Origin of the sequence: Streptomyces sp. NBC_01549 (assembly GCF_026339955.1) — a bacterium.
In the GTDB taxonomy this organism is placed as follows: Bacteria; Actinomycetota; Actinomycetes; order Streptomycetales; family Streptomycetaceae; genus Streptomyces.
The window spans coordinates 5,897,120-5,954,790 of the sequence record NZ_JAPEPW010000001.1 but is presented as its reverse complement, the minus strand read 5'-3'; the positions used below and the strand labels follow the sequence as shown (position 1 = coordinate 5,954,790).

Below are 57,671 nucleotides of genomic sequence, written 5' to 3'. Positions count from 1 at the left end.
GCCTCGCAGGCGGCGCGGCTGAAGATGAACGTGATCGCGGGCAGCAGGCCCTCGGCGTCAAGCCGTTCGATGACCTCGGGCCGGCCCGGCGTCCAGATCCGCGAGCGCTGCCGGCGCTCGCGCTCACGGTCGGCCTCCCGCATGGCACGGCCGCGTCTGCGGTCCTGGAACGAGGGACGGCTGGCCTCCATCCGGGCCAGGCGGGTGAGGTCGGGGTTGACCGCCTTCTTGTTGCCCTCACCCTCCTCGAAGAGGTCGTACATCCGGCGCCCGGCCAGCACGTGCTGGAACAGCGGCACGGGCCGGTGCTCGGAGACGATCACCTCGGTGTCGCCGCGCACGGTGTCCAGCCAGTCGCCGAACTCCTCCGCGTTCGACACGGTCGCCGAGAGTGACACCAGGGTCACCGACTCCGGGAGGTGGATGATCACTTCCTCCCAGACGGCGCCACGGAAGCGGTCGGAGAGGTAGTGCACCTCGTCCATGACCACATAGCCGAGGCCGAGAAGGGTCTGGGAGCCCGCGTACAGCATGTTGCGCAGCACCTCGGTGGTCATGACGACCACCGGGGCATCTGAGTTGACGCTGTTGTCGCCGGTGAGCAGGCCGACCTTGTCCGCGCCGTAACGGCGGCACAGATCGGCGTACTTCTGGTTCGAGAGCGCCTTGATCGGCGTGGTGTAGAAGCACTTCTTGCCCTGCTGGAGGGCGAGGTGGACGGCGAACTCGCCGACGACCGTCTTGCCCGAGCCAGTGGGCGCGGCCACAAGCACACCCTTGCCCGCTTCGAGCGCCTGGCAGGCCTCGATCTGGTAGGGGTCGAGGCCGAAGTCGTACATCTCGCGGAAGGAGGCGAGCGCGGTGGCCTGCTCGACAGCGCGCTTCCGTGCTGCCGCATACCGCTCGGCCGGTGAGAGGTCCTCTGTCATCGTGCTTTCGAGACTACCGGCAGGCGCTGACAACATGACGATCAATATCCGGATCCGCTTATCTGAAACCCCGGATCCCCGCAGCTCAGGGAATTGCGACGCGCACCGCCGCGGGCACGCACTCCGCGGTGAGCGGCAGCGGCCCCAGCGGCTCGCCGTCCGCGTACGCGGTGACACCCTCGGCGACGAGTTCGACCTTGACGGCCCGGTACACGGAGACCACGGGGTGGTCGAGGTGGGTGCCCCGGTAGACCTTGGGGAACACCTTGAGCAGGGTCGTGCGGCTGCACCCCCCGACGACCGTGACGTCGAACAGCCCGTCCCCCAGGTCGGCGCCCGCGCAGATCCTCATCCCGCCGCCGTACGACGATCCGTTGCCGACCGCGACGAGGGTCGCGCCGATCTCCCGGACCTCGCCGTCGTCCAGGGTGATCCGGTACGGGAGGGGCTCGAGGGCGGCCAGCTCGGTGAGCATGGCGAGGTCGTACTTGAAACGGCCGACCGGCCACCGCATGCGATTGCCGCGGTCGTTGACCCGGGAGTCGAAGCCGGAGGCGAGGACGGTGCCGAACCAGGTGCCGTTGACCCGGCCCAGGTCGACATCGCGCAGCCGCGCCCCCTTGAGGGCCTCGGCGATCAGCCGTCCCGCGGCCGCCGGGTCACGCACCGGAAGTCCGAGGGCGCGGGCGAAGTCGTTCCCGGTGCCGGCGGCGACCAGGCCGAGCGGGGTGCGGGTGCCGGCGACGGCCTGGAGGGCGAGGTTCGCCATGCCGTCGCCCCCGACGGCTATGAGGGCGCCGGTGCCGCCCTCGACGGCCGCACGCGCGCGGGTGAGGGCGTCCTCGGCGTTCTCCCCGAGGACCGTACGGACGGAGAATCCCGCCTCCCGCAATGCGAAAGCGGCCGGCTGCGCCGCGTGGGCGCCCCGGCCGCGTCCCGCGGTGGGGTTGACGAAAAGGGTGATCTCGCTGGTCACGGCCCTGACCTTACGAGATCTCCGGGCTTCGTCAGGTCACGTCGTCATAACCGTTGACCCGGTCCGTGCTCGACTGCTCGGGCAGTCCGCGACGGGACGACACGCTCTCGACCTCGCCGATGTCCTCGGGCGTGAGGTCCAGGTCGGAGGCTTCGTCGTCGGCCGGACCCTCGGCCTCGCGGAGCCGCTTGCGCCGGTCGTTCACCAGCGAGAAGACGACGGCGCCGAAGTACAGGACCCAGATCGGTACCGCGAGCGCCAACATCGTCAGCGGGTCGGTGCTCGGCGTGGCGATGGCCGCGAACACCGTGATGCCCATGATCATGGCCCGCCACCAGCCGAGCATGCGCCTGCCGGTGAGGATGCCGGTGAGGTTGAGCATGACCAGCAGCAGCGGCAGCTCGAAGGAGAGACCGAAGACGAGCACCATACGCGTGACCAGGTCGAGCAGGTCGTCCAGCGGCAACAGGTTGTTGACGTCTTTCGGAGTGAACCCGATCAGGACCTTCGCGGTGGTGGGCAGCACCTTGTAGGCGAAGAGCCCACCGGCGAAGAACAGCGGAACGCCGGTGCCGACGAACGCGTACGCGTACTTCTTCTCGTGCCTGTGCAGACCCGGCGCGACGAACGCCCAGAGCTGGTAGAGCCAGACCGGGGAGGCGATCGCGACACCGGCCATCAACGAGACCTTCAACGCCAGAGTAAAGGGAGCGAGCAGACCGTTGATCGTGATCTGCGCGCACTGTTGGCCCTTGGGCATCTTCGCCAGCTCGGCGAAGGTCGAAGGACACCCGACGGAGTCCAGCACCGGCTTGGTGAAGAAATTGATGATGTCGTTGTAGTAGAAGGCGGCCACGACCGTGACGACGACGATGGCCAGCATCGCCTTCGCGAGCCGGTTGCGGAGTTCACGAAGGTGGTCCGCAAGGGGCATCCGTCCCTCGGGATCCTTATCCTTCTTGCGGGCAGACTCGGGCAACCCACGTCCTCATCTCGTGCGGCGGGCCGGAGGGGTCCGGCCCTGCGTCAGCGCTTGGTCGTGTCCGTCGGCTCGCTGACCGGGCGGGAGCTGGTCACATCGCCGGGCGCGGCCTGGATCGTGCGCTGAGCCGGGGTCTGCTCGTCGGTGCTGGGCGGACCGGCCGGGGCGGGGGTGCTGCCCTCGTCCTTCATCGCCTTGGCCTCGCTCTTCAGGATGCGCGCGGACTTACCGAGGGACCGCGCCATGTCCGGAAGCTTCTTCGCGCCGAACAGCAGGATGATGACGACGAGGATGAGAATGATCTCGGGAGCGCCGAGCCTTCCGAACATAAGTCTTTACCTTCTCACCGAGGCGGCTGGGTCGGGGTGCTGTCCGATCGGTCGGACATGTGTCCGAACGTCGTGATGACAGCGATCGTAACGCTCAGGGGTAAACGCGGGGCAATCCCTGTGCGTACTCCCAGTTCGCGGCCCGCGCCTCGTTCTCCGGACCACGATCAGAAGCGTACCCGCCCTCACCGGCAAGTCGACAGGCTCAAACGGCTCATTACGGGGCCGTCGACGGACTCATACCGGGATCCCTGAAAGGTCATACGGCATCAACAGAACGCGCGACCCCGACGGCCGCCCTCTCGAGGTCGTCGGCCGCCTGGTTGATACGGCGCGCGGAGTCCGCGACCTGCTTCCCGAGACGCTCCGCCTCCACGAAGACACGGACAGCGAGCACCCCGAGAACGGCGACTCCCAGAAAACCCACAACAATCGCGAACATCGACCAGAACATGAGGTCGACCCTAGGCCGTCGAGTGCAGGCGCAGTGTGCGCACCCCGCCCCCGGTGAGCAGTTCGACGACGCGCTCGCCCGCGGGCTTGCGGACCGCCGAGCCGCACTCGGTGCAGGTGAAGGAGTAGAAGGTGGTGCGGCTGGAGGCGCCGATGGCCAGCATCAGGGCGTTCGCCCTGAGTTCCAGACGGGCCCGGCAGTCGGGGCAGCCCGCCTTGAACAGCACGTCGGCGACTCTGCGCATACCGGCGAACGCGGTGACGACCGTCATCTCCGCCGCGCCCGAGGACGCACCGGCCCGCTCCCCGCCGCCCGCCTTCACCGATCCGCCCGCCTTCACCGAACCGCCCGCCCTCTCCGAGGTACCGGCCGTCCCCGACGCACCCGACATCGCCGACGTGGTCAAAGCCCCTGCTCCCGCCTGTCGTACGGTCCGTCCTGATCTCCCTCGAGCCCGTCGTAGGCCGCGAGTGCCTCCCGAGCCGCCTCGCGGGCGCTGTCCGCCAGCTCCGGAGGCGACACGATCCGGCCGTCCCCACCCAGCCGCAGCGCCAGCCGTCGCAGCGACGCGGGGTCGGGGGTCCGCAAGGTGATACGCAACCCGCCGTCCGGCAATTCATCCGCACTGTCGTGCGGGTAGTACTCCGCGACCCAGCGACCGCCCGGACCGACCTCGACGACCACCTCGGGATCCTCGGCCGCCGGCTGCATCAGCCCCTCGGAGAGGTCCCGCAGCTCGACCTCGGGCGGCGCGGACGGCTCGTCGAGGATGCGGATCTCGGCGACCCGGTCGAGCCGGAAGGTGCGGCGCGCCTCGGAGCGGCGGCACCACGCCTCCACATACGTGTGTCCGACGCTGACCAGGCGGATCGGGTCGATCTCGCGCTCGGTGAGCTCGTCCCGCGAGGGCGAGTAGTAGCGGATCCACAGCCGGCGCCGCTCGGAGATCGCCCGGTCGACGTCCGCGAAGACCCCGCCCTCGGACTCGAAGGTCACCGACAGCCGGGAGCTGGCGCCCGCCGCCTCGCCCGAAGCGGCCTCCACCTTGGCGGTGGCGCGCAGCAACGCCTGCCGGTCACCCTCGCGCAGCCCGGGCAGCGTGGACACCGCGCGGGCGGCCACCAGCAGCGCGGTCGCCTCGTCGGCCGCGATACGAAGGGGTTCGGCCGCTTCCGCCGCCAGGGCGGCCGGGTTGTGCCACCAGATGCGGTCACCGTCGGTGTCGATGTCGAGGAGGTCACCGCCCCGGAAGCTGGTCCCGCACAGCGGCAGCACGTCGAGGTCGGAGATCAGCTCGTCCTCGGTGATCCCGAAGGCCCGGGCGACATCCCCGACGCGCGCGCCGGGGCGCTCACGCAGATAGGTCACCAGGGAGAGCATCCGCCGGGTCTGGTCGATCGCGTTCGTGGGCCTGACCGGTTTTCCTGCCACGTTCTCTACGTTCCCCCTCAGCCCTTGGCCACGGCGCGCAGCCGGTCCACTACATCGGCCCGCAGCTCGGCGGGCTCCAGGACCACCACGTCGGGCCCGAACTCGACGAGCCAGGCGTCCAGGCCGTGTCCGTACGGAATCTCCAACTCGTCCCAGCCGTCTCCCAGTTCCCGTACGGAGACGGCCTTGGCCCGCAGCGGGTAGCCGGAGCCGGTGCGCAGCCGGATCAGCGCGGAGCGGTCGGCGATCTCGCCCGCCCAGCTCGCGACGGTCTCCCGCACGGTGACGACGTCGGGCACCTCGGCGGTGTAGCGCCCGGCGCGGGAGCGGACCCTTCCGGTGATCCGGGAGAGCCTGAAGACGCGCTCGGCGCCACGATCGCGGTCCCAGCCCGCCAGGTACCAGTGGCCGCGCCAGCACTCCAGCGCCCACGGCTCGACCTGCCGGGTCTCGGGGTGTGCGGCGGTGGCCTTGCGGTAGTCGAAGACGACCGGGCGGCGGTCGCGGCAGGCGAGCATCAGGGGCTCGAAGGCCGCCTCGTGCACGGGGATGTGCGGTTCGAGGGCGCCGTGGGCCTCGTAGGGGTCGACGTCCTCGGGAAGGCCCGCGGCGCGCAGCTTCTGCAGCGCACCGCTCGCCGCGCCGGCCAGTCGGGCCTGCTGCCAGACCTTGGCCGCGAGGCCGAGGGCGGCGGCCTCCTCGGCGTCGAGGGTGATGGGCGGCAGGCGGTTGCTGTCGCGGCGAGCGAGATAGCCGACCTCGCCGTCGAGGTTCTCCACCGTCTCGATGACCAGGCCCAGCTCGCGCAGATCGTCCTTGTCGCGCTCGAACATCCGGTTGAAAGAGTCGTCCGACCCGGCCGCGCCCGTGCCCGGCCTGAAGGCCTCGACATATGCCTCGATGGAGTCGCGCAGTTCGCGCTTGCTGAGCGGCCGCCGCGTCCCGAGCAGACACAGCGCGAGGTTCATCAGCCGCTCGGCCTTGGCAATGGCCATCGACGCCCTTCCTATGGTGCTTCCGACCGACGACCGTACCGCTCCGGAGTGCCCCGGCAAAAGCCGAGGGCCCATGCCCGGACAGGCATGGGCCCCAGGTGATCGACTCCGGTCGGATCCCGATCGCGTACCGTACGAAGATCGAGCCGGAACCCGACCTTCACGACGACCGGATCACGACCCGATCGCGTTGATGGATCAGACCCCGACCAGGTCGCAGACGAAGATCAGCGTCTCGCCGGGGCCGATCCGGCCGCCGGCGCCACGGTCGCCGTACGCGAGGTGCGCCGGGATGACCAGCTGGCGACGGCCACCCACCTTCATGCCCTGCACGCCCTGGTCCCAGCCGGCGATGACCTGACCGACACCGAGCTGGAACTTCAGCGGCGTACCGCGGTTCCAGGACGCGTCGAACTCCTCGCCGGTGGAGAAGGCCACGCCCACGTAGTGGACGGAGACGGTGTCGCCCGCCTTGGCAACGGGGCCGTCACCCTCCCAGATGTCCTTGATCTCGAGGTCCTTGGGGGGCTCGCCGCCCGGGAAGTCGATCTCGGGCTTCTCGATGCTCACGTCTCTAGCTCCTGCTTGTTCGCGTAAAGGCCTTAAAGCAACACCGACAGTCTCACATCCCGCAACGCGTTACATCTTGGCCAGGATGTCCACCGAGAACACCAGAGTGGAGTCCTTCTTGATGCCGCTGCCGCTCGGCGGGCTGTCGGCGTAGCCCAGCGCCGGCGGGATCACGATGAGGACGCGGCTGCCCACCTTCTTGCCGGTCAGACCCTGCGCCCAGCCCTTGACGACCTGCTGCAGCGAGAACGACGTCAGCTGGCCCCGGCTGTACGTCGAGTCGAACTCCTTGCCGGTGTCCCAGAGCACGCCCTTGTACTGCACCAGGACGCTGCTGTCCGCCTTGACCTCGTCGCCGTCGCCCTCGATGACGTAGTTCGCCACGAGCTTCGTCGGGGCCGTGGCCTTCGGCACGTCGATGGAGGGGGCCTTGCCGTCGGTGTTGGTGCCGACCTTCGGAAGCGCGGCGTCGTTCTGCGCGACGTCCTTGCCCTGGGCGGAGCTCTTCTCGTTGAAGGTGTTCTCGATGTCGACGACGAACACCAGCGTGTCGGTGCCCTTGATGCCCGCCTGCGTGTTGCCCTTCGTGCCGTAACCCCAGGTCGGCGGCACGGACATCTGGACGCGGCTGCCGGCCTTCTTGCCCACCAGGGCATAGCGCCAGCCGTCGATAATGCCGCCCTGCGCGAGCTGGATGACCAGCGGCGTCTTACGGTCGTAGGAGTTGTCGAAGACCTTGGCGGTGTCCCAGACCTGGCCGAGGTAGTTCGCCTGGATGTAGTCGTTCTCCGCGACCGTCTTGCCGCCGCCCGCGATGACCGTCTTGACCGCCAGGTCCTTCGACGGGTCGCCGGTGCCCTTCGCCACGGTCGGCTTCTCACCGAACTTGGTCCCGGCCGTGATCGCCGGCAGCGGACCGTCGACGATCTTCGGCGCCGGCGGCGGCGCCGAGGCGGACGCGGCGGCCGAGGGGGACTGGCTACTGCTGGACTTGGCCTTGTCCGACTTGTCGTCACCGCATCCGGCGAGCGTGACCAGTCCGGCGGGTACGGCAATGAGGAGGGAGCGTCGGCGCACGGTGAGGGCCTCGTATCGATCGATCTTGGTTGATGGCGTGCGCGCAACTCTACGACGTGAGAAGGGCGCCGTACGGAAAACGTACGGCGCCCCGCGTTGCGTTCCGGAATCACACCCGGAACTCCGCGCTCACATTCCCGCGATCAGCTTCTCCACCCGGTCGTCGACCGAACGGAACGGATCCTTGCACAACACCGTGCGTTGTGCCTGGTCGTTGAGCTTGAGGTGGACCCAGTCGACGGTGAAATCGCGGCGCTGCTCCTGAGCTCGCCGGATGAAGTCGCCGCGCAGCCGGGCCCGAGTGGTCTGCGGCGGCACGGACTTGCCCTCGAAGATCTTCAAATCGTTGCAGATCCGGGTGGCTTGTCCCTTCCTCTCCAGCAGGTAGTACAGACCACGACGCCGGTGGATGTCGTGATATGCGAGGTCTATCTGCGCGACCCGGGGATGCGACATCGTCATGTTGTGCTTGGCCCGGTACCGCTCGATGAGCTTGTACTTCATCACCCAGTCGATTTCGGTACCGATCCGGTCGAGGTCCTCGGCCTCGATCGCGTCGAGCGTGCGGCCCCACAGTTCGAGCACCTGCTCGACCGTGCCGGTGCGGATGCCGCGGCGCTCGCAGAAGTCCACGGCCTTCTCGAAGTACTCCCGCTGCACTTCCAGCGCGGAGGCCTCCCGGCCGCTGGCCAGACGCACCTTGCGCCGGCCCGTGATGTCGTGACTGACCTCGCGGATCGCCCGAATGGGGTTCTCCAGGGTCAGGTCGCGCATGACCGTACCGGCCTCGATCATGCGCAGTACCAGGTCGGTGGCGCCGACCTTGAGGAGCATCGTGGTCTCGGACATGTTCGAGTCACCGACGATGACGTGCAGCCGCCGGTAGCGCTCGGCGTCGGCGTGCGGCTCGTCGCGGGTGTTGATGATCGGCCGGGAGCGGGTCGTCGCCGAGCTGACGCCCTCCCAGATGTGCTCGGCGCGCTGACTCACGCAGTACACGGCGCCGCGCGGAGTCTGCAGCACCTTGCCGGCACCGCACAGCAGCTGCCGGGTGACCAGGAAGGGAATGAGAATGTCCGCGAGCCGGGAGAACTCCCCGTGCCGGGCCACCAGATAGTTCTCGTGGCACCCGTAGGAGTTGCCCGCCGAGTCGGTGTTGTTCTTGAAGAGGTAGACGTCGCCCGCGATTCCTTCCTCGTGCAGGCGTCGTTCGGCGTCGACCAGGAGTCCTTCGAGAATGCGCTCGCCGGCCTTGTCGTGGGTGACGAGTTCCGTCACGTTGTCACACTCGGGTGTCGCGTATTCCGGATGTGATCCCACGTCGAGATAGAGGCGGGCACCGTTTCGCAGAAAGACATTGCTGCTGCGGCCCCATGACACGACACGGCGGAAGAGGTACCGCGCCACCTCGTCGGGAGACAGGCGCCGCTGTCCCCTGAACGTACACGTGACGCCGTACTCGTTCTCCAGCCCGAAAATGCGGCGGTCCATGACTGAACATTACGCCCGATCCCCCGAGCTGAAACGGGGTTCGACGGCACGGTTTGGATCATTTTCCGATGAGACCGCAACGACCGCACCGTCCCCGGTAGCTGCGAGGACCCGCCCCGTGGCCAGCAGAACCACCAGCGCGGCGGCACCCGCGACACCCGGTAGGGCGAAGCCCCACACCGCCCCGCCCCGCTCGACGACCGGGCCCGCGAGGCCCGTTCCGACCGACGCGCCCACCGTGAACGTCGTCACGAGCCAGGAGAACGCCTCGATGACGGTACCCCTCGGCGCGTGCCGGTCGACGATGATGAACGCGCACGCGATGCAGGGCGCCAGGAAGACCCCGGCGAGCGCCGCGAGGGCCGTCATCGCGACCGCGCCCGGCATCAGCGTGAGCGGCAGATAACACACCGCCAGAAGGGCCACCAGCGCCCGCAGTCGCCGCTCGGGCGCGCCGCTCCACTGCCGCGCCCCGTACACGGTCCCACCGACGAGGGCCCCGAGCCCCACGGCCGCCATCAGCCAGCCGTACACCGCGTCGCCGCCGTGGTCGTCGGCGTACGACACCGCGGCGACCGTGATCGAGCCGAGTGCGATCCCCACGAACAGGAACGCACCGAGCAGCGCCAGGAGCCCGGGCGAACGCAACGCGCCCAGCCAGTGCGCCTCCCGCGGCGCCGAACGCCACGCGCGCGAGGGCGGCGAAAGAACCACGGAGAGGGCGCCCAGTACCCCGAGGACGTTCAGGATCAGCAGCGCCTCCCGGGCGGACCAGAGCGACGCGCACAGGGTCAGGAGCAACGGTCCGACGGTGAACATGACTTCCTGCGCCACGGCGTCCATCGCGTACGCGGTGTGCACCTGCTCCTCGCGACGCAGTACGGAGGGCCACAGCGCCCGCAGACCGCCCTCCAGGGGCGGCGTGAAGAGCCCGGCGACGACCATCGCGAGATACGCCACCGGCAGCGGGTCGGTGCCCGAGAACGCGAAGACGCCCATCCCGAGGGCCGAGACGAGCGCGGCCGGCAACTGGACACGCGGCTGCCCGTACAGATCCACGAGCCGGCCGAGCAGCGGCTGCCCCACGGCGTTGGCCACCCCGTACACGGCCGCGAGCGCACCGGCCAGGCTGTACGTCCCGCCCTCCGCCCGGATGAAGAGCACCACGGCGATGGCGGCCGTGGCGTTCGGCAGCCGCCCCGTGAGCGTGCCGGCGAGCAGCCGTGCGGCGTACCTCGCCCTGAGGATCTCCAGGTATCCCGCGGCCATGTCATGCCCTTCCGGTAGCGCGTGACGTCCCGTGGTCCCGCTCCCGAGGTTTTACGTATAACTTCCTCTGCCATACGTACCATGTGCCCAGTCCGCGAGTCCAGACGAAGGAGCAGGCCGCCGGTGGCACGAGGTAGCACCCGCCCGACGAGCCGTGACGTCGCCCAGGTCGCCGGGGTGTCCCAGGCCGCGGTCTCCCTGGTGCTGGGCGACAAGTGGCGTGGCCGGGTCTCCGAGACGACCGCGGAACGCGTCCGCGAGGCCGCCCAGGAGCTCGGCTACCGCCCGAACCTGGCCGCCCGCAACCTCCGCCTGGGTCACACCCGTACGGTCCTCCTGGTGGTCCCCGCGCTGACCACGGAGTTCTTCGCGGGCGTCTACACGGGCGCGGCCCGCGTCGCGGCGGAGCACGGCTTCGGCGTGGTCCTGTACCCCTCCCCCGAGGGCATCGGCCCCGCCCGCGACCCGTTCGGCTCGGCGGCGGCCGCCCTGGACGGTGTCATCGCGTCCTCCATGGCCGCGGACGCCCTGACCGCCATCCGGGGCGACCAGCTCCCCCTGGTGATGCTCGACAGCGACCCGGAGGGCAGTCTCGGCGCGGCGACCGTCAACCTCGACATCAGGGACGGCGTACGACAGGTGGCCGAGCACCTCCTGTCCCTGGGCCACCGCCACTTCCTCCATCTGGCGGCGGACATCCCGTCCTGGACCTTCGAGGTACGGGCCCACGAACTCACCGCACAGCTGACCAAGGTCGCCGGCACCCGCCTGGACACCGTCCGCGCCCCGATCTCCTTCGAGGACGCCCTGTCCGTCGCGGAAACGGCCCTCGCCGCCCCCGGCACCCGCCCCACCGCCCTGGTCTGCGACGACGACAAACTGGCGGCCGGCGCCTACAAGGCGGCCTGTCGCCTCGGCCTGCGCATCCCCGAGGACCTCTCCGTCACGGGCCTGGACGACCTGGCCCTGGCCCAGGCCATCGACCCAGAGCTCACCACCGTCCGCCTGGACGCGGAACGCTTCGGCGAACGCGGCATGGAAGCCCTCCTGGCGGTCCTGGACGGCCGTACCCCACCCACCGACGACATCCCGGTGCACCTGGTCGTACGAGGCTCCACAGCCCCACCGAGCTCCCTGTAGACCCCTCGCCCCACGCACGCACCCGCACCCGCACCCGCACCCGCCGACGCATGAAAGGGGCCGTGCCGGTACATCAAAGCCCGTCGCTTGCGTCCGGATCTGGAAACGGCTCCCCGTAGGGCAACGTCTGATCCGGCGGCGACGGGCTGATGTACCGGCACGGCCCCACCCCACCCACCGGCACCCGGCGGGCAGGGCGAAGGCGAACGGTCACTCCTCGTCTTCGGTGTCCTCGGCCTCCGTAGCGGTCTCCGCGCCGCCCGCCTCCAGCAGCCTGTCCAGCTGGCGCCCGACGATCCGCCTGAACTTGCGCTGCTGCGGGCGCGTACGGTCCAGGACCGCGACCTCCAGGCGCTCCGCGGGGATCTCCCGCTCGCCCCCGTTCGGCTCCCGCGACAGCGACTGCACGGCCAGCTTCAGCGCCTCCGCCAGCGACATCCCGTCCTGGTGGCGCTGGTCCAGATAGCTACTGATCTGCTCAGCATTGCCACCCACCGCGACGGACCCGTGCTCATCCACGATGGATCCGTCGTGCGGCAGCCGATAGATCTGGTCACCTTCGGGGGTCTCCCCCACCTCGGCGACGACGAGCTCCACCTCGTACGGCTTCTCGGCGGCCGAGGAGAAGATCGTGCCCAGCGTCTGTGCGTACACATTCGCCAGACCCCGAGCGGTCACATCATCACGGTCATAGGTGTAACCCCGCAGATCGGCATAGCGCACACCACCGATCCGCAGATTCTCATATTCGTTGTACTTGCCGGCGGCCGCGAAACCGATCCGGTCATAGATCTCGCTGAACTTGTGCAGCGCACGGGACGGGTTCTCGCCGACGAACACAATGCCGTCGGCGTACTGCAGCACAACGAGGCTGCGACCGCGGGCGATGCCCTTACGGGCGTACTCCGCCCGGTCGGCCATGGCCTGCTGGGGTGAGACATAGAACGGCGTCGACACCGGTTATCCGTCCCTTTCTGTCGAAGTCACTGGATCACCTTGGCAAAAAGAGCCGGGCTCAGAGCAGCGCGGCCCGCGGACCGTCCGGCTGCACCAGACGCCGCTCCAGGATCGCGCGGGCGATCTCGGAGGACTCGTCGTCGGTGAGCCTGCGGAAGCCGTCCTCGGTGATCACGGTGACGATCGGGTAGATCCGGCGGGCGACGTCGGGACCACCGGTCGCCGAGTCGTCGTCGGCCGCGTCGTACAGCGCCTGGATGACCAGGGTCGTGGCCTGCTCTTCGGTCAGGTCGTCGCGGTAGAGCTTCTTCATGGCGCCGCGCGCGAAGATCGAGCCGGAGCCGGTGGAGGCGTAGCCCTGCTCCTCGGAGCGGCCGCCCGTGACGTCGTAGGAGAAGATACGGCCCTTCTCGCGGTCCACGTCGTAACCCGCGAAGAGAGGCACCACGGCGAGGCCCTGCATGGCCATGCCGAGGTTGGAACGGATCATGGTGGAGAGCCGGTTCGCCTTGCCCTCCAGGGAGAGCGTGGTGCCCTCCACCTTCTCGAAGTGCTCCAGCTCCAGCTGGAACAGCTTGACCATCTCGACGGCCAGACCGGCCGTACCGGCGATGCCCACCGCCGAGTACTCGTCGGCCGGGAAGACCTTCTCGATGTCGCGCTGGGCGATCATGTTGCCCATGGTGGCCCGGCGGTCGCCGGCGAGGACCACTCCGCCGGGGAACGTGGTGGCGACGATGGTCGTGCCGTGCGGGGCCTCGATCACGCCTTGGACGGGCGGTAGCTGCCGCTTGCCCGGCAGCATCTCCGGCTGGTGCTCGGACAGGAAGTCCATGAAGGACGACGACCCGGGCGTCAGGAAGGCAGCCGGTAGACGCCCGGTGCTACGAGTGTTGGCTTCCACGGGGATCCTTCCAAGTAGGCGGCAGCCCGACGAACAGCGTCGGGATCATCTCCCAACTTGCCGATGGCCGAATTGCAGTTGAAGCACAGTACGCCACGGACCCTACCCGTCTCGTGGCAGTGATCCACATGAACGGCAGGAGCTTTCAAACAGATCACGCAGAGCCCCATTTGAGAGGCGACCATCTCGTCGCGCTCGGCTTCGGTCATGCCGTAGTGGCGCTTGAGGTGGCCTGCCCGTCCCTTGGCTGCCCTGCAGCTCGTCGACGGGCCGTCGGAGGCAGTCGCGTTGCGATGCCACTCGTTATGGGGCTTGATCTCCCCGCATGCTCGGCAGAACTTGTGACCTTCGGGCACCTTCACCCTCGGCCGGACATTCCTGCCCTTGGACAGCTGCCGAGCTTGGTGATACTCGGCCCAGCATTCCCGGCAATAGGCCTGCAGTCCATCACGGGCCGCTTTGTTACTCGCGAACGCTGCTCGCGGTTTGACTTCCTTACACCGCGAGCAGCGCTTCGCGCCCAGCTCCTCTGACACTCACGCCCCCATACTGAACCTTCGATTCGAAGGGAAAGCGGCCTACTCGCCACCCTTCTGAACGAAACTTCGCACGAAGTCCTCCGCATTCTCCTCGAGGACATCGTCGATCTCGTCCAGTACGGAGTCGACGTCGTCCGACAGCTTCTCCTGGCGTTCCTTGAGGTCCTCGGAGACCTGCGCGTCTTGCGCCGTCTCCTCGACCTCCTCGGTGGAACGCGTCGCCTTCTGCTGTCCGCCGCCGGTGTCCTTGGTCGCCATAACCCTCACCCCGCTCGGTTCGACGTTCTTGATCAGACCCTACAAGCAGGGTCCGACATCGGCCCCGCAGTTGCCACAACGTCCGGGAGCCACCTCGATGATTCCCGGACGTCGCGTCTTTCCACCCCGTTGTGCCGCCCGGGCTCCGAGGCCCCTGACGGCCCGGTCAGCCGCCTGACAGGACCCTGACCAGGTCTTCCGCCGTGCGACAGCGGTCGAGGAGCTCCTTGACGTGATTACGCGTTCCGCGAAGCGGCTCCAGGGTTGGGACGCGCTGGAGCGAGTCGCGGCCCGGCAGGTCGAAGATCACCGAGTCCCAGGAGGCCGCCGCCACGTCGTCCGCGTACTGCTCCAGACAGCGCCCGCGGAAGTACGCGCGGGTGTCCTCCGGCGGCTTCGTACGGGCCCGCTCGACGTCCCGCTCGTCCAGGAGGCGCTTCATCTTGCCGCGCGCCGCCAGACGGTTGTACAGGCCCTTCTCGGCTCGTACGTCGGCGTACTGGAGGTCGACCAGGTGCAGCCGTGCCGCGTCCCAGTCGAGGTTGTCACGGCGCCGGTAGCCCTCCATGAGCTCCCGCTTGGCGACCCAGTCGAGCTCCCCGGAGAGGCTCATCGGGTCGTTCTCCAGCCGGTTCAGAGTGTCTTCCCAGCGGGCCAGGACGTCCTTGGTCTGGTCGTCGGCGTCCGCCCCGAACCGTTCCTCCACGTATTTGCGCGACAGCTCGAAGTACTCCATCTGAAGCTGCACGGCGGTCAGCGTGCGTCCGCTGCGCAGCGTGACGAGCCGCTTCAGCATGGGGTCGTGCGAGACCTGGTGCAGCGTGCGCACCGGCTGGTCGACGGCCAGATCGACGGCGATGAAGCCGTCCTCGATCATGGACAGGACCAGGGCGGTCGTGCCCAGCTTGAGATAGGTCGAGATCTCCGACAGGTTCGCGTCACCGATGATCACGTGCAGCCTGCGGTACTTCTCGGCGTCCGCGTGTGGCTCGTCGCGGGTGTTGATGATGGGGCGCTTGAGGGTGGTCTCGAGGCCCACCTCGACCTCGAAGTAGTCCGCGCGCTGGCTGAGCTGGAAGCCGTGCTCGTGCCCGTCCTGGCCGATACCGACGCGGCCCGCTCCGGTGACGACCTGGCGTGAGACGAAGAACGGCGTGAGGTGGCGCACGATGTCCGAGAAGGGGGTCTCCCGCTTCATCAGGTAGTTCTCGTGCGTGCCGTACGAGGCACCCTTGTTGTCGGTGTTGTTCTTGTAGAGGTGGATCGGCTGGGCGCCGGGGAGCTGGGCCGCGCGCTCCGCGGCCTCCGCCATGATGCGCTCGCCGGCCTTGTCCCACAGGACGGCGTCCCACGGGTTGGTGACCTCGGGAGCGCTGTACTCCGGGTGCGCGTGGTCCACGTACAGCCGTGCGCCATTGGTGAGGATGACATTGGCCAGGCCGATGTCCTCGTCGGTGAGCTGGCTGGAGTCGGCGGCCTCGCGGGCGAGGTCGAAGCCTCGCGCGTCCCGCAGCGGGTTCTCCTCCTCGAAGTCCCAGCGGGCGCGGCGCGCCCGGTGCATCGCCGCCGCGTACGCGTTGACGATCTGGGATGAGGTGAGCATGGCATTGGCGTTGGGGTGGCCGGGAACGGAGATCCCGTACTCCGTCTCGATGCCCATTACTCGCCGTACGGTCATGCGGCCCTCCTTGCCCGGCGGCGCCCTCGGTCGGGGGCGCTGCTCAAGTACCGCTGGTGCTCCGGTGCGTGTGCGGTGCCCGTCCCCGCAACGCGCGACTCGGCGGTACGAAAGAGCCTAGAACGCCTCTGCGCTGGTGGGGAGATCATTTGCGTCATTGCTCCGCTCCGCCGTGCCCCGGAAAGCAGTCGGCTGCGGGTACCCGTGGAGGGCACCCGCAGCCGCCCTGTCTTTTACAGGTACTGCCCGGTGTTCGCCACCGTGTCGATGGAGCGTCCGGTGTCCGCACCCTGCTTTCCGGTGACGAGCGTACGGATGTAAACGATCCGTTCGCCCTTCTTTCCGGAGATTCGGGCCCAGTCGTCCGGGTTCGTGGTGTTCGGCAGGTCCTCGTTCTCCTTGAACTCATCCACGCACGCCTGGAGGAGGTGGGAGACCCGAAGGCCCTTCTGGTTCTGCTCGAGGAAGGCCTTGATCGCTGCCTTCTTGGCGCGGCCGACGATGTTCTCGATCATGGCGCCGGAGTTGAAGTCCTTGAAGTACAGGACTTCCTTGTCGCCGTTGGCGTAGGTGACCTCAAGGAAGCGGTTTTCCTCGGACTCGGCGTACATCTGCTCCACGGCGGTCTGGATCATGCCGTGGACGGTGGCCGCCCGGTCCCCGCCGTGCTCACCGAGGTCGTCGGAGTGCAGCGGGAGGCGTTGTGTGAGGTACTTGGCGAAGATGTCCTTGGCGGCCTCGGCGTCCGGGCGCTCGATCTTGATCTTCACATCGAGTCGTCCGGGGCGCAGGATCGCGGGGTCGATCATGTCCTCGCGGTTCGAGGCGCCGATCACGACCACGTTCTCCAGGCCTTCCACGCCGTCGATCTCGGCGAGCAGCTGGGGGACGATGGTGTTCTCCACGTCCGAGCTGACGCCCGATCCACGGGTGCGGAAGAGGGACTCCATCTCGTCGAAGAAGACGATGACGGGGGTGCCCTCGCTGGCCTTCTCACGAGCACGCTGGAAGACGAGGCGGATCTGCCGCTCGGTCTCGCCGACGTACTTGTTCAGGAGCTCGGGGCCCTTGATGTTCAGGAAGAAGCTCTTTCCGGTGGCCTGGCCGGTGACCTCGGCGACCTTCTTGGCCAGCGAGTTGGCGACCGCCTTGGCGATGAGCGTCTTACCGCATCCGGGGGGCCCGTAGAGCAGCACACCCTTGGGCGGCCGCAGTTCGTGCTCCTTGAAGAGGTCGGGGTAGAGGTAGGGGAGCTCGACCGCGTCGCGGATCAGTTCGATCTGGTTTCCCAGGCCGCCGATCTGCTCGTAGCCGATGTCCGGCACCTCTTCGAGGACGAGCTCCTCGACCTCGCTCTTGGGGACAACTTCGTAGACATAGCCGGAACGGGGCTCGAGAAGCAGGGCGTCGCCGGGACGGATGACGACGTCCAGGAGCGGCTCGGCGAGCCGTACCACCCGTTCCTCGTCGGTGTGTCCCTGCACCAGGGCGCGTTCGCCGTCCTCGAGGATCTCCTTGAGGGTGACGATGTCGCCGACGCTCTCGTACTCCATGGCCTCGACCACGTTGAGGGCTTCGTTGAGCATCACTTCCTGGCCGCGCCTGAGCTCCTCGAGCTCCACGCTGGGGCTGACGTTCACCCGGAGCTTGCGGCCCCCGGTGAAGATGTCCGCCGTGCCGTCCTCGTTCGCCACGAGGAAGACACCGAAGCCTGCCGGTGGCTGCGCCAGCCGGTCGACCTCTTCCTTGAGGGCCACGATCTGGTCGCGGGCCTCACGGAGCGTGTTGGCGAGCCGCTCGTTCTGTGCGGACACGCCGGCCAGGTTGGTCTGCAGCTCGACGATCCGCTCTTCGAGAATCCTCGTGTGCCGCGGAGAGTCGGCGAGCTTGCGTCGCAGGACGGCGATCTCCTGCTCAAGGTAGGCAACCTGCCCGGCAGGGTCATCGGACCCTCGTCCCGGGCGGATGCCGCGGTTCATGTCGTCGTCGTGGGCTGCCACGGTCCTCACCTCCTCCAAGGGGAGCTGGACGCTTCCAGACCCTACCTGGGTGGGTGTCGATTGAAACCCCTAGATCACAAAGACTGTCGAGGTGTGTCCGATCTTCACCCTTGCGCTCTCCCTCACGCCAGGGGAATACCCACCGAACACGGTCGGGAAGCGGGCGGAGGTAGGGTCGACGTGTTCAACACCCGTCAGAGCTGGCCCGATTCCCCAGTCTTCGGATCGCTCGACGCAGGAAACGGCAGGAGAAATGACCGTGCAGCAGGAGGCCCCAAGCGACAGCGAGGCTCTCGAAGTCTGGATCGACCAGGATCTCTGTACCGGAGACGGTATCTGCGCCCAGTACGCGCCGGAGGTCTTCGAGCTGGACATCGACGGTCTGGCCTATGTGAAGAGCGCCGAGGACGAGCTCCTGCAGGCCCCGGGCGCCACAACGCCCGTACCGCTGACGCTTCTGCGGGATGTCGCCGACTCCGCGAAGGAGTGCCCCGGCGACTGCATCCACGTACGTCGAGTTTCGGACAGGGTCGAGGTCTACGGTCCCGACGCGGAGTGACCCGAAAGGCACTCCACGTCACGACATGTCTCTTTTCTCACACGCTTCTCATGCGTTCTGGGCCCCGGAGGGTGTCGAGCGGATGAACGTGCCGTTCTTCCACTGCCACTTGGCCTGCTCCTTCACGTCCGGGCAGCAACTCGGCACGTCGGCAGAGGAGTAGCCGAGCAGGGTCGCCGTGACGGCGCCGTCACGCACCGCGAAGTCAGTGACGTTGAGGCGGTCCTTCGGGTCGATCAGGGTGGCCACGACGCGGGGCTTCTTGGCCCCCGACCCGCCCTGGGTGAGGACGTAGACGCCGTTGGGCGGGGTGCCGATGCCCGCGTCGCAGCGGACGACGGCCACCGTCTCCGGGCTGCCGTCGCCGTCGAGGTCTCCGGACGCCTTCTTCTGCACGAGGACCTTGACGGGCCCGCACTCGATCGGGAACGTGACGCCCGCGGGGTCCGGGGGCGCCGTCGCGGCCGGGGCGGACTTGGCCCCGGGACCGGGCTGGGCCGCCGTCGCGGAGCCGGGCTGGAGAACCGAGGAGAGGGCGACGACTCCGGCCAGAGCGGTGGCCGTGGCGAGCCAGTGGATGGGGCTGGTGTGGGTGTGTGCCAGTTCCGGGACGACGGATTGCTGCACTAGGAGCGTCTCCTGGGAGGGCCGTGACGGTGGGGGTGGGGGTGGGGGTGGCCAGCATGGTGCCACACGTCACAGTGAGGTGGAACGGCGGGGTCCGGACTTCTGGCGTCGCGTCAACGGAAAGGGCTTGCGGCGGAGTTGCGTACCTGCCCTGCGGCCCAGGTGCGGGAAAGCACTGTGACCGAGCCCCGGAGTGCTTCCGGGAACTCGGCCACAGGTGTGGTGCGTTGGGTACCTCGACGGCGTGGGCGCCGGTCGGGTCAGCGGGCTGAGCCGCCGTCCGCGTTCGGGCCGACGTAGTCCTCGCCGTAGGCGCCCTTGGCGGGCCGGCGGCGGCGCATCGGCGGCTCGACGCCGTCCGCGAGGCGGCGGGCGGTGAGCAGGAAGCCGGTGTGGCCGATCATCCGGTGGTCCGGACGGACCGCCAGGCCCTCGACGTGCCAGTTGCGGATCATCGACTCCCACGCGGTCGGCTCGTTGAAGGAACCGATCTCGCGGATGGACTCGACGGTCCGCGCGAGCTGGGTGGTGGTGGCGACGTAGCAGCACAGGATGCCGCCGGGGACCAGCGCCTTGGAGACGGCCTCCAGGCACTCCCAGGGGGCGAGCATGTCGAGGATGACGCGGTCGACGTCGGTGTCGGACAGGTTGTCCTGGAGGTCGCCGACGGTGAGCTGCCAGGCGGGGTGCGGGCCGCCGAAGTAGCGCTCCACGTTCTGCTGGGCGATCTCCGCGAAGTCCTCGCGGCGCTCGTAGGAGTGGAGCATGCCCTGGTCGCCGATGGCGCGCAGCAGGAAGCTGCTGAGCGAGCCGGAGCCCACGCCCGCTTCCACGACGCGCGCGCCGGGGAAGATGTCGGCGAAGGCCAGGATCTGCCCCGCGTCCTTGGGGTAGACCACGGCGGCGCCGCGGGGCATGGACAGGACGTAGTCGGGGAGCAGGGGGCGCAGCGCGAGATAGGCGACGTTCCCCGTGGTGCGGACAACGCTGCCCTCGGGAGCGCCGATCAGCTCGTCGTGGGGGAAGGAACCCTTGTGGGTGTGGAAGTTCTTCCCGGCCTCGAGCGTGAACGTGTAGTGGCGGCCCTTGGGGTCGGTCAGCTGAACCTGGTCCCCGACCTTGAAGGGCCCGCGCCTGCGGGCGGCACCGGTCGGTTCGGACATGTGACCAGCCTACCGGTCCCCGCGCGGGGCGCCGACCATGACAGGGGCGTGCGGACACCGCGGGAGGCGGGTGCGGACAACCGGGGGTGACGCGCGGGGACACCGCGGGTGACGCGTGGCTGGTCGCGTCCAGGCGGCCGAGCCGTGCGACGGCACGGTCCCGCACCCCTGAGCGGGTGCTCAGCTGGGCCTTGCCATCGCCTTCACGAAGGCGCGCTCGACGTCCGCCGCCGAGAGAACTCCATAGATCTCGCCGGAGTCCTCCACCACCAGGTACTCGGTGGCGGGGGTGGCGCGCAGGGTGTCCAGCAGTGCCTCGCCCGCCAACTCGGCGGAGACACGCATGCCGTCGGTGAGGTCCTGGGCGAGGCCGCTGACGGCGACCCAGGGGCGGCGGTGTTCCGGTACGCCGACGATGGCGGCCTCACGGACGAGGGAGAGCGGTTCGCCGTTGGCGTCGACGACGACCAGGGCGCGGGCGCCGGCGTCGTTGGCGCGGCGCAGCGCCTCCGAGAGCGGGGTGCTGCTCTCGACCGGGACCGCGCGCCGGGTGAGTGAGCGGGCACGCAGCTCGGGCAGGTGTTCGCGCAGACGGGCCATGCGCAGGCTGTTGCCCGCGCCGGTCCAGATGATCGCGGCGAGGATCGCGGCGAGCAGGGCGTCGGTGACCGTGTCCATACTGCCGATGTCGTTTTGCGTGGCGCCGAGCGCCCCGGACTGGGTGACCAGGGGCAGCCCGATCAGTACGGAGACGGCGAGGGCGCGACCGACCCACGCGGCGGCGATCGTGCCGCTCATCGGCTTGCCGGTGATCTTCCAGACGACGGCGCGGAGCATGCGGCCGCCGTCCAGGGGCAGGCCGGGGAGCAGGTTGAAGGCGGCCACGATCAGGTTGGAGATCATCAGCCCGGCCAGCAGGACGCCCGGGACCGTGCCGGGCTCGACGGTCAGCATGGCGAGGTAGAAGAGGCCGGACAGGACGAGGGAGAGCAGTGGTCCGACGAAGGACAGCACGAACTCCCGGCCCGGGGTCTCGGCCTCCTTCTCGATCTCCGAGACGCCGCCGAAGAACTGCAGCTGGATCCGGCGCACCGGCAGTTTGAAGCGCAGGGCGGCGACCGTGTGGGCCAGCTCGTGGACGAGGACGGAGGCGTAGAAGGCGACCGCGAAGAAGAGGGAGACGAGGTAGCGCAGGGCGCCGAGTTCGGGCAGCACGCGGTCGAGCTGGCCGCCGAACACCCAGGTGATCAGCGCGGCCACGAGGAACCAGCTGGGCGCCACGTACACGGGCACGCCGAAGGGCCGCCCCATCAGCAGCCCGCCACCGGGTTCGCGGCCCCGCCGCGGGGGCCGCGCCTTGCCGGTGCCGGTGTCGGTTCCGGAGTGCGCGAGGGTGCGGGGGTGTGCGGGCTCGTGGGTGGGGGTGCGCGACGGGTCGGGGTGGGTGTGGCCTCCGTCAAAGGGGCCAGGGTTCGTCCCGGGCGCGTCGTGAGCGCCGCGGCCCGTCCGCGCCTCGGCTCCGGTCTGCGTGGACGACTCCGTTCCGGGCTCGTCCGTGGGCTCGCCGCCGGTCTCGTCCGAAGAACCGGGGACGGCGTCGGCCTCTTCCGGGGAACCGTCGGGCGCCGTGGACCCGCCCTCGGCCCCGTTCGAAGAGTTGCGTTGCGTCCCGCTCCCGCGGGTGAGGTCGGGGGGGCCGTCGGGGGACGGGGTGGGCTCGGGGGTTCCCGGGGTCCTGGGTGGTGTCGGCCCGGTGGGGTGCTCGGGGCGCTCCGGTCCGGGGTGCCCGGCATCCGCGGCCGGGGCCGAGGAAGACCGCTGCTCCCCGTGGCGCTCGGTCGCTTCGTCGGTGCCGGACCGCGGCTGCCCGCTCCCGCCGCTCTCGTCCACGATGTCCCCTCGTTCGAAGCGTCTCCCGCTCCCGATCATGCGAAGCAGAAGGGTCTGGGTCGATGGTATGCGTCCGTCGCGACACGTTCCGCCCCGGCACCCCCTCTGTTTTCCGCTCTGTCGTACGAGCGCGCACAAGCCCCGACCGTGCACTCACTGTCAGTGGCGGGCCGTAAGGTCTGTGGTCATGGAAACCAGCACCGGGGGCGCCGTGCCGCCCGAGCCGACCGAAGCCGTCGTGGGCGAAGCCGTCGTGGGCGAAGCCGTCGTGGGCGAAGCCGTCGTGGGCGAAGCCGTCGTGGGCGAAGCCGTCGTGGGCGAAGCCGTCGTGGGCGGGGCGCCGGACGTGCCGGCGGTTCCCGCGGCACGCCCGGCCCTGCCTCCGGCCTCGCTGTCGCCCTCGCGGGCCGGCGACTTCATGCAGTGCCCGTTGCTCTACCGGTTCCGGGTGATCGACCGGCTCCCCGAGAAGCCCAGCGAGGCGGCCACCCGCGGCACGCTGGTGCACGCGGTGCTGGAGCGTCTCTTCGACGCCCCGGCGACGGAGCGCACGGCCCCGCGCGCCAAGTCGCTCATTCCGGGCCAGTGGGACCGGCTGCGCGAGACACGGCCGGAGGTCGTGGAGCTGTTCGCGGACGACCCCGGGGGCGAGCGGTTGGCGCGCTGGCTCGGCGAGGCCGAGCGGCTGGTGGAGCGCTGGTTCAGCCTTGAGGACCCGACGCGGCTGGAGCCCGCCGAGCGCGAGCTGTTCGTCGAGGCCGAGCTCGACTCGGGGCTGAAGCTGCGCGGGATCATCGACCGCGTCGACGTGGCCCCGACCGGTGAGGTCCGGATCGTCGACTACAAGACGGGCAAGGCACCCCGGCCGGAGTACGCCGAGGGTGCGCTGTTCCAGATGAAGTTCTACGCCCTGGTGGTGTGGCGCCTGAAGCAGGTGGTCCCGCGCCGGCTCCAGCTCGTGTACCTCGGCAGCGGTGACGTGGTGACGTACGACCCGATGATCGAGGACCTGGAGCGGGTCGAGCGCAAGCTGCTCGCCCTGTGGGAGGCGATCCGGCAGGCCACCGAGACGGGCGACTGGCGGCCGAGGCCCACCAAGCTCTGCGGCTGGTGCGACCACCAGGCGGTATGCCCGGAATTCGGTGGTACTCCCCCGCCCTACCCGCTGCCGGTCAGGGCCCCGGAGTCAGGCGTCACCGAGCAGGGCAGAATGGGGCGGGACTAGGGCCTGTCCGGCGTGTTGCTCACCTCCGGCCCGGTCCGCCGGACAGACCCCCAAGGAGACTTACGTGGCCATCCGCGTCCTACTGGTCGACGACCAGCCGCTGCTGCGTACCGGCTTCCGGATGATTCTGGAGGCGGAGCAGGACCTCGCGGTCGTAGGCGAGGCCGGTGACGGTCTCCAGGCACTGGATCAGGTGCGTGCGCTGCAGCCCGATGTGGTTCTGATGGACATCCGTATGCCGAGGATGGACGGGGTGGAGGCGACCCGGCAGATCACCGGGCCGGGGCGGGACGGACCGGCCAAGGTGCTCGTCCTGACGACCTTCGACCTCGACGAGTACGTGGTGGAGGCGCTGCGCGCCGGGGCCAGCGGCTTCCTTCTGAAGGACGCGCCGGCCAATGAGCTGGTGCAGGCGATCCGGGTGGTCGCCGCGGGCGAGGCGATGCTCGCGCCGAGCATCACCCGTCGGCTTCTCGACAAGTACGCGGGGCATCTCCCCTCCGGCGACGAGCCGGTGCCCGACACGCTGCACACCCTGACCGAGCGGGAGGTCGAGGTGCTGAAGCTGGTGGCGCGTGGCCTGTCGAACGCGGAGATCGCCGCCGACCTGTTCGTCAGCGAGACCACCGTGAAGACCCATGTGGGCCACGTGCTCACCAAGTTGGGGCTGCGTGACCGGGTGCAGGCCGCGGTGTACGCGTACGAGAGCGGGTTGGTGCGCCCGGGCGCACAGCAGTAATCCCCGATTCGCCGTCCGCTCCCCCAGGAGCACGACCGAGGGCGCCCCCTTCCAGGAAGTGGGCGCCCTCGGCGTTCGTCCGGCGGTTGCGGAGTCGGTCCTGGCCGGTCTCCCGGAGCGGCACGCCGTCGAGGTGTCGAGGCGGTACTGGAGGCCGTGGACGCTGCCGCGCACGATCGCGTACTGCTTGGCCTGCCGGATCGGGATGAGCGGGAGGTCCTGGCCCACGCCGTCCTGCATCCTGCCGGACGGCCGGTCGCTCGGCTGCGAGCCGCATCCGGCGAGCAGACCGATGGCCGGCCCCGTCGCGACGGACAGGACCGGCCATTGGTTGCGCATGTTCACGAGGTGGTCCTCGTCGCCGGGTCTCCGGCGCGCCGTATCAGGCGGGCGCCGGGTCCCGTGCGTGGGTGCCGGGTCCGCGGGACCGGGCGCCCGAAGAGAGCCGGTCAGCTCACACGCCGCGGCCGAGCTCCCACAGCATGAGCGTCGAGGAGGAGTTGAGCGCCCACTCGGCACCCGTGACGTCGTCCCGCGCGGCGATGTACTGCTTGCCCTGCCACAGCGGCAGCAGCGGAACCTGGTCGGCCACGATGTTCTGGATCTGGGTGAGGCTCGACTCCGCGTCCAGGCGGTTGACCTCCCGACGGGAGGCCGGGATCAGCTTGTCCTGGATCTCACTGTTGTTGTAAGGCAGATTGAGGGTGTTGTCCTTGTCGAGGAACGGCGCGATGTAGTTGTCGGCGTCCGGGAAGTCGGGGAACCAACCCATGCCGAAGACGTCGTAGGCGCCCTTCTGCTCGGCCGGAATGAACTTGTCCCAGGTCTGGCCTTGGATGCTGACGTCGAACAAACCGCTGTCGTTGAGCTGCTTCATCAGCACCTTGAACTCGTTGCGGGTGGCCGGGCCGTAGTGGTCGGTCGTGTAGTGCAGCGTCAGTTTCACCGGGGTGGTGATGTTCGCCTGGTTCAGCAACGTGCGGGCCTTGGCCACGCTCGGGTCGCTGTACTTGTTGAAGAACGCGTTGGAGTGGCCGGTGATGGTGGCGGGCACCAGCGAGTACAGGGGTTGAGCCTCGGTGCCGTACACCTTGGAGATCAACTCGTCGCGGTCGATGAGCTGCGCCATGGCCTCGCGAACAGCCTTGTTCTTCACCGAGGGGGCGTCGGTGTTGAAGGCCAGGTATCGGATCTCGAGGCCGGCCAGCTCGACCAGTTTGATGTTGCCGTTCGCCTTGCTCTGGAGCTTGCTGATCTGATCCGGCGCCATCGTACGGGTCATGACCTGGATGTCACCCTTTTCCAGCGCCGCACCCATGCTGGCGGTGTCCTTGAAGGACTCCAGTACCACCTTGTCGTTGTTCAGGGTGAGTTGACCCTTGTAGTTCGGGTTCTTGGTGAAGGTGGCCTTCACCATCTCGTTGTTCTTGACTTCGGCCTTCATCGTGTAGGCCCCGGATCCGTCGATCGAGAAGCCGTCGCGCAGCTTGCCCTTCTCGTAGTCCTTCGGGTTGACGATGCCCGCGACAGATGTCGACAGCTTGAACGGGAAGGTGGCGTCAGCGGTGTTGAGGTGGAAGATGACGTCGCGGTCGCCTTGTGTCTCGACGGTGTCGACGGTGGACAGCAGTCCGAACACACCACTGTCGGCCTTGATGGCGCGGGCGCGGTCGATGGAGAACTTCACAGCGGCCGCGGTCACGGGGTCGCCGTTGGAGAACTTCAGATCCTTGCGCAGCTTGCAGGCATAGCGCTCGCTGCCGGCGTCGGTGAAGCCGCAACTCTCGGCGGCCTCGGGCATGGGCTCACCGTCGCCGCGGGGCTGGGCCATCAGCGTCTGCAGCGTGTTCCGGAGGACGTTCTGGGTATTGACGGAGTACGCGTACGCCGGGTCGAGGGGCGCGGGGATGTCCTTGGAAGCGATGAACCGGTCGGTGGTACCCACGACGATGGCGTCACCGCTATTGCTGCCACTGCTGAACCCGCCGCAGGCAGCCAGCATGGGGGTGAGCAGACCAGCGACGGCCGGCAGCACCAAAGTCTTGCGGTTCATGCTCGAGTTTCTCCAGAGCTGTCGTATCCGTGTACCCGCCATACAGGGGTGGTGCGGGCGAGTCATCAGGGTTATGGCGAGGTTCTCGCGACGAGATTAGTCCGCACCACCAGGACGGCCCGCAGAGGCCGGAGTTGAGTTCCCATCACGCTGCGAAACCGGGCGTGGACGCACCGATAACCCGACAGCGGAAGGATTCGTGCAGCGTTCCACCAATCGGGACACAAGGACGCGTCCGCCACCCGCGAAAGGGGGGTTGCAGCACACGGCGGGCCGAATGTCGACCCCCCGTCAAGTGACGAACCTCACACCCACAACTCGACGGAAGAGTACCGGAATTCGGCCATCCGGCCCCGGATTGAATTTCACGCGACAGGTCCGGGGCCGTTACCTGTGGATACACCGGGGTTATCGACGCATTCGGTGACGCACGCTGGGTGAACGCCTAGTGCACTTCCGTCATCAGACCACGGAGAAAAGACAGGTCGACCTCTTCGAGGGAGGCCACGACCGTGCGCCGGACGGCGGGGGCGATCGGCGCGACGGAGGGAACGGCGACCACGTGACAGCCCGCGGCCTCCCCCGCGGCGACGCCCGTGGCGGTGTCCTCGATGACGGCGCACCGGGCCGGTTCGGCGCCGAGTCCGGACGCCGCCAGCAGATACGGGTCGGGGAACGGCTTGGTCCGCTCCACCTCGTCGCCCGCGACGGTCAGCGCGAAGTACTGGGGGCCCAAGGAGGCCAGAATACGGTCGATGATGCGCCGGTGCGAGGCGGAGACCAGGGCGGTGGGGATCTCGTGCGCGGCAAGCTCCGCGAGGAGTCTGGCCGCTCCCGGCATCAGCGGCAGCGCCCGGTCGATACGGTCCTCGAAACCGTCGTTGAGCAGCACCGTGAGCTCGGCGAGGGTGATGTCGGCCCCGGTGGCCTCGATCAGGAAGCCGGCGCTGCGGGTCATGGGACCGCCGACCACCACATGGCGCCAGGAGTCGTCGAGGGTGTGCCCGAGCGTCCGGAAGATCTCGACCTCGACGTCCCACCAGAACCCCTCGGTGTCCACCAGGGTGCCGTCCATGTCCAGGAGCACGGCCTGCAGCGCTGAGCCTTCGGCCGTACGGGTACCGAGCGCGGGAACCGTAGTGGTCATCCTGGCGCACCTCCTTGAGGGACGAGAAGGCCGGTTCCCTCAGGGGGAACCGGCCTGCTGTGGACCGTCCAGTCTACGACGGCGTCGGCTGAAACGCCTGTCAGTTGTGGGGTGCGCCGGGTCACCTCACTCCGGCGTACCGCGCCGGGTCACCTCGCGTTGAAGTACTTCGCCTCCGGGTGGTGGATCACGATCGCGTCCGTGGACTGCTCGGGGTGCAGTTGGAACTCCTCCGAGAGGTGGACGCCGATGCGCTCCGGCTCCAGGAGTTCGGCGATCTTGGCGCGGTCCTCCAGGTCGGGGCAGGCGCCGTAGCCGAGGGAGAAGCGGGCGCCGCGGTACTTGAGGGCGAACATGTCCTCGACGGCCGCCGGGTCCTCCCCGGCGAAGCCGAGCTCCGAACGAACGCGGGCATGCCAGTACTCGGCGAGGCCCTCCGCCAACTGCACGGACAGGCCGTGCAGTTCGAGGTAGTCGCGGTAGGAGTTGGACTCGAAGAGCTTGGCGCTCTCCTCGCCGATCCGGGAGCCGACGGTGACGACCTGGAGGCCGACGACATCCGTCTCGCCCGACTCCTCGGGACGGAAGAAGTCGGCCAGGCACAGCCGCCGTCCGCGGCGCTGGCGCGGGAAGGTGAAGCGGGTGCGCTCGTTGCCCTGCTCGTCCAGCAGGATCAGGTCGTCGTCCTTGGACACGCACGGGAAGTAGCCGTAGACGACGGCCGCTTCGAGCAGGTTGTCGGTCTGCAGCCTGTCCAGCAGACCGCGCAGCCGGGGCCGGCCCTCGGTCTCGACGAGTTCCTCGTACGTCGGTCCGTCGCCCGCGCGGGCCTGCTTGAGGCCCCACTGCCCCTTGAACAGCGCGCCCTCGTCCAGCCAGGAGGCGTACTCCTTGAGCTGGATGCCCTTGATGACGCGGGTGCCCCAGAAGGGCGGGGTGGGCACGGGGTTGTCGATGGCGACGTCGGAGCGGATGTGCCCCTCCTCCGGACGTTCCTCGACGGCGGTCTGGGCGGCGGTGGCCCGCACCCGGCGCTGCTTCAGTTCCGGCAGCACGGCCCCGGGTACGCCCCGCTTGACCCCGATGAGCGCGTCCATCAGGCGCAGGCCCTCGAACGCGTCGCGGGCGTAGCGGACCTCGCCCTCGTAGATCTCGTACAGGTCCTGTTCGACGTACGCCCTGGTCAGGGCCGCGCCGCCGAGGATGACCGGGTAGTCGGCGGACAGCCCGCGCTGGTTGAGCTCCTCCAGGTTCTCCTTCATGATCACCGTGGACTTGACCAGCAGGCCTGACATGCCGATGACGTCGGCCCGGTGTTCCTCGGCGGCGTCCAGGATCGCGGAGACCGGCTGCTTGATGCCGAGGTTGACGACGTTGTAGCCGTTGTTGGACAGGATGATGTCGACGAGGTTCTTGCCGATGTCGTGCACGTCGCCGCGCACGGTGGCCAGCACGATGGTGCCCTTGCCCTCGGCGTCCGACTTCTCCATGTGCGGTTCGAGGTAGGCCACCGCGGTCTTCATGACCTCGGCGGACTGGAGCACGAACGGCAGTTGCATCTGGCCGGAGCCGAACAGCTCGCCGACCACCTTCATGCCGTCGAGCAGCGTCTCGTTGACGATGTCGAGGGCGGGCCGGGTCTGGAGGGCTTCGGCGAGGTCGGCTTCCAGGCCGTTCTTCTCGCCGTCGATGATGCGCCGCTTGAGGCGCTCGTCCAGGGGCAGCGCGGCCAGTTCCTCGGCCTTGCCCGCCTTGAGGGACTTGGTGGTGGCGCCCTCGAACAGCGCCATCAGCTTCTGCAGGGGGTCGTAGCCCTCGGCGCGGCGGTCGTGGATCAGGTCCAGGGCCGTCTGGACCTCTTCCTCGGTGAAGCGGGCGATCGGCAGGATCTTCGACGCGTGCACGATCGCCGAGTCCAGGCCCGCCTTGACGCACTCGTCGAGGAAGACCGAGTTGAGCAGGATGCGGGCGGCCGGGTTGAGGCCGAAGGAGATGTTCGACAGGCCCAGCGTGGTCTGCACCTCCGGACGACGGCGCTTGAGCTCGCGGATCGCCTCGATGGTCGCGATGCCGTCCTTGCGGGACTCCTCCTGACCGGTACAGATGGTGAAGGTCAGGGCGTCGATGAGGATGTCGGACTCGTGGATGCCCCAGTTCGTGGTCAGGTCCTCGATGAGCCGCTCGGCGATGGCGACCTTGGTCTCGACGGTACGGGCCTGGCCCTCCTCGTCGATGGTCAGCGCGATCAGCGCCGCGCCGTGCTCCCGCGCCAGCCGGGTGACCTTCGCGAAGCGGGACTCGGGGCCGTCGCCGTCCTCGTAGTTGACGGAGTTGATGACGGCCCGCCCGCCGAGCTTCTCCAGGCCGGCGCGCAACACGTCGACCTCGGTGGAGTCCAGGACGATGGGCAGCGTGGAGGCGGTGGCGAAGCGTCCGGCGAGTTCCCGCATGTCCGCGACGCCGTCCCGGCCGACGTAGTCGACGCACAGGTCGAGCATGTGGGCGCCCTCGCGGATCTGGTCGCGGGCCATCTCCACGCAGTCGTCCCAGCGGGCCTCCAGCATGGCCTCACGGAACTTCTTCGAGCCGTTGGCGTTGGTGCGCTCGCCGATCGCCATGTACGCGGTGTCCTGGCGGAACGGGACGGTCTGGTAGAGGGAGGCGGCGCCGGGCTCCGGCTGGGGGCTCCGCTCGGCCGGGGACATCCCGCGCACGCGCTCGACGACCTGGCGCAGATGCTCGGGGGTGCTGCCGCAGCAGCCGCCGACCAGGGACAGGCCGTACTGCTGGACGAAGGTCTCCTGCGCGTCCGCCATCTCGGGCGGGGTCAGCGGGAAGTACGCCCCGTCCTTGGTGAGGATGGGCAGCCCGGCGTTCGGCATGCACAGCAGCGGGATGCGGGAGTGGCGGGCGAGGTAACGCAGGTGCTCGCTCATCTCGGCGGGGCCGGTGGAGCAGTTCAGGCCGATCATGTCGATGCCCAGCGGCTCCAGCGCGGTCAGCGCGGCGCCGATCTCCGAGCCCAGCAGCATCGTGCCGGTCGTCTCGAAGGCGAGGGAGACCAGCAGCGGCAGGTCGGCCCCGAGCGCGTCCAGGGCCCGGCGGGCGCCGAGGATGGACGACTTGGTCTGGAGCAGGTCCTGGGTGGTCTCGACGATCAGGGCGTCCGCGCCGCCGGCGATCAGGCCCTCGGCGTTCGCCTGGAAGCCGTCGCGCAGCGTGTGGAAGCCGATGTGACCGAGGGTCGGCAGCTTCGTACCGGGGCCGATGGAGCCCAGCACCCACCGCTGACGCCCGTCACGGCCGCCGAACTCGTCGGCCACCTCGCGGGCGATGCGGGCGCCCGCCTCGGACAGCCCGTACACGCGGTCGGAGATCTCGTACTCGGCCATGGCCGAGTGGTTGGCACCGAAGGTGTTCGTCTCCACGCAGTCCACGCCCACCTCGAAGTAGGCCTCGTGGACGGAACGGACGATGTCGGGGCGAGTGAGGTTCAGAATCTCGTTGCAGCCCTCGAGGTTCTCGAAGTCCTCGAGCGTCGGGTCCTGCGCCTGCAACATCGTGCCCATCGCGCCGTCGGCCACCACGACACGCTCGGCGAGCGTGTCGCGGAGCGCGGCGATGCGGGCCCGGTTCTCGGCAAGCTCGGACGAAAGGGACGGGTTCGGCAACGAAGCCATGAAGGTGCTCCCTGAAGTGCGACGGCTGTCGGCTTTGCGCTTCCCATGGAAGGCGCACGCCGTCAGGGTAGCCCGAGCACCGTCACGAGGTCAGGGGCGTCCACGGGGCGGACGGGCGTGGCGTGAACGTCGGCGGGTGTTAAGACAGACCGAACACGTTGCGACGACCCATTAGCGGGAGCTCGGCAACGAACGGTAGTGTTCGACATTGCCGAACGGCGGTGGCGGAGTCGCACGCCGTCGGTCGAAGGGGACGGAGGCAGCACGGCGATGGCACGGAACATCCAGTCGCTCGAACGGGCGGCGGCGATGCTGCGGCTGCTCGCGGGCGGCGAGCGGCAGCTCGGCCTGTCCGACATCGCCTCGTCGCTGGGCCTGGCCAAGGGGACGGCCCACGGCATACTGCGCACCCTCCAGCAGGAGGGCTTCGTCGAACAGGACAGCGTCTCGGGGCGCTATCAGCTGGGTGCCGAGCTGCTGCGGCTCGGCACCACGTATCTCGACGTGCACGAGCTGCGCGCGCGGGCGCTGGTGTGGACCGACGACCTGGCCCGCTCCAGCGGCGAGAGCGTCTACCTGGGCGTGCTGCACCAGCAGGGCGTACTGATCGTGCACCACGTGTTCCGTCCCGACGACAGCCGCCAGGTGCTGGAGGTCGGGGCCATGCAGCCGCTGCACTCCACGGCCCTGGGAAAGGTCCTGTCGGCCTACGACCCGGTGGCGCACAGCGAGGTCCTGGAGGCGGAGCGGAAGACGTTCACGCCCCGCACGACGGTCGAACCGGAGCAGTTCGAGGGGGTCCTCGACCTGACCCGCGCACGCGGGTACGCCGATGACGTCGAGGAGACGTGGACGGGCGTCGCCTCGGTCGCGGCACCCATCCACAACCGGCGGCGCATGCCGGTGGGCGCGGTGGGCATCACGGGGGCCGTGGAGCGGATCTGCCGGGACGGCGAACTGCGCCCCGAGCTGATCGCGGCGGTACGCGACTGCGCCCGCGCGGTCTCCCGGGACCTGGGAGCCGGGCGGTTCTGACGCCCCCCGGAGGACGATCCGACCCCCGTACGACAAGCAGGCCGGTACGTGTTCGACGTACTGGCCTTTTCGTGTGTGCGCGCGTGCCGCTCGACCCTCTCAAGATCGATAACTCGCGGCGATCAATAACGATCGTGTTTTCGATAACGGAACCCTTGACGAGCTGGTAACACCGGAGCAAGACTCCCGTCCATCGGTCGGCATTGTCGAACACCTACCGGCAATACGAGTTAGAGTGTGACAACGCCATGGGCCGACATCGCTCTCACCCCCTGAGGGCGCGAACCACCGGAGGGACCCGGGGTTCGCCTTCCCCTGGACGAAGGACAAAGGAGTCGCGGGTGTCCAGCTCCGACATCTTCATCGGCGAGACCATAGGTACCGCCATACTCATCCTGCTCGGCGGTGGCGTCTGCGCCGCCGTCACACTGAAGGCCTCGAAGGCCAGGAACGCCGGCTGGCTCGCCATCGCCTTCGGGTGGGGCTTCGCGGTGCTCACGGCGGTCTACACCTCCGCGCCGCTGTCCGGCGCACACCTGAACCCGGCCGTGACGCTGGCGCTGACCATCAAGGACGGCGGGTGGAACAACCTGCCGGTGTACTGGGGCGGCCAGCTGCTCGGCGCGATGATCGGCGCCACGCTGGTCTGGGTCGTGTACTACGGACAGTTCCACGCGCACCTGACCGACCCCGAGATCGTGGGCGCTCCCGAGAGCAAGGCCACCAAGGCGGTCGAGGCCGAGGAGAAGGGCGCGGGCCCCGTGCTCGGCATCTTCTCCACCGGCCCCGAGATCCGCAACGCGGTGCAGAACCTCGCCACGGAGATCATCGCCACCGTCGTGCTGGTGCTCGCGGTCCTCACGCAGGGTCTCAACGACAAGGGCAATGGCCTCGGTCCCCTGGGCGCCCTGATCACCGCGCTCGTGGTCGTCTCCATCGGTCTCTCCCTCGGTGGCCCCACCGGCTACGCGATCAACCCGGCCCGTGACCTCGGTCCGCGCATCGTGCACGCGCTGCTCCCCCTGCCGAACAAGGGCGGCTCCGACTGGAGCTACGCCTGGGTTCCGGTCGTCGGTCCGCTGATCGGCGGCGCGATCGCCGCCGGCCTCTACAACGTCGCCTTTGCTTAGAGCCCCGAGGCCTTCGGGCCTCGGGCCCTCCTTGAACCGCAAGGTTTTCCGAGCCGTAAGCAATACGCCGTCAGGCCAAAAGCACCACGCCGTGAGCCAGCCCCTTTCATACGGAACCTTCAGGAGCACACCGTGACCGACGCACACACCGCCGGCCCCTTCATCGCCGCGATCGACCAGGGCACCACGTCCAGCCGCTGCATCGTCTTCGACCGCGACGGACGCATCGTCTCCGTCGACCAGAAGGAGCACGAGCAGATCTTCCCGAAGCCGGGCTGGGTCGAGCACAACGCCGCCGAGATCTGGACCAACGTCCAGGAAGTCGTGGCGGGGGCCATCGAGAAGGGCGGCATCACCCGCGACGACATCAAGGCCATCGGCATCACCAACCAGCGCGAGACCACCGTGCTGTGGGACAAGAACACCGGTGAGCCCGTCCACAACGCCATCGTCTGGCAGGACACCCGCACCGACGCGCTCTGCAAGGAGCTCGGCCGCAATGTCGGCCAGGACCGCTTCCGGCGCGAGACCGGCCTGCCGCTCGCGTCCTACTTCGCCGGCCCCAAGGCCCGCTGGCTGCTCGACAACGTCGAGGGCCTGCGCGAGCGCGCCGAGGCCGGGGACATCCTCTTCGGCACCATGGACTCCTGGGTCATCTGGAACCTGACGGGCGGTACGAACGGCGGTCACCACGTCACCGACGTCACCAACGCCTCCCGCACCATGCTGATGAACCTGCACACCCTGGCGTGGGACGAGAAGATCGCCGAGTCCATCGGCGTCCCGCTGGCGATGCTGCCGGAGATCCGCTCCTCCGCCGAGGTCTACGGCGAGGTCACCGGCGGCCCGCTCGGCGAGCTGCTCGGCGGCATCCCGGTCGCCTCCGCGCTCGGCGACCAGCAGGCGGCCCTGTTCGGCCAGACCTGCTTCTCCGAGGGTGAGGCCAAGTCCACGTACGGCACCGGCACGTTCATGCTGATGAACACCGGTGACAAGATCATCAACTCGTACTCGGGCCTGCTGACCACGGTCGGCTACCGCATCGGCGACCAGGCTCCGGTCTACGCCCTCGAGGGCTCCATCGCCGTCACCGGTTCGCTGGTGCAGTGGATGCGCGACCAGATGGGCCTGATCAAGTCCGCCGCCGAGATCGAGACCCTCGCGTCCTCGGTCGAGGACAACGGCGGCGCCTACTTCGTGCCGGCCTTCTCCGGTCTGTTCGCCCCGTACTGGCGTCCCGACGCCCGCGGTGTGATCGCCGGTCTGACCCGGTACGTCACCAAGGCGCACATCGCGCGCGCCGTCCTGGAGGCCACGGCCTGGCAGACCCGTGACGTCAGCGACGCCATGACGAAGGACTCCGGCGTCGAGCTCACGGCCCTCAAGGTCGACGGCGGCATGACCTCCAACAACCTGCTGATGCAGACCCTGGCCGACGTCCTGGACGCCCCCGTGGTGCGCCCGATGGTCGCCGAGACCACCTGCCTCGGCGCCGCCTACGCCGCCGGCCTCGCCGTCGGCTTCTGGACCAACACCGACGACCTGCGCGCCAACTGGCGCCGGGCCGCGGAATGGACCCCGAACATGGACGCGGAGACCCGCGACCGTGAGTACAAGAGCTGGCTCAAGGCCGTCGACCGGACCATGGGCTGGCTCGAGGACGAGAACTGACGAGGAGTAAGAACCCGCAATGACCAGTCAGTCCACCCTGCAGTCCGTGCCTGCCCTCGGTACGCACCCGGCCTCCGGCTCCAACCCGAGTCGCGCCGAGACCCGGGAGCAGCTCTCCAAGGCGACGTACGACCTTCTCGTGATCGGCGGCGGCATCCTGGGCATCTCCACCGCCTGGCACGCCGCGCAGTCCGGTCTGCGGGTGGCTCTGGTCGACGCCGGCGACTTCGCCGGCGCCACCTCCTCCGCCTCCTCCAAGCTCCTCCACGGCGGTCTGCGCTACCTGCAGACCGGCGCGGTGAAGCTGGTGGCGGAGAACCACTTCGAGCGCCGTGCGGTCTCCCGCCAGGTGGCCCCCCACCTGGCGAACCCGCTCACGTTCTACCTCCCCGTGTACAAGGGCGGGCCGCACGGCGCGGCGAAGCTCGGAGCGGGCGTCTTCGCCTACTCCGCCCTGTCGGCGTTCGGTGACGGCGTCGGCCACCTGCTCTCGCCGGCCAAGGCGCAGCAGGACGTGCCGGAGCTGCGCACCGAGAACCTCAAGGCCGTGGCCGTGTACGGCGACGACCAGATGAACGACGCGCGCATGGCGTTGATGACGGTCCGCGCGGCCGTCGAGGCGGGCGCGGTCGTGCTCAACCACGCGGAGGTGACCGGCCTGCGCTTCACCAAGGGCCGGGTCACCGGCGCGGACCTCAAGGACGGCACGAACGGCGCGGAGTTCGGCGTCAACGCGCGCCTCGTCCTCAACGCCACCGGCCCCTGGGTCGACCACCTGCGCAAGCTGGAGGACCCGAACGCGGCGCCCTCCATCCGCCTGTCCAAGGGCGCGCACCTGGTCCTCAAGCGCACCTCCCCCTGGAAGGCCGCGCTCGCCACCCCGATCGACAAGTACCGCATCACCTTCGCCCTCCCCTGGGAGGACATGCTGCTGCTCGGTACCACCGACGAGGAGTACGACGGCGACCCGGCGGACGTCTCGGTCAACGAGAGGGACATAGCCCAGATCCTGGACGAGGCCGCGTTCTCCATCCGCGACCAGCAGCTCTCCCGCGATCTGATCACGTACTCCTTCGCCGGTCTGCGCGTACTGCCGGGCGGCCCCGGCGACACCTCGAAGGCCAAGCGCGAGACGGTCGTCACGGAAGGCCGGGGCGGGATGCTGTCCGTCGCGGGCGGCAAGTGGACCACCTTCCGGCACATCGGCCGTACGGTCATGAAGAAGCTGGAGTCGCTGCCGGGCCACCCGCTGGGCGAGGACTTCGAGCCGATCTCCGAGCTGCCGAAGAAGCTGCCGCTGCCGGGTGTCGCCAACCCGCGCGCGGTCGCCCACCGTCTGCTCACCGACGGCCCGGCGCCCGGCCCCCGCATGGGCGCCGACACCGCCAAGCACCTGGCGACGCACTACGGTTCGCTGGCCTTCGACATCGCGCGCCTGGCGAACGAGAACCCGGAGCTCGGCGCGCGCGTCCACCCGGACGCCCCGGAGATCTGGGCGCAGGTCGTGTGGGCCCGCGACCACGAGTGGGCCGAGACGACGGACGACGTACTGCGCCGCCGTACGACGCTGACGATCCGCGGACTTGCCACGGACGAGGTCCGCGCCAAGGTGCAGGACCTGCTCGACAAGAAGTAGGCCAGTTCTGAGGGGCGGCTCCCACGGGGGGAGCCGCCCTTTCGCATGCGCCGCCACAGCGATGGGCGGCGGGGTGTGCCGCGGCCGTCGGACGCCTACTACGACGGTCGGCCGACGGCCGTCAGCGCAAGAGTGCCTCGACATCCTCGGGTGAGGTCAGCTCCGTGCGGCGGACGATCAGTTCACGCCCGAGGAGCAGTGTTCGCCGGGACGCGGGCACCGGGTCCGGCAGGGTCGTCAGGTCGGTGAGGTGGGCGAAGCCGATGACGCGGCGGACGATCTCCGCGCCGGCGAAGCCCAGGGAGTCGGTCCACACGCGGTCCAGGAATCGGTCGAGGAAGGCGTCGTCGAAGAAGGTGTCGACACGGGTCGGCCACAGGCGGCGGAACTCGGCCCTGAACGCGTCCCAGGAGAGGCGGAGTTGGTCGCCGTGGTCGCCCTCGATGCCGAGCGCGTCCGCGCGGGCCGCCGAGACGAGCGTGTTCGCCCAGTACAGGCCCAGGTCGAAACCGATCGGCCCGACGAAGGAGAACTCGGGGTCGAAGACCCGTACCACCGGGGCGCCCTCGCGTGTTCCGACCATGATGCTGCCGGTGTGCAGATCGCCGTGGAGCAGGACCTGCGCGCCGGTCATGAAGAGGTGGCGCAGTTCGGCGACCTCGGTGCGCAGCCGCGGGTCGGAGCGGAAGGCCCCGGCGAGGTCGTCGAGGCCGGGGTGCCAGTGGTTGTGCTCGTGCTCGAGGTACGGCTCGGAGAGGACGACATCCTCGGTGATCTTGCACAGCTCGGGGCTGACGGAGGCCGCGATCAGCGCCTTGCGTTCGGCGGAGGGCATGCCGAAGTCGCTGGTGGCGAAGGAGAGCTGGGCGACGAACTCGCCGATGCGGCGGGAGGTGTCCGGGCCGTAGGAGCCGCCCTCGTTGAGGACCGTGCGCAGCACCTCCAGATCGGACATGTCCTCCATGACGAGGACGTAGTTGTCGGAGTCGTAGCCGTGGATCGCCGGGATCTTGTCCGGGGCGACCTTGGCGACCTGCTCGTAGGCGCGGGCCTCGGCGTCGGCGCGCTCGGGGCTCATCGGCCAGGAGGGGCCCGCGACCCGTACCCAGGGCAGGGCCTGCTTGACGGCGAGGCCCCGGGTGCCGTCGGTGGCGGTGGCGAGGAAGACGCGGTTCATGTTGCCGTCGGAGACCTCGCGGACCTCCGGCTCGTCGGCGCCCCAGTGGCCGCGCTCTCGCAGGTAGCCGGCGACGTCCTCGGTCTCCAGGATGCGGTAGCCCATCGACTCGTAACTCCCTTATGCGGTGCGGCGCTTGGACAGGGTGAAGCTGAAGACCAGGGCGAGGATGAGGACCGCGCCCTCGACGACGTCCTGCGTGTAGTACGGGAGACCCTTGATGGTCAGCCCGGTGGTGATGATCCCGATCAGGACGGCGCCCAGGGCCGTGCCCCAGACGTTCGGGCGGCCCAGGCCGAGGACCGAGGTGCCGACCAGCGCCACCGCGATCGCCTCCAGCAGCTGGGAGGTGCCGGCCGAGACGTCGCCCTGGCCGATGCGGGACGCCAGGATCAGGCCGCCGGTCGACGCGAGGACGCCGGAGAGGACGTACGCCAGCGCCCGGTACGCGCCGACTCGGATGCCGGCCAGGCGGGAGGCCTCGGGGTTGGCGCCGATCGCGTACAGCACGCGGCCCCAGCGGGTGCGCGCCAGGAACACCCAGGCGATCACCGTCAGCGCGCCGAAGATCAGGACCGAGATGGGGATGCCGAGGACCGTGCCGCGGTCGATGCGCAGGAAGCCCGCGGTGAACCTGCCGGGCGCGGTGGTGCCGTCGGACTGGGTCATACCGGGGGTGATGGACTGCCCGTCGACCAGGACGAGTTTGGTGCCCTGGATCACGAACAGGGTGCCGAGCGTGGCCAGCAGGTCGGGGATCTTCAGGACGACGATCAGGAGGGCGTTGAGAAGGCCCACGAGCGCGCCCGCCACGACGACCGCGAGGATCGCGACGGTGCCGACCTGGTTGTAGCTGACCATCGTCTTCGCGGCGACCGTGACACCGAGGCCGGCGACCGAGCCGACGGACATGTCCATTCCGCCGACGGCCATGGTGAGTGTGACGCCGAGGCCCAGGATGGCGGCGACGGAGACGTACCGGAGGGTGTCGAGGAGCGTCGCCGAGTCGCGGAAGGACGGCTCGCTGATCGCGAAGTACGCGAAGAGCGTGACGGTGACGAAGATGAAGCCGTACTTGATGACGGCGTTCTGGATCCGGTGGCCGACGGCGGGCGCAGACGGGGTCGCCGCGCGCACGGGGGTGCTCTGGGTGGTGGTCATGGCGTACTTCCTGGTGTGCCGGGCATCAGACGGACGCCGAGATGGTCTGGATCACGCGGTCGCGCTCCGCGTCTTGCCCGTACGCGTCGAGGCGGATCTCGCCCGCGGCGAGGACGACGACCCGGTCGGCGACCTCGAGGATCTCGTCGACGTCGGCGGACAGGACGAGGACGGCGGCCCCTTCGGCGGCCAGGGCGCGGGCGCGGCGGCCGATGTCACGACGGGCTCCGATGTCCACGCCTCGGAACGGCTCGTCCAGGATGAGGACACGGGGGTTCTCGGCGAGCCAGCGGCCGACGACTACCTTCTGCTGATTGCCGCCGGACAGCTCCTCGACGCTGCTGTGTTCGTCCCGGGTGACGACGCCGAGCTGCTCGATGGTGGCGCGGCCGAGCGCGTCCTCCTTGGACCGGCTCACGAGTCCCACGGTGGAGAGGGACCTGAGGAACGGCAGGGAGATGTTCTGGGCCACCGACCAGCCGGGGATCAGCGCGTCCGCGTGCCGGTCCTCCGGGACCAGGTGTACGCCGCTGCGGATGGCGTCGGCCGGGCGGCGCGGCTCGTAGGGCTTCCCGTCCAGCTCCACGGCTCCCCCGGTGAAGGGTTCGGCGCCGAAGAGGCCGCGGGCCAGTTCGGTCTTGCCCGCGCCCAGCAGCCCGACGACGCCGGTGACTTCGCCGGTGCGCAGGTCGAGGTCCTGGGGCGGGTGGCCCGCGAGGAGTGGGACGCCGCGCAGGGAGAGGACGACCTCACCGTGCTCGCCTGTGTGCTGCGGCCGTGCGGTGGTCGCCTCCTGGGCCTGGGCGAGCATGGCGCGCAGGGCGCTGTCCCAGTCGAAGGGCTTGACCTGGTCCTCGGTGAGACGGCCGTCCCGCAGGACGACCAGGCGGTCGGCGAGCGCGTCGATCTCACCGAGGCGGTGGGAGACGTACAGCACCGCGATGCCCTCGGACCGCATCCGTTCGACGAGCGCGAACAGGCGCTCCGCCTCGGCGGCGGAGAGCGCGGAGGTCGGCTCGTCGAGGACGAGGAGGCGTGGGCGGGTCGCGAGGGCGCGCGCCAGGATCAGCAGCTGGCGGTCAGAGATGCCGAGTTCGGTGACGTCCCGCTTGAGCACGGCGTCGCTCCAGCCGAGGTCCAGGGCGGCCTGGATCTCGCGGGCGCGGGCCAGCAGCCTGCGTCCGCCCAGGAACGGGTTGCCGCGTGTCTGGGCCAGCTCCTCGAAGACCAGGTTCTCGGCGACCGAGAGGCCGGGCACGATGCCCTCGCCGATGCGCTGGTGCACGGTCTGGATGCCCAGCTGGCGGGCGGCGAGCGGGGAGTGGAGCGCGGCGGGCGCGCCGTTCACGCTCACCTGTCCGCCGTGCTCCGTGTGCACGCCGGACAGGATCTTGATGAGCGTGGACTTGCCTGCCCCGTTCGCGCCGAGCAGCGCGACGACGCTGCCCGGCGCGATGTCGAGGGAGACGGAGGCGAGCACCGTCTTGCCCCCGAAGGCCATGCTGACGTCGCGGAGGGCGACCGCCGCGACGTCAGCCGGTGCGTCAGTGGGCGACATTGGGAATCCAGTCCGCGGTGCTGACCTTGGAGAGGTTCAGCGCGGGCAGCGCCGTGCGCAGCTGGTCCATGTTCTCGATCTTGTTCTGCTTCAGGAAGTCCTGGGTGATGGCGACGGCCGGGAACTCGACCGAGGTGGTGTTCAGCTGACCGGCCAGTTCCAGGGCGGCCGTACGGACGACGGCGGCGCCGACCGCGGACGGGTCGGTGCCCGCCGTGGCGACCCACGGGCTGTCCTTGGCGGTCATGTTCTGGATGTCGGCGTTGGACACGTCCGCGCCGAAGACCTTCACCTTGCCCTGGAGCTTCTTGTTCTGGACGGCGAGGACGGTCCCCTTGGCGAGCTCGTCGTAGGGGGCGAAGACGCCGGTCACGTCGGAGTTCTGGGTGAGCGCTGCGGACACCAGGGGAACGTTGTCGGTGGCGGTGGAGTCGGTGACCTTGCCGACCTTGAACGCCTGCTTCCAGCCGCCTGCGTCGGCGGTCTTCTTCCAGACGCTGTCGCGCTTGTCGAGGGCGGCGTACCCGGCGACGTTGACGTAGCCGACCTTGGCGTTCTTGCCGAGGTCCTTCGCCATCACGTCGAGCACGGCCTGCGCCATGCTCGCGTCGTCCTGCTCGGTGCTGACGACGCTCTTGTTGGTGGTCTCGACGTCGTAGACGACGACCTTGATGCCCTTCTTCACCGCCTGGTCGATCTCGGGCTGGATCGTGGCCGGGAAGCCGTGGTCGACGATGATCGCCTGCGCGCCGGAGTTGATGGCCGAGGCCAGGTCGGTGGCCTGCTTGGCGTTGTCGGCCTGGGCGTCGTACACGGTCAGGTCGACGCCGAGGGCCTTGGCCTGCGCCTTGGCGCCGTTGCCCCACTGCTCGAAGTAGTCGCCGGCGCCGCTCTGCCGGACCAGGGCCACCTTGACGCCGCCCTTGCTGAATGGCGCGGGCTTCCTGCCGGTGGCGGCGGAGGCCGAGGCGGCCTGGTCGCCGGTGCTCTGCGAGGCGTTGGAGGACTGGGAGCAGCCCGCGAGGAAGAGCGCGGAGACGGACGCGAGGGAGAGTGCGGCGAGGGGGACGCGGGTGCGGGCGGTACGGGACACGAGAGCTCCAGGGCAGGGCGGGAAGGAAAGAGCGGGGCGAAGAGGGAGTGCCGGTCCGGAGCGCCGGGGAGGAAACAGGCCAGGGCGACAGGCGTATCGCACACGGGCGGGCACCTCGGGTTCACGGGGAACCGACTGAGGGCGGGGCCGTGGTCGGGCGCTCCGGTGGAGGTCAGCGACAGCGGGCTGTGGTCGACCGGAGCAAGTCCACGTACAGCCGCCGCACGAGCAGCAGCGTCTTCATAGGCAGATCATGTGAACGTTTTCAGCCATGCGTCAAAGCGTAAGACTCGGATTCTCACTACTTGAGACAACAAATAGCTCACACCCGACGGGCCACCCGGCGGGCGTTACGATCTCCGTACCGGCACCCGACCCGGGACAGTGAGGCTCCGATGACGACATCATGCGCGACAGCGATACGACGCTGTACCGGCGCGGCGTGTCGCGGCTGACCAGGCATTTCCCACCCGTCATCCGCCCGCGGAGGGCACCGTGCCCGGCCGCCCCGGACCTCCGGCGCCCCCTCCCGTTCCTCTTCCGGGTGCATGTCCAGCATCCGGACACAACTTCCAGATTCTGGAGCTTCTTCCATGACCCTGCTGACGACCTGGCCCGAGACCGGACCCGAGACGCTCGTGCGCCGCACCTCCGACCCTGCCGAGATCGCCGCCGCGCTCGCGCCGATCGGTGTGCGCTACGAGCAGTGGCCGGTCCGCGAGGACGTGCCCGCAGACGCGGACAGCGACACGGTGTTCGCCGCGTACGGTCCCGAGATCGAGAAGCTCAACGCGGAGGAGGGCTTCACGACGGTCGACGTCCTCGGGCTGCACCCGAGCGAGGACCCCGAGTACCCCGTCAAGGCGAAGGCCGCACGCGAGAAGTTCCTCCAGGAGCACACGCACGACGACGATGACGAGGTGCGCTTCTTCGTCTCGGGGTCCGGGATCTTCTACCTCCACGTGGGGGGCGAGGTGCACGCCGTGCTGTGCGAGAAGGGCGACCTGCTGGGCGTGCCGCGCGGTACGACGCACTGGTTCGACATGGGGACGTCGCCGTCGTTCACCGCGATCCGGTTCTTCCACGAGGAGGACGGCTGGGTCGGGAACTTCACCGGCGACCGGATCGCGGACCGTTTCCCGGACTTCGACACGATCGACGCGGGATACCAGCGGGACCGGGCCGCGGCGTGACCCTCCGGTTCGACGTGGACGCCGTGGTGCTCGACATCGAGGGCACCACGAGCGCCACGGGCTTCGTCGTGGACGTGCTGTACCCGTACTCCCGCTCTCGGTTCGGAGCACTGCTCTCGGAGCGGAGCGGTGATCCGGTGGTGGCGCGGGCGACGGCGCAGGTGCGGGAGCTGATCGCGGAGCCCGACGCGGACGCCGCCCGCGTCGAGAAGGCCCTGAACGACTGGCTCGACGAGGACCGCAAAGCCACCCCGCTCAAGACCCTCCAGGGCATCATCTGGTCCGAGGGTTTCGCACGCGGCGACCTCGTCTCGCACTTCTACGAGGACGTCGTCCCGGCGCTGCGCGCGTGGCACGCGGCGGGTGTACGGCTGCACGTGTACTCGTCGGGGTCCGTGGCGGCGCAGCGGGCGTGGTTCCGGTCCAGCCCCGAGGGCGATCTGCTGCCGCTCGTCGAGGGGTTGTACGACACGGAGAACGCGGGTCCCAAACAGGAGCCGGAGTCGTACGCGACGATCGCGGCGGCGCTGGCCAGCGCGCCCGACCGGCTGCTCTTCCTCTCCGACCGGCCGGGCGAGCTCGACGCGGCGCGGGCGGTCGGGTGGCGGACCGTGGGCGTACGCCGCCCCGGGGAGCCGTACTACGAGCAGGGCGTCGGCGATCACCCGCAGGCGGGGACGTTCGACGAGATCACCATCGCGAGGAGCACCACATGACCGCCGAGCCGAAAGTCCTCGACCTCCAGGAGGCGGGCGAGATCCTCGCCGCCGAGTCGGCCCGCTTCACCTCCTTCGGCTGGATGCGCGGCACGTCCGGCAACCTGTCCGTCGTCCTGAGCCGGGATCCGCTGCGGCTCGCGGTCACCGCGAGCGGGCACGACAAGGGTGAACTCACCCCCGCCGACGTGGTGGTGGTGGACGGTTCGGGTGCGGCGGTCGCGGGCGGGAAGCCGTCGGCGGAGGCCGAGCTGCACGCGCGCGTGGCCGCGCTCACGGGTGCGGGGGCCGTCGTCCACGTCCACACCGTCGCGTCCGTGGCCATGGGGCGCCGCGAGCCCGGGGGCATCGTGTTCCGGGACCTCGAGATGCTGAAGGGCGTCGGCCAGCCCGCCCACGGCGTCGAGGTCACCCTTCCCGTCATCGCCAACAGCCAGGACATGAAGGTCCTGGGCGACCGCCTGGAAGCGGCCCGCGACCCCCACATGCCGGCGGTCGTCGTGGCAGGCCACGGCCTGTACGTCTGGGGCGCGGACCCACGCCAGGCTCGCCATCACACCGAAGTGGTGGAGTGGCTGCTGGAACTGGAACTGACGCAGCGCTGATTCCGGCGGCGGGGGTCCCCGGGCAGGTGTCCGGGACCTCGCCCACCACACAGGCCGCGGTCGTCAAGGCCCCCATGGAGGGGCGGGGTTCGCCACGAGGCGCTCGGCCTCTTTCCGGTGGACGGGAGCCGGAGGCAGCGCCGGGCCGCGGTCCCGGCCACGTCCCCGGCTCGCGACCCTCGACCCGCTACTTCAGGTGATCCCCGGGCAGTTCCCCCGCCGAGATCTCCAGCACCCCGCGTTCCGTCACCAGGCCCGTCACCAGGCGGCCCGGGGTGACGTCGAATGCCGGGTTGTGGCCTCGGGAGCCGGTGGGAGCCGTGCGGATGCCCGACCACTCCAGCACCTCGTCCTCGCTGCGGAGTTCGATGTGGATGTCGGCGCCCGTGGCCGTGGTCAGGTCGACCGTCGTGGTGGGGGCGGCCACCAGGAACGGGATACCGGCGTCCGCGCAGGCGAGGGCGACCCCGACCGTGCCCACCTTGTTGGCCGTGTCGCCGTTGGCGGCTATGCGGTCGGCGCCGACGATCGCCGCGTCGACCTCACCCCGCAGAATCGTTCCTGCGGCGGCGCCGTCGGCCTGGACGTAGTGCGGGATGCCCTCTTGGACGAGTTCCCAGGCGGTGAGGCGGGACCCCTGGAGCAGCGGACGCGTCTCGTCGGCGTACACCACCTCGACCAGGCCGCGCGCGTGCAGCTCGCGGATGACACCGAGGGCCGTGCCCCAGCCCGCGGTGGCGAGCGCACCGGTGTTGCAGTGCGTGAGCACCCGCAGCGGCCGGTCCACCGCGACCGTCTTGAGCAGCCAGTCCGCGCCGTACGCCCCCATCGCCCGGTTCGCCTCGACGTCCTCGCGCTGGACGGCCGCGGCCTCCGCGAGCACCGCGTCCAGTCCCTCGTCGAAGCGGGCCATCACCCGGTCGACGCACACCATGAGGTTCACCGCGGTCGGACGCGCCGCACGGACGCGGGCCACCGCCGCCCGCGTCTCCTGTACCGACCAGCCCTCGCGCTCACCCTGCGACAGCGCGAGCGCCACCCCGTACGCCCCCGCCGCCCCGATCGCCGGCGCACCGCGCACGACGAGCCGCTGGATGGCGTCGACCAACGCGTCCACGTCACGGATCTCGCGGATCTCGGTGCGGTGCGGCAGCACGGTCTGGTCGATGAGCGCGAGGCTGCTTCCGGTCCAGTCGACGGCGCGCAGTTCCTGGGGCATAGCGGGCACTCCTGATATTCCGAACGTCCGCGACACCGTACATGAGCTTGGGAAACGCCGACGTTTCTGTCCGTTCGGCCTGGTGACCCCACATAATGGCCACAGACATCGGATGACTCAGCGACATCCGGAGTGACAGGGAGGTCCGCCATGGCAGTCACCGATGAGGCGATCGAGAAGATCAAGGACATGATCGTCTCCGGCACACTGCGCCCCGGCGACCGGCTCCCCAAGGAGAGCGAGCTCGCCGCCGACCTCGGCCTGTCCCGGAACTCCCTGCGGGAGGCGGTACGCGCGCTCTCGCTGATCCGCATCCTGGACGTACGGCAGGGCGACGGCACGTACGTCACCAGCCTGGACCCCCAGCTCCTCCTGGAGGCGCTGAGCTTCGTCGTCGACTTCCACCGGGACGACACGGTGCTCGAGTTCCTCGCCGTCCGCCGGATCCTGGAGCCCGCGGCCACGGCGATGGCCGCGTCCAGGATCAGCGAGCAGCAACTGCAGGCCCTCACCTCGCAGCTGGACGTGCTGGGCGCCGCCCCCTCGGTGGAGGAACTCGTCGCCTGCGACCTGGAGTTCCACCGGGGCATCGTGCAGACCTCCGGGAACTCGGTCCTGTGCTCGCTGCTGGACGGTCTCTCCGGGCCCACCACCCGGGCCCGGATCTGGCGCGGTCTCACCCAGGAGGACGCGGTCAGCCGCACCCTGCACGAGCACCGGGCGATCCTGTCCGCCCTGCGGGACCGCGACGCGGAGGCGGCCCGCTCGTGGGCCACGGTGCACATCGCGAGCGTGGAGCAGTGGCTGCGCAGCACGCTGTAGGTACAGCTCGGATGACTCGGGGGCGGTTCACGCCGGCGATCACGAGTGTTTCCGACCCCTCGGCGGGGCAGTGATCCGTTCACTCCCCCGTGCAAGGGGGCTGCGGAGGTCCCCTGGGCACGCCGTAAGGTTGGGGCGTACGTAAGGGGCACGTCGGAAGGAGGCGCTGGGTGATCGAGCTCGAGGGGGTTCCCGAGCTGATCGACCCGGTCATGGTGGCCGCGTTCGAGGGCTGGAACGACGCCGGCGACGCCGCCTCCACCGCGGTCGCGCATCTCGACAGAGAGTGGAAGGGCGAGGTGTTCGCGGCGCTGGACGCCGAGGACTACTACGACTTCCAAGTGAACCGTCCCACGGTGTGGCTGGACGGCGGGGTCCGCAAGATCACCTGGCCGACCACCCGCCTGTCGGTGGTCCGGGTCGGCGGCGAGAAGCCGCGCGACCTCGTGCTGGTCCGCGGGATCGAGCCGTCGATGCGGTGGCGCTCGTTCTGCAACGAACTGCTCGGCTTCGCGCACGAGCTGGGCGTGGAGCTGGTGGTGATCCTGGGCGCACTGCTCGGTGACACCCCGCACACCCGTCCGGTACCGGTCAGCGGGGTCACCTCCGACCCGGACCTGGCCCGCACGATGGACCTGGAGGAGACCAAGTACGAGGGCCCCACGGGCATCGTCGGCATCCTCCAGGAGGCGTGCACGCACGCGGGCGTACCGGCGGTGTCCCTGTGGGCGGCCGTACCGCACTATGTGTCGCAGCCGCCGAACCCGAAGGCGACGCTGGCCCTCCTCAACCGTCTGGAGGACCTGATCGACCTGCGGATCCCGTTGGGCGAGCTGGCCGAGGACGCGCGGGCCTGGCAGCTGGGCGTGGACCAGCTGGCCGCCGAGGACAGCGAGGTCGCCGAGTACGTGCAGACGCTGGAGGAGGCCCGGGACACCGCGGAGCTGCCGGAGGCGTCGGGCGAGGCGATCGCACGCGAGTTCGAGCGCTATCTGCGGCGGCGCGACGGCGGCGGCCCGGCGGGCCCGGCCCCGGGCGGGCACGCCACGGCCGACGGCAGCGACAGTTCCTCGTATCTGCGGGACAACCCCGGCGGTCGTCCGAAGCCTCCGAAGTCCCCGCGGCCGGAGACCGGTACCGACGACGAGGACTCTTCGGAGGACTGAGCCGCCGGATCGGACCGGGGGAGCCGTGCGACGTCGGCCGCCCCCGGCCGTCGAGTTTCAGCCCGGCCGCCGCCGTGCCCGGCCCCGGGGCGATGGTCCGGCCCTGTCCGGTGCGCAGATCGGCGTGGTGGACCGAACCGTCGGCGATCGATTCGAGGCAGGCGTACGGGCCGCCGCCGACGGTGATGCCCTCCGGGCGGATGCCGTTCGGCAGATGCGTGACGGGTGGGTATCGGCTTCCCCGCTGCCCAGGCCGGGCCGGCCGAGCAGCCGGCGAGCGCGGCGCCGGCGGTCGCGGCACCGGCGGAGAGCGGTCTTCGGCGGCTGAGACGGCCCGGGAACGATCGGTGCGTGGATGTCACGGTGCGCTCTATTGGGCAAGGCCGGGAGTCGACCGGTCCATCGGTCAACTGCCCCTGCCACCCCACCACATGACCCCCGACTCCACAGCCTTTGGCCGGTTTGCTGCGTGACATCTGTTTCAGGCCGGATTGCACAGGTTTCCCCATTCAACTTGTTTTCAAACCGAGTTGGCGAAGACGGGGTGGACGAGTCGCCGTGGGCGTGCCAGGTTGTGCCCCGAAGGCGCGGCCCGGGGACGGGACATGGCAGCACCCGCAGGACCGAACCGAGAGGAGCGGTACGCGATGACCGACCAGGTACAGCCGACACAGGGCCCGGGAACAGCCGGGCCGGGACCCGACGGAGCGGGGTTCACCTACCGGGGAGCCGAGCAGGAGCTGATCGTCGTCGCACGCCCCGAGGCCCGGTTGCGTGCCGTGGCCGAGGGCGTCCGCTCGGCGGCGGGCTCGGACGTATCGGCCCTCAACATGTTCCTCAGTGACGAACAGCTCGCCCTGGAGCCGCTGTTCGGCGGCGAGGACCGCCTGCGGCAGTCCGCGGCGGCGGGCGGCGGGGACGGACCCGACCTCGCGCTCTTCTACCGGGTGCGCGGCGTCGAGAGCCGCGCCCAGGAACTGCGTTCCCGGATCGCCGCGCTACCGGGGATCGACACGGCCTACGTGAAGCCCGGCGCCGTCCCCGCCTCGGTGGGGTCGGTCGGGCGCAGCGCGAACGGCTCAGCGAGCGCGGACGACGGCCGGCGGACGAAGGAAGGCGCGCCGGTCACCCCGGACTTCACCAGCCGTCAGGGCTATCTACGGCCGGCACCCGAGGGCATCGACGCGTACTGGGCCTGGCAGCGGCCCGGCGGTACGGGCCAGGGCGTGACGGTGATCGATGTGGAGGGGGCCTGGCAGCTGGGCCACGAGGACCTGACCGCGAAACTCGCGGGCGTGGTCGTCGGCACCCCGCTGACGGACCTCGCCTGGCGCAACCACGGCACCGCCGTCATCGGGGTGATCGGCGGCGACCGCGACGAACGCGGGATCACCGGCATCGCGCCGGACGCGGTGACCGCGGCCGCGTCCTTCCAGGGCATGGGTACGGCGGCCGCGATCCACGCGGCGGCCGACCGGCTGGGCCCCGGCGACATCCTCCTGGTCGAACTGCACGCTCCAGGGCCGCGGTTCGACTTCGAGGAGCGCGACGACCAGCGGGGTTACATCACGATCGAGTGGTGGCCGGACAACTACGCGGCCATCCGGTACGCGACCGCCAAGGGCGTCCTCGTCGTGGCGGCCGCGGGCAACGGCGCCGAGTCGCTCGACGACGCGGTGTACGAGCGTCGCCCCGCCGAATTCCCCGCGTGGTGGCGCAACCCCTTCAACCCCGCCAACCCGTCCTCCGGCGCGGTGCTGGTCGGCGCGGGCGCACCACCGCCCGGCACGCACGGCCGCGATCACGGCCCGGACCGCTCCCGCCTCGCGTTCTCCAACTACGGGGCACGGGTGGACGCACAGGGCTGGGGGCGTGAGGTCACGACCACCGGCGGCTTCTGGGACCGGCCCGGCGATCTGCAGGGCGGTGCCGAGGAGATCGGCTGGTACACGGACACGTTCTCCGGGACCTCCTCCGCCTCCCCGGTGGTGGTCGGCGCCCTGGCCGCGCTGCAGGGCATGCTCAAGGCGGCGGCCCAGGAACCGATGTCCCCCGAGCGTGCCCGCGCGGTGCTGCGGGCCAGCGGCTCCCCGCAGCAGGACGCACCGGGCCGGCCCGCCTCCCAGCGGATCGGCAGCCGGCCGGACATCAAGGCGGCGGTCGCCCGTCTGCTGCCGGATGCCGTCGGCTCGGGCCAGGCCGAACGGTACTGGGACGAGCTGCTGCCGTACCCGCGCGAACTCCCGCCCAGGCTCCGGCTGTTCGTGGCGGGTGACTGGCGCAACCTCAACAACCCCTCCTCCGAGATCCGTCAGGCGGTGCACTCCGCCTTCGCGGGCGGACGGCCCGACGTACGGGTCTGGTTCTCGGACGACGAGATCGTCGGCCTGGTCGTCACGGGCTGACGTGTCCGAGATCCACCCGAGGACGTACCCGCAAAGTCAACGATTCGATGATTCACGGAAGGTGGCACCCGTATGAGCACCACCCCGCAGATGAGTCAGCAGCAAGGACACCAGCAGGGCATCCAGCAGGGGCAGCAGGGACCGAGCACGGCGCCGCCCCAGCAGTTCGGACAGTTCGGACAGCAGCCCATGGCCTTCGGACAGCAGATCCAGCAGCCGTTCGGCCAGCAGCAGATCCCACAGCACCAGAACCCGCAGCTGCAGATTCCGCAGCACCAGAACCCGCAGTACCAGAACCCGCAACCGCAGATCCCGCAGCAGCTCCAGCAGCAGCTCCAGCAGATGGGTCAGCAGCAGCCGTTCCAGCAGCTGCTGCAGCAGCTCAGCGGGCAGCAGCAACAGACACAGGCCCTGACGAGCGGGATCGCCCAGCACTTCTGGGACGTGGTCACGCCGCTCCCGGGCCAGCCGTCGATCCTCTACCTGTTCATCGACAACACCTGGCGCCCCCTGGTGAACCCCAACCAGGTCACCCACGACGAGGTCCAGCAGGCCTTCGCCTACGGGCAGCAGGTCATCGGCGTCTACGACGCCAACAGCAACGCCGTACAGGCCGTCATCGTGAACAAGTGACGCCCTGAGAACGAAGGGGGCGCCGGGCAGTACGACTGCCCGGCGCCCCCACAGGTGAGGAAGTACTACAGGGCTACGCCCAGCAGGGCGTCCACGGTGCGCGAGACGACGCCGGGGGCGCCCTCGTCCGTACCGCCCGCCTCGCGCTGGAGCGCCGCCCAGCGGTCGACCGCGGCGAGCGCGGCCGGTGCGTCCAGGTCATGGGCGAGGGCCTCGCGGATCTCCTCGACCAGCGCCTCGGCGGACGGCCCGTCGGGCCGCGACACCGCTGCCCGCCAGTTCTCCAGACGGGCGACCGCGTCCGCGAGGACGGTGTCCGTCCACTCCCAGTCGGCGCGGTAGTGGTGCGCGAGGAGGGCGAGGCGGATGGCGGCCGGGTCGACGCCGTCGCGCCGGAGCTTCGACACGAAGACCAGGTTGCCCTTGGACTTCGACATCTTCTCGCCGTCGAGCGCGACCATGCCGGCGTGCACGTACGCCTTGGCCATCGGGAACTCACCGGTGAGCACCTGGGCGTGCGAGGCGCCCATCTCGTGGTGCGGGAAGGCGAGGTCGGAGCCGCCGCCCTGGACGTCGAAGCCCATCCCGAGGTGGTCGAGGGCGATGGCGACACACTCGATGTGCCAGCCGGGCCGGCCTTGGCCGAGCGAGCCCCCGTCCCAGCTGGGCTCTCCCTCCCGCGCCGCCATCCAGAGCATCGGGTCGAGCGGGTTCTTCTTGCCCGGACGGTCCGGGTCGCCGCCCCGCTCGGCGGAGAGCAGGCGCATGGCGGCGGCGTCCAGGTTGGACACCTTGCCGAAGTTGGGGTCGGACTCGACGGAGAAGTAGACGTCCCCTTCGAGTTCGTACGCCGCGCCCGCGTCCCGCAGCCGCTCGACGAGCGGCACGATGCCGGGTATCGCCTCGACGGCGCCTATGTAGTGCCGCGGCGGCAGCATCCGCAGGGCGGTCATGTCCTCACGGAAGAGGGCGGTCTCCTGCTCGGCGAGTCCCACCCAGTCGACGCCGTCGCGCTCCGCCCGCTCCAGGAGCGGGTCGTCGACGTCGGTCACGTTCTGGACGTAGTGAACCTGCCGCTTGGTGTCGAGCCACACGCGCTGAACGAGGTCGAACGCGTTGTAGGTCGCCGCGTGACCCATGTGGGTCGCGTCGTACGGCGTGATGCCGCAGACGTAGATACGGGCGACGGGACCGGGGTCAAGTGCGACGAGACCACCGGTCGCGGTGTCGTGGATCTGGAGGTCGCGGCCCTCACCAGGCAGGGCGGGGACCTCAGAAGCGGGCCAGGCATGCATGTCATGAGCCTAACCGGACGGAACTTCCGTATACGACCCGGACCAGCCGTGATGACGAAGAACACCCTCTTGCGCAACGCCCGGCGATGTGCGTCACCCGGTCCTACGGGGCCGGGGGTGCCTACACCGGTGGCCAGGGGATCGCCGGCCACTCCCCGCTCGGCTCCGGGTGCTTCCCCGACGAGAGCATCGCCTCCACACGCGCCCGTGTGGCGTCGATCTCAGCCGTGGTGATGAGTTCGGCCAACCGGGTGGCGAGCGGCGCGCCCGGCGCCAGGCCGTCCCGCAGGGAGGTGAGGACCTCGACCGCCTCAGGCGTCAGCGACTCTCCCGCCCAGCCCCACAGCAGCGTGCGCAGCTTGTTCTCGGCGTTGAAGGTGACCCCGTGGTCGATGCCGTACAACCGACCCTCACCGGCGGGCAGCAGATGCCCGCCCTTGCGGTCCGCGTTGTTGATCACGGCGTCGAGCACGGCGAGCCGCCGCAGCCGGACGTCGTCGGCGTGCACGAGCAGCGCCGTCTCCCCCTCGCCGACCTCGGCCAGGCCGACGGCCTTCCAGCCCTCCGCGGGCTCCTCGCCCTCCACCAGGGCCAGCAGCCCGTCCCCGTCCGCCTCGGGCAAGGCCTCGACCCACAGCTGGCACATGCCCTCGCCGTAGGGCCCCTCTCGCAGCACGGTGGTGGGAACCAGCCCCCAGCCGGTGGCCTCGGAGACCTCGTACGCGGCCACCTCACGCTGGGCGAGGGTCCCGTCGGGGAAGTCCCACAGGGGCCGCTCCCCGGCGACCGGCTTGTAGACGCAGAACGCGTCCCGGCCCTCGTACGACACGGAGCAGTACAGCACCGCGTTCGACGCCTCACGGATCCGTCCGCGCACCTTCAGCTCGCCCAGGGCGAGCAGCTCGGCCGTGGTCACGCTCCGCGGCGGTATCCGTTCTGTCGCGGACATACGTGTCCTTCCGGGTCGAGCGGGAGGCTGCACAGCGGGCAGGGCGGCCGGCCCGCGTTGACGACGTCGAGGGCCCGCTTGGCGAAGGCCCTGGCCTGCGCACCGGTGAGCCGGACGCGGAGCATCGGCGGACCGTTCTCCTCGTCCTGGAGCAACCTTTCCTCGGCCTCGGCGAGGTCCTCGTCGGTGTCGGCGTCGAGCTCGACGAGGGCCTGCGCCTCGACGATCATGCGCTGTTCCTCACCGTCCCAGGCCAGCGCCATCGTGCCGACCCGGAACTCCTCCTCCACCGGGGTGTCGAGAGGGGCGGTGTCGGACACCTCGGTGGGGGCCATGGCCGGGACGGGGGCGCTGCCGCCGGTGCGCCGTACGACCTCGTCGAGGAGCTCGTCCATGCGCTCGGCGAGCGCGGCGACCTGGGTCTTCTCCAGGGCGACGCTGGTCACCCGGGGGCCTGAGGAGGCCTGCAGGAAGAAGGTACGGCGCCCGGGCAACCCGACCGTACCGGCGACGAAACGGTCCGGGGGGTCGTAGAGGAACACCTGACGGGACACGTCCTGTCTCCATTGGAATCGGCATGTGGACCGGCTGACTGCCTGGGTCCGCATCGGCTGCTGACAACTTGCTGACGACTACTTGCGCTGCTTCAACCGCTTCACCCTACTGCGGCCGACGATCACGGTGCGCCCGCACCGCCCCCGACCGGTGCGTCCCCGCTCGGGGGCTCCTCGCGCGGCGCCAAGGAGGCGAGGTCGCCCGTGTCCCCGAGGCGGACGAGGAAGGGACGCAGTCGTGTGTAACGGATCGCGGTGATGGAACACGGTTCTACAGAGATCCGCTGGAAGAGGTCGAGATGAAGTCCGAGTGCGTCCGCGACGAGGGATTTGATGATGTCGCCGTGAGAGCACATCACATATACGGCGTCGCCGCCGTGATCGCGCTCCACGCGCGCGTTCCACTCCCGCACCGCTTCGGCGGCCCGGGTCTGCATGGCCCGCATCGATTCTCCGCCGGGGAACGCGGCCGCGGACGGATGCGCCTGTACGACCTCCATCAGCGGCTCGTCCTTCAGCTCGGCGAGCTTGCGGCCGGACCAGTCCCCGTAGTGCGCCTCGCCGATCCGCTCGTCGGTGTGCACGCGCAGCTCGGGGCGGGCGTCGAGCAGCGGCTGCACGGTCTCCTGGCAGCGCTGCAGGGGGCTGGTGACGACTTCGGAGATCGGCAGCGCGGCGAGCCGCCCGGGCAGCGCCGCGGCCTGCTGAGCGCCGCGCGCGTCGAGGGCGACGCCCGGCGTCCAGCCCGCGAGCAGCCCAGCGGTGTTGGCGGTCGAACGTCCGTGCCGTACGAGAATCAGGGTGGGCATGCGGCCCAGCGTAAACGGGTGGCTCGGGGAGCCGGCGGGGCCTGTGGACAACGGCGGCCGGAGTGCGGTGCCGGCCGGACGACGGGAGAATACGCTCCGTGATCGTCGACTGCGCCGTGTACCACGACGGGCGTCGGACGGAGGGCCCCGAGGACCTCTCCGACGCTCTGGCCCTGGCGCGCGCCGAGGGCGACGCGTTCGTCTGGATCGGGCTGTACGAGCCGACGGAGCAGGAGTTCGACCTCGTCACCGAGGAGTTCGGGCTGCACCCGCTGGCCGTCGAGGACGCCCTCAAGGCGCATCAGCGGCCCAAGCTGGAGGTGTTCGACGACTCGCTGTTCATGGTCCTGAAGCCGGTCGCGTACGAGGCGCAGAGCGATGTCGTCACCACCGGTGAGGTGATGGTGTTCATAGGGGACTCCTTCGTGGTGACCGTCCGGCACGGCGAGTGCTCGCCTCTCGCGGAGGTGCGCCGCCGGCTGGAGGCGGATCCCGAGATGCTGCGGCAGGGGCCGACGGCGGCGCTCTACTCGATCGCCGACGCCACGGTCGACCACTACCTGGGGGTGGCGACCGAGCTCCAGACGGACCTGGAGGGGCTGGAGGCGGAGGTCTTCTCGCCGAGCGGCGGGGGTTCGCGGCACACCGCGTCCAGGATCTACACGTTCAAGCGGCAGATCCTGGAGTTCCGGCGGGCGACGGGCCCACTGACCGTTCCGCTGACCCGGCTCTCGCGCTCGGGCACCGCCGGCGCCCCGGTGCCGTTCGTGAACGAGAAGGCGCACCCCTTCTTCCGCGACGTCAACGACCACCTGGCCCGTGTGAACGAGTCGGTGGAGAGCCTGGACCGGCTCGTCTCGGACATTCTCTCGGCGCATCTCGCGCAGATGAGCGTGCGCCAGAACGACGACATGCGGAAGATCTCGGCATGGGCGGCCATGGCCGCGGTCCCCACGATGATCGCCGGCATCTACGGCATGAACTTCGACCACATGCCCGAGCTGCACTGGCTCTGGTCGTACCCGGCGGTGATCCTGGCGATGGCGGCGCTGGAGTTCCTGCTGTACCACCTCTTCAAGCGGCGGGGCTGGCTGTGACGTGTTCGACGTACGGAGGGCTCGCGGCCGCGGGTCACGCCAACTCCGGTGCGGGCGGCGCGGGGTCGCCCAGGGCGTTGCGCTGCTCCGGCATCTTCAGGGAGACCATGCGGCGCCAGCCCGCGGCGCGCTCGCAAGCGTAGACGGCGTGGATGGCGGCGGCGAGCGTCGCCGTCTTGGCCCTCGACCAGCCGAGGATGCGTCCCATGTGGGCCATCACCGCGAGACTGACGTCCCGGTAGACGCGGATCTCGGCGAGCGCGCACGCGCGCAGCGTCCGCCGGATGGCCCGGCCGTGTCCGGCGGACGCCAGGCGGAGCAGCTCCTCGTGGCAGTAGGCAAGGTGCCTGTCCTCGTCCTGGGAGATCATCCGGACCGCGCGCCCGATGCCGGGATGGTCGCCGAAGTGCCTGCGCAGCAGCTCCATCTGCTCGGAGGCACGCTGCTCGGTGACCCTGCTGTGGGCGAGGTAGGTGACGATGTCCTCCACGGTGAGTCGCTGCTCGCTCTTCAGCTTGTCGTGGGCGAGGCCGATCCCGTGCCGTTCCAGGAGCATCGTGTAGTCGGTGTCGGCCGGGACCTCGGCCGGTGCGAGGCCGCGCCTGTTCATCAGGGCGTGGAAGATCCGCCCGTGCTTGTCCTCGTCGGCGCCGTGCCGGGCGATCTTCGGGGCGAGTTCGCGTGCGCTCTGCGGGACGAGGGCGGCGATGCGCGCGTTCTCCCAGCCACCCTGCGACTCCCCGCTGGCGGCTATGGAGCAGAAGAGCCGGAACGACTCGTCGTTGTCGAGGATCTCCTGGAACAGACTCTTGGCCGAAAGCATCTATGACACCTTTCTGCAGGGTCCGCAGAAAACGAGTCAAATGGGATGCGGGCAGCCCGGCAACCGATGTGTCGGACAAATGCGCCGAACGAAGGACGGCGGAACGGGCCCGGGCACGTAACCCAGGGCGCGCCCGCGCGTTGTTCCCGGAGACGGCCGTGGCGGGGAAGACCCCCGAGCCCCCACCACGGCCGCGGAACTTCTTGCGCCCCTCCGAAAAGGGCTTCCGACGCGTTACGCCAGACCGGCCCGCTCCAGCGCGTCCGAACCGGCGCGGAGCGAGGCGATCCGGTCCTCCAGCGTGAAGCCGGCGGGCGACAGCGTGAGCGTGGTGACACCCGCCGCCGCGTAGGCCCGCATCCGGTCGGCGATGCGGTCCACGGAGCCGAGCAGTGTGGTCTGGTCGATGAGCGCGTGCGGAACGGCGGCGGCCGCGCCCTCCTTGTCGCCGGACAGGTACTTGTCCTGGATCTCGGCGGCCTCCTTCTCGTACCCCATGCGCTGGGCGAGCTGGTTGTAGAAGTTCTGCTTGCGGCTGCCCATGCCGCCCACGTACAGCGCGGTGTACGGGCGGAACATGTCGGCGAGCGCCGGCACGTCCTTGTCGGCGCCTACGGCGAGCGGCAGCGTCGGACAGACGTCGAAGCCCTCCATGGTCTTGCCGGCCTTCTCGCGGCCCGCCCGCAGGTGCCGGAGCGCGGTGTCCTCGATGTGCTCGGCCGAGGGGAAGATCAGCAGGGCGCCGTCGGCGATCTCACCGGTCTGCTCCAGGTTCTTCGGGCCGATCGCGGCGATGTACAGCGGAATGTGCTCGCGCTGCGGGTGCACCGTCAGTTTGATCGGCTTGCCCGGACCGCCCGGCAGCGGCAGCGTCCAGTGCTCGCCCTCGTACGACAGCCGCTCGCGGGTCATCGCCTTGCGTACGATCTCGACGTACTCGCGGGTGCGGGCCAGCGGCTTGTCGAACTTGACGCCGTACCAGCCCTCGGAGACCTGCGGCCCGGAGACGCCGAGGCCGAGGCGGAAGCGCCCGCCGGAGAGCGAGTCGAGCGTCGCGGCGGTCATCGCGGTCATCGCGGGCTGACGGGCCGGGATCTGGAAGATCGCCGAGCCGACGTCGATGCGTTCGGTCTTGGCGGCGACCCAGGTGAGCACGGTGGCCGCGTCCGAGCCGTAGGCCTCGGCGGCCCAGCACACCGCGTATCCCAGTCGGTCGGCCTCCTGGGCGACGGCGAGATTGTCCGCGTCCATTCCGCCGCCCCAGTAGCCGAGGTTGATCCCGAGCTGCATGGCCGATCCCCTTACCGATCAGTAACGTCCCTTGTGCCGGAGACCCTAGCGCGCTGGTGGGCGCGGCGGCGGGAACGGGTTCAGGTCTGATCATCCAGGTTGTCCACAGGGTCCCCACGAGGCGAGTTTTGGCCAGTAATCTCGGCGTCCATGGAGCAGAGGCATCTCGGCCGTACCGGCCTGCGTGTGTCCCGGATCGGACTCGGCACCCTCACCTGGGGGCGGGACACCGACGAGCACGACGCCGCGGAGCTGTTGAAGGTGTTCTGGGAAGCGGGCGGGAACCTCGTCGACACCGCGGATGTGTACGGGGACGGGGAGTCGGAGTATCTGATCGGGCAGCTCATAGAAGGGCTCGTGCCGCGTCGCGACCTGGTCATTTCCACCAAGGCGGGCAGTGTGCCCGACCCGGACCGGCGGTTCGACGGCTCGCGCGGGCATCTCCTGTCGGCGCTCGACGCCTCGCTGCAGCGCCTCGGCACGGACTACGTGGATCTGTGGCATGTGCACGCCTTCGACCCGGACACCCCGCTGGACGAGACCCTCCAGGCGCTCGACCTCGCGGTCAGCAG

At 69.7% G+C, this 57,671-nt stretch carries 52 protein-coding genes (2 of these 52 running past the window's edge); 17 read left to right on the top strand and 35 right to left on the bottom strand.

Annotated elements, in window-relative coordinates; translation table 11 throughout:
* From OG819_RS26525 to OG819_RS26470, 12 genes are all read right to left on the bottom strand, one after another.
* Positions 1–974, bottom strand: partial view of an RNA helicase gene (locus tag OG819_RS26525; RefSeq protein ID WP_266623383.1) — the beginning only. It extends 1,888 nt beyond the left edge of the window; only the first 974 of its 2,862 coding nucleotides appear in the window; the start codon lies at positions 972–974; its stop codon lies off the left edge, out of view.
* Between the two features lie 40 nt (positions 975–1,014).
* Complete coding sequence (locus OG819_RS26520) at positions 1,015–1,905, bottom strand: diacylglycerol kinase (protein ID WP_266651325.1); 891 nt, start codon at positions 1,903–1,905, stop codon at positions 1,015–1,017.
* 31 nt (positions 1,906–1,936) lie between these two features.
* Complete coding sequence (gene tatC / locus OG819_RS26515) at positions 1,937–2,884, bottom strand: twin-arginine translocase subunit TatC (RefSeq protein ID WP_266623385.1); 948 nt, start codon at positions 2,882–2,884, stop codon at positions 1,937–1,939.
* A 47-nt stretch (positions 2,885–2,931) separates the two neighbouring features.
* A complete protein-coding gene (gene tatA, locus OG819_RS26510) occupies positions 2,932–3,216 on the bottom strand; it encodes a Sec-independent protein translocase subunit TatA (RefSeq protein WP_266415965.1) in 285 nt (94 codons plus the stop codon).
* A gap of 259 nt (positions 3,217–3,475) precedes the next feature.
* On the bottom strand, positions 3,476–3,670 hold the full coding sequence (locus OG819_RS26505) for a hypothetical protein (protein ID WP_266415963.1): 195 nt from the start codon (positions 3,668–3,670) through the stop codon (positions 3,476–3,478).
* Between the two features lie 10 nt (positions 3,671–3,680).
* Positions 3,681–4,076 carry a hypothetical protein gene (locus OG819_RS26500; protein ID WP_266623387.1) on the bottom strand — a complete coding sequence of 132 codons (396 nt, stop codon included), beginning with the start codon at positions 4,074–4,076 and terminating at the stop codon, positions 3,681–3,683.
* Entirely contained in the window at positions 4,073–5,101 is a 1,029-nt protein-coding gene (locus OG819_RS26495; RefSeq protein ID WP_266623389.1) for a YafY family protein, read from the bottom strand. The genes OG819_RS26500 and OG819_RS26495 overlap by 4 nt, the downstream gene beginning before the upstream one ends.
* A 17-nt stretch (positions 5,102–5,118) precedes the next feature.
* Positions 5,119–6,096: a YafY family protein gene (locus OG819_RS26490; protein WP_266623391.1), complete on the bottom strand. Its 978-nt coding sequence runs from the start codon at positions 6,094–6,096 to the stop codon at positions 5,119–5,121.
* A 198-nt stretch (positions 6,097–6,294) separates the two neighbouring features.
* Complete coding sequence (locus OG819_RS26485) at positions 6,295–6,666, bottom strand: FKBP-type peptidyl-prolyl cis-trans isomerase (protein WP_266415957.1); 372 nt, start codon at positions 6,664–6,666, stop codon at positions 6,295–6,297.
* A gap of 69 nt (positions 6,667–6,735) precedes the next feature.
* The gene (locus OG819_RS26480) at positions 6,736–7,743 is read right to left on the bottom strand and encodes an FKBP-type peptidyl-prolyl cis-trans isomerase (protein WP_266623393.1); all 1,008 of its coding nucleotides are present in this window, start codon (positions 7,741–7,743) and stop codon (positions 6,736–6,738) included.
* Between the two features lie 129 nt (positions 7,744–7,872).
* Positions 7,873–9,234, bottom strand: coding sequence for a Pup--protein ligase (gene pafA / locus OG819_RS26475; RefSeq protein WP_054231169.1), 1,362 nt, complete (start codon positions 9,232–9,234; stop codon positions 7,873–7,875).
* A 9-nt stretch (positions 9,235–9,243) separates the two neighbouring features.
* The gene (locus tag OG819_RS26470; protein WP_266651324.1) at positions 9,244–10,503 is read right to left on the bottom strand and encodes an MFS transporter; all 1,260 of its coding nucleotides are present in this window, start codon (positions 10,501–10,503) and stop codon (positions 9,244–9,246) included.
* A gap of 123 nt (positions 10,504–10,626) precedes the next feature.
* On the opposite strand from OG819_RS26470, the gene OG819_RS26465 reads away from it, so the two are divergent.
* Positions 10,627–11,643, top strand: coding sequence for a LacI family DNA-binding transcriptional regulator (locus OG819_RS26465; protein WP_266651323.1), 1,017 nt, complete (start codon positions 10,627–10,629; stop codon positions 11,641–11,643).
* A gap of 210 nt (positions 11,644–11,853) precedes the next feature.
* Here OG819_RS26465 and prcA read toward each other — a convergent pair whose 3' ends face one another.
* The 6 genes from prcA to arc form a co-directional block, all read right to left on the bottom strand.
* Entirely contained in the window at positions 11,854–12,600 is a 747-nt protein-coding gene (gene prcA, locus OG819_RS26460) for a proteasome subunit alpha (protein ID WP_266415949.1), read from the bottom strand.
* A 58-nt stretch (positions 12,601–12,658) separates the two neighbouring features.
* Positions 12,659–13,504: a proteasome subunit beta gene (gene prcB, locus OG819_RS26455; RefSeq protein ID WP_266651322.1), complete on the bottom strand. Its 846-nt coding sequence runs from the start codon at positions 13,502–13,504 to the stop codon at positions 12,659–12,661.
* Positions 13,456–14,040 (bottom strand): endonuclease VII domain-containing protein, encoded by a 585-nt coding sequence (locus OG819_RS26450; RefSeq protein WP_266651321.1) that lies wholly within the window; start codon positions 14,038–14,040, stop codon positions 13,456–13,458. The genes prcB and OG819_RS26450 overlap by 49 nt, the downstream gene beginning before the upstream one ends.
* 42 nt (positions 14,041–14,082) lie before the next feature.
* Entirely contained in the window at positions 14,083–14,301 is a 219-nt protein-coding gene (locus OG819_RS26445) for a ubiquitin-like protein Pup (protein ID WP_189187860.1), read from the bottom strand.
* Between the two features lie 166 nt (positions 14,302–14,467).
* Positions 14,468–15,979 carry a depupylase/deamidase Dop gene (dop, locus tag OG819_RS26440; protein ID WP_353962858.1) on the bottom strand — a complete coding sequence of 504 codons (1,512 nt, stop codon included), beginning with the start codon at positions 15,977–15,979 and terminating at the stop codon, positions 14,468–14,470.
* 233 nt (positions 15,980–16,212) lie between these two features.
* A complete protein-coding gene (gene arc / locus OG819_RS26435) occupies positions 16,213–17,979 on the bottom strand; it encodes a proteasome ATPase (RefSeq protein WP_067366395.1) in 1,767 nt (588 codons plus the stop codon).
* Positions 17,980–18,232: 253 nt separating this feature from the next.
* Between arc and OG819_RS26430 the strand changes: the two genes are divergently transcribed.
* On the top strand, positions 18,233–18,538 hold the full coding sequence (locus OG819_RS26430) for a ferredoxin (RefSeq protein ID WP_266651320.1): 306 nt from the start codon (positions 18,233–18,235) through the stop codon (positions 18,536–18,538).
* Positions 18,539–18,586: 48 nt separating this feature from the next.
* Here the strand turns inward: OG819_RS26430 and OG819_RS26425 are convergent, their stop codons facing one another.
* The 3 genes from OG819_RS26425 to OG819_RS26415 form a co-directional block, all read right to left on the bottom strand.
* On the bottom strand, positions 18,587–19,165 hold the full coding sequence (locus OG819_RS26425) for a hypothetical protein (protein ID WP_266651319.1): 579 nt from the start codon (positions 19,163–19,165) through the stop codon (positions 18,587–18,589).
* A gap of 260 nt (positions 19,166–19,425) precedes the next feature.
* On the bottom strand, positions 19,426–20,328 hold the full coding sequence (locus tag OG819_RS26420) for a tRNA (adenine-N1)-methyltransferase (RefSeq protein ID WP_266415936.1): 903 nt from the start codon (positions 20,326–20,328) through the stop codon (positions 19,426–19,428).
* Between the two features lie 180 nt (positions 20,329–20,508).
* A complete protein-coding gene (locus OG819_RS26415) occupies positions 20,509–22,218 on the bottom strand; it encodes a site-2 protease family protein (RefSeq protein ID WP_266651318.1) in 1,710 nt (569 codons plus the stop codon).
* Between the two features lie 187 nt (positions 22,219–22,405).
* Here OG819_RS26415 and OG819_RS26410 point away from each other — a divergent pair, with 187 nt between their 5' ends.
* Together OG819_RS26410 and OG819_RS26405 are read left to right on the top strand one after the other, a co-directional pair.
* Positions 22,406–23,443, top strand: a complete 1,038-nt coding sequence (locus OG819_RS26410; protein ID WP_266651317.1) for a RecB family exonuclease — start codon at positions 22,406–22,408, stop codon at positions 23,441–23,443.
* 64 nt (positions 23,444–23,507) lie between these two features.
* Positions 23,508–24,182, top strand: a complete 675-nt coding sequence (locus OG819_RS26405) for a response regulator transcription factor (RefSeq protein ID WP_121416646.1) — start codon at positions 23,508–23,510, stop codon at positions 24,180–24,182.
* A 454-nt stretch (positions 24,183–24,636) separates the two neighbouring features.
* Here the strand turns inward: OG819_RS26405 and OG819_RS26400 are convergent, their stop codons facing one another.
* From OG819_RS26400 to metH, 3 genes are all read right to left on the bottom strand, one after another.
* Positions 24,637–26,235, bottom strand: coding sequence for an ABC transporter substrate-binding protein (locus OG819_RS26400; protein ID WP_266651316.1), 1,599 nt, complete (start codon positions 26,233–26,235; stop codon positions 24,637–24,639).
* Positions 26,236–26,680: 445 nt separating this feature from the next.
* Positions 26,681–27,382 (bottom strand): HAD family phosphatase, encoded by a 702-nt coding sequence (locus tag OG819_RS26395; RefSeq protein ID WP_266651315.1) that lies wholly within the window; start codon positions 27,380–27,382, stop codon positions 26,681–26,683.
* Positions 27,383–27,531: 149 nt separating this feature from the next.
* Positions 27,532–31,062 (bottom strand): methionine synthase, encoded by a 3,531-nt coding sequence (gene metH, locus OG819_RS26390; protein ID WP_266651314.1) that lies wholly within the window; start codon positions 31,060–31,062, stop codon positions 27,532–27,534.
* 270 nt (positions 31,063–31,332) lie between these two features.
* Here metH and OG819_RS26385 point away from each other — a divergent pair, with 270 nt between their 5' ends.
* The 4 genes from OG819_RS26385 (at position 31,333) to OG819_RS26370 (ending at position 36,534) form a co-directional block, all read left to right on the top strand.
* Positions 31,333–32,097 carry an IclR family transcriptional regulator gene (locus OG819_RS26385; protein ID WP_266623415.1) on the top strand — a complete coding sequence of 255 codons (765 nt, stop codon included), beginning with the start codon at positions 31,333–31,335 and terminating at the stop codon, positions 32,095–32,097.
* Positions 32,098–32,438: 341 nt separating this feature from the next.
* Positions 32,439–33,227 (top strand): MIP/aquaporin family protein, encoded by a 789-nt coding sequence (locus tag OG819_RS26380; RefSeq protein ID WP_266415916.1) that lies wholly within the window; start codon positions 32,439–32,441, stop codon positions 33,225–33,227.
* 132 nt (positions 33,228–33,359) lie between these two features.
* Positions 33,360–34,898 carry a glycerol kinase GlpK gene (gene glpK / locus OG819_RS26375; RefSeq protein WP_266623416.1) on the top strand — a complete coding sequence of 513 codons (1,539 nt, stop codon included), beginning with the start codon at positions 33,360–33,362 and terminating at the stop codon, positions 34,896–34,898.
* A 19-nt stretch (positions 34,899–34,917) separates the two neighbouring features.
* On the top strand, positions 34,918–36,534 hold the full coding sequence (locus OG819_RS26370; RefSeq protein ID WP_266581328.1) for a glycerol-3-phosphate dehydrogenase/oxidase: 1,617 nt from the start codon (positions 34,918–34,920) through the stop codon (positions 36,532–36,534).
* Between the two features lie 121 nt (positions 36,535–36,655).
* On the opposite strand, the gene mtnK is transcribed toward OG819_RS26370, so the two are convergent.
* Genes mtnK through OG819_RS26350 form a run of 4 tightly spaced genes read right to left on the bottom strand, consistent with a single transcriptional unit; the run spans position 36,656 to position 41,523 of the window.
* Complete coding sequence (mtnK, locus tag OG819_RS26365; protein WP_266623418.1) at positions 36,656–37,816, bottom strand: S-methyl-5-thioribose kinase; 1,161 nt, start codon at positions 37,814–37,816, stop codon at positions 36,656–36,658.
* Between the two features lie 15 nt (positions 37,817–37,831).
* Positions 37,832–38,872 (bottom strand): ABC transporter permease, encoded by a 1,041-nt coding sequence (locus tag OG819_RS26360; RefSeq protein ID WP_266623419.1) that lies wholly within the window; start codon positions 38,870–38,872, stop codon positions 37,832–37,834.
* Positions 38,873–38,897: 25 nt separating this feature from the next.
* Positions 38,898–40,430, bottom strand: a complete 1,533-nt coding sequence (locus OG819_RS26355; protein ID WP_266651313.1) for a sugar ABC transporter ATP-binding protein — start codon at positions 40,428–40,430, stop codon at positions 38,898–38,900.
* Positions 40,417–41,523, bottom strand: a complete 1,107-nt coding sequence (locus tag OG819_RS26350; protein ID WP_266651312.1) for a substrate-binding domain-containing protein — start codon at positions 41,521–41,523, stop codon at positions 40,417–40,419. Before OG819_RS26350 ends, OG819_RS26355 begins: the two co-directional genes overlap by 14 nt.
* A 593-nt stretch (positions 41,524–42,116) precedes the next feature.
* Between OG819_RS26350 and OG819_RS26345 the strand changes: the two genes are divergently transcribed.
* Genes OG819_RS26345 through mtnB form a run of 3 tightly spaced genes read left to right on the top strand, consistent with a single transcriptional unit; the run spans position 42,117 to position 44,037 of the window.
* Entirely contained in the window at positions 42,117–42,716 is a 600-nt protein-coding gene (locus tag OG819_RS26345) for a cupin domain-containing protein (protein ID WP_266651311.1), read from the top strand.
* Positions 42,713–43,432 (top strand): acireductone synthase, encoded by a 720-nt coding sequence (gene mtnC, locus OG819_RS26340; protein WP_266651310.1) that lies wholly within the window; start codon positions 42,713–42,715, stop codon positions 43,430–43,432. The genes OG819_RS26345 and mtnC overlap by 4 nt, the downstream gene beginning before the upstream one ends.
* Complete coding sequence (mtnB, locus tag OG819_RS26335; protein WP_266415897.1) at positions 43,429–44,037, top strand: methylthioribulose 1-phosphate dehydratase; 609 nt, start codon at positions 43,429–43,431, stop codon at positions 44,035–44,037. The genes mtnC and mtnB overlap by 4 nt, the downstream gene beginning before the upstream one ends.
* Positions 44,038–44,224: 187 nt before the next feature.
* On the opposite strand, the gene mtnA is transcribed toward mtnB, so the two are convergent.
* Positions 44,225–45,256 carry an S-methyl-5-thioribose-1-phosphate isomerase gene (gene mtnA / locus OG819_RS26330; protein WP_266623426.1) on the bottom strand — a complete coding sequence of 344 codons (1,032 nt, stop codon included), beginning with the start codon at positions 45,254–45,256 and terminating at the stop codon, positions 44,225–44,227.
* A 150-nt stretch (positions 45,257–45,406) separates the two neighbouring features.
* Between mtnA and OG819_RS26325 the strand changes: the two genes are divergently transcribed.
* The 4 genes from OG819_RS26325 to OG819_RS26310 all read left to right on the top strand — a co-directional run bounded on the left by OG819_RS26325 (position 45,407) and on the right by OG819_RS26310 (position 50,282).
* A complete protein-coding gene (locus OG819_RS26325; RefSeq protein ID WP_266623428.1) occupies positions 45,407–46,078 on the top strand; it encodes a FadR/GntR family transcriptional regulator in 672 nt (223 codons plus the stop codon).
* A 170-nt stretch (positions 46,079–46,248) separates the two neighbouring features.
* Entirely contained in the window at positions 46,249–47,244 is a 996-nt protein-coding gene (locus OG819_RS26320) for a PAC2 family protein (RefSeq protein ID WP_266415891.1), read from the top strand.
* A gap of 647 nt (positions 47,245–47,891) precedes the next feature.
* Positions 47,892–49,649, top strand: coding sequence for a S8 family peptidase (locus tag OG819_RS26315; protein WP_266651309.1), 1,758 nt, complete (start codon positions 47,892–47,894; stop codon positions 49,647–49,649).
* 72 nt (positions 49,650–49,721) lie between these two features.
* Positions 49,722–50,282, top strand: a complete 561-nt coding sequence (locus OG819_RS26310) for a hypothetical protein (protein WP_266651308.1) — start codon at positions 49,722–49,724, stop codon at positions 50,280–50,282.
* A 65-nt stretch (positions 50,283–50,347) separates the two neighbouring features.
* Here the strand turns inward: OG819_RS26310 and mshC are convergent, their stop codons facing one another.
* The 4 genes from mshC to OG819_RS26290 form a co-directional block, all read right to left on the bottom strand.
* Positions 50,348–51,577, bottom strand: a complete 1,230-nt coding sequence (gene mshC, locus OG819_RS26305) for a cysteine--1-D-myo-inosityl 2-amino-2-deoxy-alpha-D-glucopyranoside ligase (RefSeq protein ID WP_266651307.1) — start codon at positions 51,575–51,577, stop codon at positions 50,348–50,350.
* Positions 51,578–51,698: 121 nt separating this feature from the next.
* Entirely contained in the window at positions 51,699–52,526 is an 828-nt protein-coding gene (locus OG819_RS26300) for an SCO1664 family protein (RefSeq protein WP_266651306.1), read from the bottom strand.
* Entirely contained in the window at positions 52,490–53,080 is a 591-nt protein-coding gene (locus OG819_RS26295; protein ID WP_266415881.1) for a DUF3090 domain-containing protein, read from the bottom strand. The genes OG819_RS26300 and OG819_RS26295 overlap by 37 nt, the downstream gene beginning before the upstream one ends.
* A 122-nt stretch (positions 53,081–53,202) precedes the next feature.
* Positions 53,203–53,889 carry a histidine phosphatase family protein gene (locus OG819_RS26290; RefSeq protein WP_266581354.1) on the bottom strand — a complete coding sequence of 229 codons (687 nt, stop codon included), beginning with the start codon at positions 53,887–53,889 and terminating at the stop codon, positions 53,203–53,205.
* 98 nt (positions 53,890–53,987) lie between these two features.
* Between OG819_RS26290 and corA the strand changes: the two genes are divergently transcribed.
* Positions 53,988–54,986, top strand: a complete 999-nt coding sequence (gene corA, locus OG819_RS26285) for a magnesium/cobalt transporter CorA (RefSeq protein ID WP_266623438.1) — start codon at positions 53,988–53,990, stop codon at positions 54,984–54,986.
* 34 nt (positions 54,987–55,020) lie between these two features.
* Here the strand turns inward: corA and OG819_RS26280 are convergent, their stop codons facing one another.
* Complete coding sequence (locus tag OG819_RS26280; RefSeq protein WP_266651305.1) at positions 55,021–55,809, bottom strand: ferritin-like domain-containing protein; 789 nt, start codon at positions 55,807–55,809, stop codon at positions 55,021–55,023.
* Positions 55,810–56,043: 234 nt separating this feature from the next.
* Positions 56,044–57,099, bottom strand: a complete 1,056-nt coding sequence (locus OG819_RS26275; protein WP_266623441.1) for an LLM class F420-dependent oxidoreductase — start codon at positions 57,097–57,099, stop codon at positions 56,044–56,046.
* 150 nt (positions 57,100–57,249) lie between these two features.
* Between OG819_RS26275 and OG819_RS26270 the strand changes: the two genes are divergently transcribed.
* Positions 57,250–57,671: the 5' portion of an aldo/keto reductase gene (locus OG819_RS26270; protein WP_266623442.1), read on the top strand. 562 nt of this gene lie beyond the right edge of the window; only the first 422 of its 984 coding nucleotides appear in the window; the start codon lies at positions 57,250–57,252; its stop codon lies off the right edge, out of view.

Coding starts and splice junctions, on each gene's coding strand:
- OG819_RS26420 (WP_266415936.1), bottom strand. CDS start 20,328: ATGTCCGAACCGACCGGTGCCGCCCGCAGGCGCGGGCCCTTCAAGGTC.
- OG819_RS26325 (WP_266623428.1), top strand. CDS start 45,407: ATGGCAGTCACCGATGAGGCGATCGAGAAGATCAAGGACATGATCGTC.
- pafA (WP_054231169.1), bottom strand. CDS start 9,234: ATGGACCGCCGCATTTTCGGGCTGGAGAACGAGTACGGCGTCACGTGT.
- mshC (WP_266651307.1), bottom strand. CDS start 51,577: ATGCATGCCTGGCCCGCTTCTGAGGTCCCCGCCCTGCCTGGTGAGGGC.
- mtnA (WP_266623426.1), bottom strand. CDS start 45,256: ATGCCCCAGGAACTGCGCGCCGTCGACTGGACCGGAAGCAGCCTCGCG.
- dop (WP_353962858.1), bottom strand. CDS start 15,979: ATGACCGTACGGCGAGTAATGGGCATCGAGACGGAGTACGGGATCTCC.
- tatA (WP_266415965.1), bottom strand. CDS start 3,216: ATGTTCGGAAGGCTCGGCGCTCCCGAGATCATTCTCATCCTCGTCGTC.
- OG819_RS26370 (WP_266581328.1), top strand. CDS start 34,918: ATGACCAGTCAGTCCACCCTGCAGTCCGTGCCTGCCCTCGGTACGCAC.
- OG819_RS26315 (WP_266651309.1), top strand. CDS start 47,892: ATGACCGACCAGGTACAGCCGACACAGGGCCCGGGAACAGCCGGGCCG.
- OG819_RS26280 (WP_266651305.1), bottom strand. CDS start 55,809: ATGCTTTCGGCCAAGAGTCTGTTCCAGGAGATCCTCGACAACGACGAG.
- OG819_RS26410 (WP_266651317.1), top strand. CDS start 22,406: ATGGAAACCAGCACCGGGGGCGCCGTGCCGCCCGAGCCGACCGAAGCC.
- OG819_RS26445 (WP_189187860.1), bottom strand. CDS start 14,301: ATGGCGACCAAGGACACCGGCGGCGGACAGCAGAAGGCGACGCGTTCC.
- OG819_RS26355 (WP_266651313.1), bottom strand. CDS start 40,430: ATGTCGCCCACTGACGCACCGGCTGACGTCGCGGCGGTCGCCCTCCGC.
- OG819_RS26430 (WP_266651320.1), top strand. CDS start 18,233: ATGACCGTGCAGCAGGAGGCCCCAAGCGACAGCGAGGCTCTCGAAGTC.
- OG819_RS26345 (WP_266651311.1), top strand. CDS start 42,117: ATGACCCTGCTGACGACCTGGCCCGAGACCGGACCCGAGACGCTCGTG.
- mtnK (WP_266623418.1), bottom strand. CDS start 37,816: ATGGGCTACCGCATCCTGGAGACCGAGGACGTCGCCGGCTACCTGCGA.
- mtnB (WP_266415897.1), top strand. CDS start 43,429: ATGACCGCCGAGCCGAAAGTCCTCGACCTCCAGGAGGCGGGCGAGATC.
- OG819_RS26360 (WP_266623419.1), bottom strand. CDS start 38,872: ATGACCACCACCCAGAGCACCCCCGTGCGCGCGGCGACCCCGTCTGCG.
- OG819_RS26275 (WP_266623441.1), bottom strand. CDS start 57,099: ATGCAGCTCGGGATCAACCTCGGCTACTGGGGCGGCGGAATGGACGCG.
- OG819_RS26385 (WP_266623415.1), top strand. CDS start 31,333: ATGGCACGGAACATCCAGTCGCTCGAACGGGCGGCGGCGATGCTGCGG.
- OG819_RS26310 (WP_266651308.1), top strand. CDS start 49,722: ATGAGCACCACCCCGCAGATGAGTCAGCAGCAAGGACACCAGCAGGGC.
- OG819_RS26470 (WP_266651324.1), bottom strand. CDS start 10,503: ATGGCCGCGGGATACCTGGAGATCCTCAGGGCGAGGTACGCCGCACGG.
- OG819_RS26290 (WP_266581354.1), bottom strand. CDS start 53,889: ATGCCCACCCTGATTCTCGTACGGCACGGACGTTCGACCGCCAACACC.
- OG819_RS26400 (WP_266651316.1), bottom strand. CDS start 26,235: ATGAACCGCAAGACTTTGGTGCTGCCGGCCGTCGCTGGTCTGCTCACC.
- OG819_RS26490 (WP_266623391.1), bottom strand. CDS start 6,096: ATGGCCATTGCCAAGGCCGAGCGGCTGATGAACCTCGCGCTGTGTCTG.
- metH (WP_266651314.1), bottom strand. CDS start 31,062: ATGGCTTCGTTGCCGAACCCGTCCCTTTCGTCCGAGCTTGCCGAGAAC.
- OG819_RS26300 (WP_266651306.1), bottom strand. CDS start 52,526: ATGTCCGCGACAGAACGGATACCGCCGCGGAGCGTGACCACGGCCGAG.
- OG819_RS26395 (WP_266651315.1), bottom strand. CDS start 27,382: ATGACCACTACGGTTCCCGCGCTCGGTACCCGTACGGCCGAAGGCTCA.
- OG819_RS26505 (WP_266415963.1), bottom strand. CDS start 3,670: ATGTTCTGGTCGATGTTCGCGATTGTTGTGGGTTTTCTGGGAGTCGCC.